Below are 44,789 nucleotides of genomic sequence, written 5' to 3'. Positions count from 1 at the left end.
CCATCAGGCCGGCGGCGCCGACCTTGGCGGCGTGGGCGGCGTGCGAGACCGCTTCACGGGTGTTCACCGCGCCAGTGCCGACAATGGTCGGGATGCCGGCAGCCACCAGGCGTGCCACGCCTTCCTGGCGCTCGGCCTCGGTCAGCAGCGGCCAGTCGCCCATCGAACCGCAGTACACCACAGCGCTCATGCCGGCCTCGATCAGTTCGCGACCCTTGCGTACCAGGGCGTCGAAGTCCGGCTTGCGCTCGGCGGTGCACGGGGTCATCAGGGCGGGCATGGTGCCGGTGAAGATGTTGTTGGTCATTGTTGTTACTCCTCGCGAAAATCGGTTTGGTAAAAAAGCCGGGGGCTCAGATGCCCCAGGCGAACGGGTCCTGTTCGTCGATCAGCAGGGTGCTGTCGGCGGTCATGTAGGCGCGGCCGGTGATGAACGGGCGAATGCGTTCGCCGTCGCGCTCATAGCGGCCATGGAACTGGCTGCCGGTGATGCTGGCCTGTACCCAGGTCTGGCCTTCGGCAAGCTTGCCGTCGGCGGCCAGGCAGGCCAGCTTGGCGCTGGTGCCGGTGCCGCACGGTGAGCGGTCGTAGGCCTTGCCAGGGCACATCACGAAGTTGCGGCTGTCGGCGTTGGCGTCGTCGGCAAACAGCTCGACGTGGTCGATGGGCGCGCCGTTTTCGCCGGTGATGCCCTGGGCTTCGAGGGCCTTGAGCATGGCCCAGGTGTACTCGGTCAGTGCCTCGCGGTTATCCAGCTCGATGCGCTGGCCGTGCTCGGAAACCAGGAAGAACCAGTTGCCGCCCCAGGCGATATCGCCGCGCACCACGCCATGGCCGGGCACGTCCACCGCCACCTGCTGGCGGTAGCGGTAGGAGGGCACGTTGCCTACGGTGATGGCGCCGTCTTCATCCAAGGTGGCGCTGACCTGGCCGACCGGGGTGTCGATCTTGTGTACGCCCGCTGTGATCAGGCCCAGGTGCTGCAGCGAGGCGACCAGGCCGATGGTGCCGTGGCCGCACATGTTCAGGTAGCCGGCGTTGTTGAAGAAAATCACTCCACAGGTGGCGTCGGCCGACACTGGCGGGCAGTACAGCGCGCCGACCAGCACATCGTTGCCGCGTGGCTCCAGCAGGCAGGCGCGGCGCCATTGATCGTGCAGCTCGCGCAATTCGTCGCGTTGCTCGGCCATGCTGCGGCCGTGCAATATGGGGAAGCCATTCATCACCAGGCGGGTGGGCTCGCCGCCAGTGTGGGAGTCGATGACGTGAATCTGTTTCATGGGCTTGTCCCTTGCGTAAAAGATCAGGAAGCGACTGCGGCAGGGCGGCCGGCGTAGCTTTCAGCGGAGGCTTCACTTTCATCCTCGCCTTCCAGGCGCACCAGATGGGCAGGCACGCCAGTGGCCGCACCCCAGTAGTAGATGCCCAGGGCGCAGACGGCCACGGCCACGGTGTCGAACGGGTGGCCGAGTACCCCCAGGCCGCCGAAGCTGCCCAGCCACGACAGCAGGATGGTCACCGCGTAGAAGCCGATCAGCCACGCCGACGAGCGTACTTGCTGGGCCAGCGACAGGTGCTGGGTCGGCACGAAGCGGCCGCACAGCAGGTACAGCACGAACATCACGATCTGCAGGGCCAGCAGCCACGACACGGTGTTCCAGCCCGACCAGTACACGATCAGCGCGGCGATGATGAACGACAGCGGGCCGAGCACACCCATGCCCTTGACCCGGAACGGGCGCGGCATGTTTGGGGCGTTGCGGCGCAGGGCGGCGACGGTGACCGGGGCCACGGCGTAGCTCAGTACCAGGGCGGCGGACACCACGTTGATCAGCGCTTCCCACGACGGGAACGGCAGGGTCCAGAACACCGACAGGCCGAAGGTCAGCCACAGCGCCGGGCGCGGGATGCCGGATTCCGCGTCGATGCGGGTGAAGTACTTGAAGAAGGTGCCGGTTTGCGCCCAGCCATAGACCACGCGCGGGGTGGCGTTCATGTAGATGTTGCCGCAGCCGCTGGGCGAGATCACCGCGTCGGCCACCACCAGGTAGGACAGCCAGCCCACACCCAGGGCCAGGGCGATGTCACGGTAGGGCAGGGCCAGTTCCTTGGTCACGCTGGCCCAACCGTTGGCCAGCATCTCGGTAGGTACGCTGCCGAGGAAGGCCAGCTGCAGCAGGGCGTAGATGGCAGTGGACAGCAGTACCGAAAGGATCAGCGCAATCGGGATGGTGCGCTGCGGGTTCTTCACCTCGCTGGCCACCGAAATGATTGGCGTCAGGCCCAGGTAGGCGAAGATGATGCCACCGGCCGACACGGCCATTTCCACGCCAGACAGGCCGAACGGGGCAAAGCCCTGCACGGTGAAGTTCTCCGGCTTGAAGAAGGTGAACAGCACGCCGATCACCAACAGCGGCACGATGAACTTGAACACGCTGACCAGGTTGTTGGCCTTGGCGAAGGTTTTCACGCTGCGGTAATTGAGGAAGAAGAATAGCCCCAGCAAGGCGAACTGCACCAGCCAGCCGAGCATGGTCGGGTCGCTGGAGCCAGCCTTGGTCAGCCCGGGGAACCAGGCGGCGGCGTATTGGCGCGAGGCGACCACTTCAATGGCGATCAGGCTGGAAAAGGCAATCAGGGTGATGAAGCCCATCAGGTAGCCGAGCAGCGGGCCGTGCGAGTACACCGGGTAGCGCACCACACCACCGGCACGGGGCAGCGCGGCGCCCAGCTCGCAGTAGACGATGCCCAGCAACAGCACGGCGAAACCGCCGAGGAACCAGGAGAGGATGCCGGCCGGGCCGGCGATGGCTGACACGTGGCTGGCGGCGAACAGCCAGCCAGAGCCGAAGATGGCACCTAGGCCGATGAAGGTGAGGTCCAGCAGTGATAACTGTTTCTTGAATTTGCCTGACATGGGTTCGCCTTTTTGTTGGTTATTGGATAGGCAGGTCTGATGTCACGAGATGCGGCTTTTTGGGCCGCGCTCTTGTAGGACTTGGGCGGCTTGCGTGGGGCATAGAGTGGACCGATCGGGGCGGCGGTTCTTGATGGTTTTCTGCAAGGGGGATGACGAAATCGGCACAGTTGCTGAAAAACAGTGGCAGGCGGGAAGGGTGGGGAATAGGCTGTAAGCCCTACCCCGTAAGGGTTGCAGATATGTAATCGCAGTGCCGGCCTCTTCGCGGGTGAACCCGCTCCTACAAGGACCTCTCTGCCCTCTGGACCTGAGCGCTCCTTTGTAGGAGCGGGTTTACCCGCGAAGAGGCCAGCACAGCAAACAGAGATAGGGCAGATGACCGACACCCCCCTGGCAACCCTCTACCAATCCCTGGACCAGCACCGCCCCGCCTCCCTCGAGGCCCTGCTGGCCGGTGTAGCGCTGTTGCTGCCAATCCTCGACGCCATCCCCAGCGCCGCGATCTTCATCAAGGACCCCGACGCCCGCTACGTGCTGGCCAACAACACCCTGGTCCAGCGCTGCGGCCTCAAGCGCCTGCAACCGCTGCTGGGCAAGACCAGCGCCGAAGTGTTCCCGGCACAGCTGGGCCCCGGCTACACCGAGCAGGACCGCCGCGTGCTCAAGGAGGGGTTGGTTTTGGAAGACCAGCTGGAGCTGCACTTGTACGGCAGCCGCGAGCCCGGCTGGTGCCTGACCCACAAGCGCCCGCTGTACAACCGAGAGGGGCAGATCATCGGCCTGGTCGGTATTTCGGTCGACCTGCAGTCAGCTGCCGACACCCACCCTGCGTACCAGCGCTTGGCCGCCGTGGATGAGCACATTCGCCGGCATTTCCACCAGCCGATCAGCATGGGCGATCTGACCCGCATCGCCGGTATTTCCGTGGCCCAACTGGAGCGCTACTGCAAGCGGGTGTTTCACCTCACGCCGCGGCAGATGATCCACAAGGCGCGCCTGGAGCACGCCCACCGGCTGCTGCATTCGGCGCTGCCAATCACCGAAGTAGCGATGTGCTGCGGCTACACCGACCACAGCGCCTTCAGCCGCCAGTTCAAGCAACTGACCGGCTTCACCCCGCGCCAGTATCGCCAGGCGACCGCTGATCAAGTGGCCTGAAACAGCGCCCGCGCCTCGGCAAAGCACTGCTCGGCAATCGCCGAACGCGGTTCGCTGCGGCGCAGCAGCAGGCCAACCGGGCTGTGGATGGCGGCGTCGGCCACCGGCAGGATGCGCAGGTGTTCGCTGAGGTCTTCCAGGCCGCAGTCCAGCGGCATGATCGCGCAGCACATGCCCGTGTTGATGGCCTGGATCAGCTGGAAGCTTGAGTCGCTCTCCAGTACCGAATTGGGCTCCAGGCTACGGCTGCGGAAGCTCAGGTCCAGCGACTGGCGGTAGTGCATGCCTTTGCTCAGCAGGCCCAGCGGGATGTCGCCGAGCTCGTCCCAGCGCAGGGTATCGCTGGCAAACTGGAAGTGCCGAGTGTCGTGCAGCAGGCCCATGGTGGTGGTGCCCAGTTCGATCACTTCGAAGAAGCTGGTGTTGACCTGGTCCAGGTAGCAGATGCCCAGGTCGAGCTGATTGCGGCTGAGCCCGTCGATGATCTGCTCCGAGCTCAGCGAACTGAGCTGGAAGTGCAACTCTGGGTATTTTTCGCGTAGCGGCAGCAGCAAGTGCATGGGGTTGAAGCTGGCAAGCGGCACCGTGCCCAGGCGCAGGCTGCCGACCACCTGGCCACGGCAGCTGGCGGCTTCGGCCTGCAGGCCGTCGTGGGCGGCGAGCAGGGTGCGGGCCCAGGCCAGGATGCGTTCGCCTGCTTCGGTGAAACCCTCGAAGCGCTGGCCGCGCTTGACCAGCACCAGGTCCAGCTCGTCCTCCAGGTTGCGCAGGCGCATGGACAGCGTCGGCTGGGTGATATGGCACAGCGCCGCCGCCTGGCCGAAGTGGCGGGTCTGGTCGAGGGCGATGAGGAATTTGAGCTGCTTGATGTCCATGGAAATGCCTGGCGTCTGGTTGTGCAGACCTTAACCTACGTCTGCGATAGATGTCATTGATCGGCCGGTATGCCATAACGATTGGACGGCCCTGGGGTCATGCCTCTAGCGTGGCGACAATACCCTCCAAGGAGCCTTACCGTGCGCGTCCAACCCGATGCGGTTTTCGTACCGCTGAACATCGCCGTGCTGACCGTCAGCGACACCCGTACCTACGACAATGACACCTCCGGCGAGCTGCTGGCCAGCCGCTCGGTGGAGATCGGCCACCGCTTGGTGGCGCGGGCGCTGCTCAAGGACGACCTGTACAAGATCCGCGCCCAGGTCGCTACCTGGATTGCCGACGAGCAGGTGCAGGTGGTGCTGATTACCGGTGGTACCGGTTTTACCGGCCGCGACAGCACACCAGAGGCGGTCGAGTGCCTGCTGGACAAGCGCATCGATGGTTTTGGCGAGCTGTTCCGGGCCTTGTCGATTCTGGACATCGGCACCTCGACGGTGCAGAGCCGGGCATTGGCGGGGCTGTCCAACCGCACGCTGGTGTGCTGCCTGCCGGGTTCTACCGGGGCCTGCCGTACGGCGTGGGAGGGGATCCTGGCGGAGCAACTGGATGCGCGGCACCGGCCGTGCAACTTCGTCAAGCACCTGCTGCCGATCGAGGCCTGTGGCAGCCGGGGTTGATCTTCAGCCTGTACCGGCCTCTTCGCGGGTGAACCCGCTCCTACAACGACCCCACAGGTTTCAAACCCTGCGCTGCACCTTGTAGGAGCGGGTTCACCCGCGAAGAGGCCGGCACAGGGCAGCACATATGCTCAGCTCAACACATACCCCACCGGCAACAACGCCGGTGGCAACTGCTGTTCCCCCAAACCCGCCAAAATATCCCGCTCCACAGTCCGCACCATGGCATCGGTCGGCAAGTCGTTCTCATCGCGCCCAAACGGATCTTCCAGCTCATTGCCAATCGCATCCAGCCCGAAGAACGTATACCCCACGATGGTGGTGAACAGCGGCGCCAGCCAGCCCAGTGGCTCGGCCAGGGCAAACGGCAGCAGAATGCAGAAGATGTAGATGGTGCGGTGCAGCAACAGCGTGTAGGGGAACGGCAATGGCGTGCCCTTGATCCGTTCGCAGGTGGCTTGCACTTCGGTCAGGCCCACCAGCCGCTGCTCAAGCACGCTGTAGCGCCAATCACTGATCTGCTGCTGTTCGGCCAGGCGCGAGCAGTGCCCGCCAATTTCACGCAGGATACCGTCGCACACATTGTGCGGGCTGATCGCATCTGCCCGCGTCAGCCAGCGCTTGGCAGCCGCCAGCTCGTCCTCGTTACGCAGCCGCGCATTCAGCGCATGAGCGAAACCGCACAAGCCGCGCAGCAGTTCGTTACGCAGGCCTTCATCGGCAATCACCACGCTTTCACGCACGAACGAGCGAGTTTCGATAATCAGCTTGCCCCACGCCTTGCGGCCCTCCCACCAACGGTCATAACAGGCGTTGTTGCGAAAGCTCATGAAGATCGACAACGACAGGCCCAGCAAGGTGAACGGCGTGGCACTGACCGGGTAGAAAAACGCCGGGTAGTGGCGCTCGACCAGCACGATCAGCGCGGCCAGCAGGGTAACCATCAGGCAGCGCAGGGCAATGCGCTTGACGATCGAACCCTTGAGGGTGAACAGCACACGCAGCACATCGGGGGTGGGGTGGACGATCATGGAAATCCAGAGACGGCCGCTCAGCCGCCGGTCATGTTCATGAAGCGCAGGATCTGCACGTCGCCACCGACTTCGAAGTGATGGCGGTAGGGTTTCAGGTGCAAGGAGTCGCGGATGGCCTTTTCCAGGCGTTCGGGGTTGCCGGGGTGGGCGCGCAGCACTTGCTTGAGGTCTACCGAGTGTTCATTACCCAGGCACAACAGCAAGCGGCCCTCGACGGTCAGGCGCACGCGGTTGCAGGTGGCGCAGAAGTTGTGGCTGTGCGGCGAGATGAAGCCGACCCGGGTGTTGGCGGCTTCGGCCAGGCGCCAGTAACGGGCCGGGCCGTGGGATGATTCGGTCGATTCGACCAGGGTGAACTGTTCGGCCAGCAGCTCGCGTACTTCATCGCTGGAGCAGAACGACTCGCCGCGCTCATGTTCGCTGATTACCCCCAGCGGCATTTCTTCGATGAAGGTGATGTCCAGTTCGCGGTCGATGGCAAAGCGCACCAGGTCGACCAGCTCGTGGTCGTTGCGGCCCTTGAGCACCACGCAGTTGAGCTTGGTGCGCTTGAAGCCGGCCTGGCGTGCGGCGTCGATGCCGGCGATCACCTGGTGCAGGTCGCCGGTGCGGGTCAGCTGCTTGAAGCGGTCGGCGTCCAGGCTGTCGAGGCTGATATTCAGGCGCGTTACGCCGGCGTCGAACAGCGGCTGGGCCAGGCGGTGGAGTTGCGAGCCGTTGCTGGTCAGGCACAGCTCACGCAGGCCGGGCAGGGCGGCGATGCGCCCGCACAGGTCGACGATGCCCTGGCGTACCAGCGGCTCGCCGCCGGTCAGGCGGATCTTGCGGGTACCGAGGGCGACGAAGCGCTCGGCCACCAGGAACAGTTCTTCGAGGCTGAGGATTTGCTGGCGCGGCAAAAACTGCATGTCTTCGGCCATGCAGTACACGCAACGGAAGTCGCAGCGGTCAGTGACCGACATCCGCAGGTAGTCGATTTTCCGGTTGAAGCCGTCGATCAGGGCCCGGCTGTTCTGTTCCACGTTCGCGCTCGAATGGGTAGGGACACAACTCCAAGCTATAACCTGGCCGCAGGGCCGTCAAATTGCTTTGCCCGACTGCTTGATTGGTGGGCTCTATCACTTGGCACAGCATCTTCAGCGCCTGTGAAATCGAGCGCCGCGCGGGCGGCGCTCGATCTCACAGGCGCTGAAGATTTTGTGACAGGCACCTGGCAGCCCCAACACCCCTCCAGCCCCCTACCCATGATCGAAACTGCTTATCACGCCGTAAGATCTTTCGATTGGACGGCTCTAGCTCACGCTCCATACGCTGAATAAAAGCATCGAAGCGTGAGGATTCATCGCATGAGCCAGGACGAACACATCAGGGACTATAAAGGCGCCGCCGCCGGCTGGGGGGCGCTCAAGAGCGTGACCAAGAGCTGGCTGGGCAGCGAAAACGCCTTCAAGAACCTGCGGGCCATGCTCAAGACCAACCAGAACGGCGGCTTCGACTGCCCCGGCTGCGCCTGGGGCGAGTCGCCGGAAAGCGACATGGTCAAGTTCTGCGAAAACGGCGCCAAGGCGGTCAACTGGGAAGCCACCGGCCGCTCGGTGGACCCGGCATTCTTCGCCAAGTACAGCGTCAGCGCACTGAAGGACCAGACGGACTACTGGCTCGAATACCAGGGCCGCCTCACGCACCCGATGCGTTACGACGCCGCCACCGACCACTATGTCGAAACCACCTGGCAAGAAGCCTTCGAACTGGTCGCCAAACACCTGCGTGCGCTGCAGTCGCCGGATGAGGCCGAGTTCTACACATCGGGCAGGGCCAGCAACGAGGCGGCGTTCCTCTACCAGCTGTTCGTGCGCGCCTACGGCACCAATAACTTCCCCGACTGCTCGAACATGTGCCACGAAGCCAGCGGTGCGGGCATGTCGGAAACCCTGGGGGTGGGCAAGGGCACTGTAGTGTTCCATGACCTGGAGCTGGCCGACGCGATCTTCGTCATCGGCCAGAACCCCGGTACCAACCACCCGCGTATGCTCGAACCGCTGCGCGAGGCGGTCAAGCGTGGTGCCCAGGTGGTCTGTTTCAACCCGCTCAAGGAGCGCGGCCTGGAGCGTTTCCAGCACCCGCAGCACCCGTTCGAAATGCTCAGCAACGGCTCCGAGCCGACCTCCAGCGCCTACTTCCGCCCGGCCCTGGGTGGCGACATGGCGGCCATGCGCGGCATCGCCAAGTTTCTCTTGCAATGGGAGCGCGAAGCCCAGGCCAAGGGCGAGCCGGCGGTGTTCGACCATGCCTTCATCGCCGAGCATACCAGTGGCGTCGATGACTACCTGGCAGCGGTGGACGCTACCCCCTGGGAGCACATCGTCAAGCAGTCGGGCCTGACCCTGGCCGAGATCGAGCTGGCTGCGCGCATGTACCGCAAGGCCGAGCGGGTGATCATGTGCTGGGCCATGGGCGTTACCCAGCACCGCCACTCGGTGCCGACCGTGCAGGAAATCGTCAACCTGCAACTGCTGCGTGGCAACGTCGGCAAGCCCGGCGCCGGGCTGTCGCCGGTGCGCGGCCACAGCAACGTGCAGGGCGACCGCACCATGGGCATCGACGAAAAGCCCAAGGCGGCGCTGCTCGATGCCATCGAAAAACGTTTCCAGTTCCGTGTGCCGCGTGCCCACGGGCACAACGCGGTGCTGGCGATCAAGGCCATGGAAGAAGGGCGGGCCAAGGTCTTCGTCGCCTTGGGCGGCAACTTCGCCCAGGCCACCCCAGACACCCCGCGCACCCACGCGGCGCTGCAGAACTGCGCGCTGACCGTGCAGATTTCCACCAAGCTCAACCGCTCGCACCTGGTCACCGGCCGCGATGCGCTGATTTTGCCGTGCCTGGGCCGCACTGAAATCGACCTGCAGAGCGAAGGGCCGCAAGGCGTGACCGTGGAAGACACCTTCAGCATGGTGCACATCTCCAACGGCCAGTTGCGCCCGCGCTCGCCGCACATGCGCTCGGAGCCGTGGATTGTCGCTGGCATGGCCAAGGCCACGCTGGGCAACCAGCCGATCGACTGGGAATATGCAGTGGCCGATTACAACCGTATTCGCGACATGATCGCTGACGTTATCCCTGGGTTCACCGATTTCAATGAACGCCTGAATAGCCCAGGCGGTTTCCACCTGGGCAACAACGCTGCCGACCGCAACTTCCGCACGGCCACGGGCAAGGCCCGCTTCATGCCCCATGCGCTGCCCGAGGAGTTGATCAACGCCAAGGTGCTGGCCCGTGGCGACAAGCCCGACCTGATCCTGCAGACCTTGCGTTCGCACGACCAGTACAACACCACCCTGTATGGCCTGGACGACCGCTACCGTGGGGTGTTCGGCCTGCGTGAAGTGGTGTTCGTCAACGAGGCCGACATCCGCCGGCTGGGCTTCGAGCCGGGTGAGCAGGTGGACCTGGTGTCGCTATGGGAGGATGGCGTGGAGCGGCGGGTGTCGGGGTTCCGCCTGGTGGCCTATGACGTGCCGGAAGGGCAGGCGGCGGCGTATTACCCGGAGACAAACCCGCTGGTGCCGCTGGAGAGTTATGGCGAGGGGACTTATACCCCGACCTCGAAGTTTGTGGCGATCAAGGTGGAGAAGGCCAAGGCTGGTAACCGGATTGCGGCGGTGTTGGCCTCGGATTGATGGGTTGCCTGTAAGGGCCTCTTCGCGGGTGAACCCGCTCCTACAAGGATCACTACAGCCCTGAGACCTGTGGTGATCCTTGTAGGAGCGGGTTCACCCGCGAAGAATCCACCACCGATTCAGGAACGGTTCACCGGGTAGGCCGTGGTGTACTTCATCTGCTCCATGGCAAAACTGGAGGTGATATTGGAAAGCCCATCAGTACTGGTAATCAGCTTTTTGTAAAACCGGTCATACGCCGCAATGTCCCCCACCACCACCCGCAGCATGTAATCCCAGTCCCCCGACATGCGGTAGAACTCCATCACTTCCTCGAACCCGGTCACCGTCGCGGCAAACTGCTCCAGCCAGGCGCTGTCGTGGCGCTGGGTCTTGAGCTGGACGAACACGGTAAGCCCCAAACCCAGCTTTTCCGGGTCGAGCAGGGCGACACGGCCGACAATGTAGCCGTCTTCCTCCAGGCGCTTGACCCGCTTCCAGCACGGCGTGGTGGACAGGTTGACGGCCTCGGCCAGGTCCTTCAGCGAGATCGAGGCGTCGCGCTGTAGCAGGGTGAGAATGTGCTGGTCGAAACTGTCCATATCGCGCGTTGGCCGTGCAGAAAAATATTTCACAGATTACCCCAAGGCCAGAAGATTTGGGTTGTGCGATAGTTGCAGCCTTAATTCTGCCAATGGGCCTGACCATGTCCGACAAGCCGCGCAATTTCGCCACCCGTACCATCCACGCCGGCGAGCAGTTCAGCGTCGCCGATAACGCCATTTTTCCGGCCATCGTCACCGCCAGTTCGTTCACCAAACGCAGCCTGGACGACAAACCGGAGTACTCCTACAGCCGCGTCGGCAACCCCACCCGGCATGCCTACGAGACCTGTGTCGCGGCGCTGGAAGAAGGCGTGGGTGCAGTCGCCTGTGCCTCTGGCGTGAACGCCACCGCCACGGTGCTGGAACTGCTGCCCAAGGATGCCCACGTGGTGGTGATGAACGGCGTGTACGGTGGCACCTTCCGCATCCTCGAAGACTACCGCAGCCACACCTCTGGCCTGACCACCACCTATGTCGACCTTAACGACCTCGATGCGGTGGCCGCTGCCATCAAGCCGGAAACCCAGCTGATCTGGATCGAATCACCGACCAACCCGTTGCTGCACCTGGTCGACATCAAGGCGGTGTGCGACTTGGCCAAGGCGCGGGGCATTCTCACCTGCATCGACAACACCTTCTGCTCGCCCTGGAACCAACGCCCGATCACCCTGGGCGTGGACCTGGTGATGCACTCGGCCAGCAAGTACATCGGCGGTCACTCCGACCTGACCGGTGGCGTGGTGGTGGCGGCCAATGATGCGCTGCTGGCACGCCTGCGCCGCATCAGCATGGCGATTGGCGCGGTGCAAGGGCCGTTCGACTGCTACCTGGCCTTGCGCGGCCTGAAGACCCTGGATGTGCGCATGGAGCGCCAGTGTGCCAACGCCCTGCAGGTAGCGCGCTTCCTCGAAAACCACGCACAGGTCGAGCAGGTGTATTACCCGGGGCTGGAAAGCCACCCGCAGCATGAACTGTGCAAACGCCAGATGCGCAGCGGTGGGGCGGTGGTGGCGATGAAGGTCAAGGGCGACCGCGCTGCGCTGAACCGCCTGGTGGAGGCGCTGCAGATCTTTGTGCTGGCCGACTCGCTGGGCGGGGTGGAAAGCATGATCAACCACTCCTGGAGTATGTCGCACTGCTCGTTGAGCCCGGAGCAGAAGGGCGTGATGGGGATCAGCGAGAACCTGCTGCGGCTGTCGGTGGGGATCGAGGATTACCGCGACCTGGTCGAGGACCTGGATGGGGCGTTGAACGCGCTGGTTGTTGTGTAAGGGCTGCCGGCCTATTCGCGGGTGAACCCGCTCCTACATCGGACCGCGTACCTTGTAGGAGCGGGTTTATCGAGGCGTCGAACCGCCGCGAATAGGCCAGTAGCTTCAATGAATTCCTGTCAGGATTTCGGCGGATGAATGATCCGTTCGATCTTGTCCTTGATCAGCAACCGCTCCTTGCGCAGGCGGTTGACGGCCTCGTCGTTGGTACCGTTGCCTTCGGCGGCTACCACCTCCTTGTCCTTGGCGTTGTATTCCTTGTGCAGTGAATGCAGCGCCTGGTCCTTGTCCATGAGCGCCTGGAATGCGTCAGCGGTAACGTGCAGGTCAGCGAGCAGATCATGCGGAACTGGCATTTCTTCACCTCTGTCAGGGTTGTCGGTAAGGTCCTGACCTCTGAGGATAGCCGCCTTTGCGCAGGCCGGTGATGGCGGCCTGGCTGAACGGCAGCTGAAAGAAACGCAGATGAGCGCCAAAAGATGCCCCTTCACGAAATTGTTACCATCTTTTTCACAAAAAATTGATGACGCGCTTTCTAGAGTTCGCCCAACTTTCCCACGGTGCCATCTGGCCTGGGGGTTGATAATCACTCTTGATTGCGAACGCTGATGCTCAACTTCAAATCCCTGCGGACTGAATGGGTCACGCTGCTGGCCAGCCTTTACCTGCTGATTGGCTTCAACATGTTCCTTTGGGGGCACCTGCAAGAGATCGTGCCCGCCGGCCTGTCGGGGCTTTGGCTGAGCCTGGCGTTCGCCGTGCTGATGTTGTTCGCGTTCAACCTGATACTGACGCTGTTTGCCTTCCGTTATGTATTGAAACCGTTATTGATCATCTTGTTCTTGAGTGGCGCGGGCGTCGCTTACTTCATGAACCGGTACGGTGTACTTATTGATGCCGGCATGTTCCGCAATATGGCAGAGACCAATGTTTCGGAAGTGCGCGACCTGATGTCGTTCAAGTTTGCCGCTTATATCCTGCTGCTCGGTGTGCTGCCTTCGATACTGCTGTGGAAGGCCAAGATCGCCTACCGCCCCTGGCACCGCGAGCTGCTGGGCAAGCTGGTGGTCAGTGGTGCCTGCGTAGTGGCCCTGGGCTCGGTGGCGCTGGTCAACTACCAAGGCCTGTCGTCGCTGTTTCGCAACCACCACGAACTGCGCCTGATGCTCACCCCCAGCAATATCGTCGGTGCCTCCATTGGTTATGTCAGCGAGCGCGTCGGTACGGCATCGCGCCCGTTCCAGAGTTATGGCGAAGATGCCAAGCGTGATGTTGCCTGGCAGAAGCATGAGCGCAAGTCGCTGACCGTGCTGGTGGTGGGTGAAAGTGCCCGGGCAGACCATTTTGGTGTGCTGGGCTATGACCGCGATACCACGCCGAACCTTGCCAAGGAGCAGGGCCTGCTGGCGTTTTCCGACGTGCACTCGTGCGGCACGGAAACCGCCGTCTCGGTGCCGTGCATGTTCTCTGGCATGAAACGCAAGGACTACGATGCCCGCGTGGCGAAGAACCGCGAAGGCCTGCTGGATATCCTGCAGCGTGCCGGCCTGGCCGTGCAGTGGCGCGATAACCAGTCGGGTTGCAAGGGCACTTGCGACCGCGTTCAGTTCATCGATGTGAGCAACCTCACCGACCCGCAGCTGTGCGCCAATGGCGAATGCCATGACCAGATCCTGCTGCAAGGCCTGGACCAACTGATCGACAACCTCGACAAGGATACCGTGCTGGTGCTGCACCAGATGGGCAGCCACGGCCCTGAGTACTTCAAGCGTTACCCGGGCGCCGACCAGCGCTTCACCCCGGTATGCCAGAGCAACGCGCTGGACCAGTGCAGCGAGCAGGAAATCATCAACGGCTACGACAATACCCTGGCCTACACCGACAAGGTGCTGGCGTCGCTGATCGACACCCTGCGCAGCAAGCAGGACAAGGTCGACACGGCGATGATCTACCTGTCCGACCATGGCGAGTCGCTGGGCGAGTACAACCTGTTCCTGCACGGCACGCCGTACGCCATCGCCCCCGAGCAGCAGAAGCACGTGCCGCTGCTGACCTGGTTCTCCGACAGCTACAAGGAGGACTTCGGCGTCGACACCGACTGCCTGGCCAAGCTCAGCGATGCCCCGCTGTCGCAGGACAACCTGTTCCACTCGATGCTCGGCCTGCTGCAGGTACACACCGAGGTCTACCAGCAGTCGCTGGACATGTTCGCCAGCTGCCGGCCTTGGCTGGCGGCCAAGCGCTAAGCCTATGTCTGTACCCGGCCCCTGTAGGAGCAGCCTTGTGCTGCGAAGAGGCCGGTACAGCCAATACAGCCTGATGATCAATGCACCGACCCTTTCGCAGCACAAGGCTGCTCCTACAAAAGGTGCCGGTGCCGCACCGTTTATCTATTCCAAGGATGGCCCGGGTTTCACCAGCAGTGCCCGCGCCGTATATACTGCGCGCCAATGTTAGTGGGAGAGCCTCGTGGCCATCGAAATACACTGGATCCGTGACGACCAGAGCCTGGCCGAACACTGCCGCGACTGGCACCAACTGCCCTTCGTCGCCGTCGATACCGAATTCATGCGGGTCGACACCTTTTACCCGAAAGCCGGGCTGATCCAGATCGGCGACGGCCAGCGGGCCTTCCTGATCGACCCGCTGCTGATCGACAACTGGCAACCCTTGGCCGACCTGCTGGAAGACAGCGGCGTGGTCAAGGTGCTGCATGCCTGCAGCGAAGACCTCGAAGTGCTGCTGCGCCTGACCGGCAAGCTGCCCCAGCCGCTGTTCGACACGCAGCTGGCCGCCGGCTACCTGAACCTGGGCTTCTCCATGGGCTATTCGCGCCTGGTGCAGGAAGTGCTGGGAATCGAGCTGCCCAAGGGCGAAACCCGCTCCGACTGGCTGCAGCGCCCGCTCTCGGAAACCCAGGTCAGCTATGCCGCCGAGGATGCCGTGCACCTGGCCGAGCTGTTCACCGAGCTGCGCCCGCGCCTGAGTGACGACAAGTACGCCTGGGTGCTGGAAGACGGCGCCGAGCTGGTCGCCCAGCTGCGCCGCGAAGTCGAGCCCGAAAGCCTGTACCGCGACGTCAAGCTGGCCTGGAAGCTGGCGCCCCAGCAACTGGCGGTGCTGCGTGAGCTGTGCGCCTGGCGCGAGCGCGAAGCACGCAGCCGCGATGTGCCGCGCAACCGTATCCTCAAGGAGCACTCGCTGTGGCCCATGGCCAAGAGCCAGCCGAACAACCTGTCGGCGCTGGCCAAGATCGACGAGATGCACCCGCGCACCATTCGTCAGGACGGTGAGTTCCTCATCCAGCTGATCAAGCGCGCCGCCAGCCTGCCAGCCGAGCAGTGGCCCGCGCGGTTGCCCGAGCCGCTGCCGATCGAGGCCGCTGGCATCCTCAAGCAGCTGCGTGCCATCGGCCAGGCCGAAGGCGAGCGCCTGGGGATTGCTCCCGAGCTGATGCTGCGCAAGAAAGCCCTGGAAGCGCTGCTCAAGAGCGGCTACCCCAATGGCCCTTATCAACTGCCCGATTCGCTGCGCGGCTGGCGCCGTGAGCGTATGGGCCAGGCCCTGCTGGACAACCTGGCAGGTGTCGGAGAAACCCGATGAAACGCATTTGCTCGATTTACAAGAGCCCCCGCAAGAACGAAATGTACCTGTATGTGCTCAAGGCCGACGGCCTGGAGCGCGTACCCGAAGGCCTGCTGCCGTTCTTCGGCAACCCCGTGCACGCCTTCGACCTGGTGCTCAGCCCCGAGCGCAAGCTGGCCCGCGAGGACATCACCAAGGTGCTGGAGAACCTCGACAACCAAGGCTACCACCTGCAGATGCCGCCGCTTGAAGACGAGTACATCGAGCATCTGCCCGAAGAACTGCTGCGTCGTAACGACCCGGTCTGACAATGCGCGTATTGATAGCTGAGCATGACCATGCTCGATATGCCGAGCTTTTGCGTGCAGCCGCGCCTGATGTGGAAATCCTGACCAGCGGTGATTCGGCCGAACTGGCCCGCCAGGCACCGCAGTGCCCGGTGTGGCTGGGCCAGCCAGACCTGCTGGCGAGCCTGCTGCGCCAGGGCCACAAACCGCAGTGGATACAGTCGACCTGGGCCGGTATCACACCGTTGCTGGCCGATGGCCTGCCGCGTGTTTACCGCCTGACCCGTGCGGTGGGCATCTTCGGCCAGGTGATGGCTGAATATATGCTCACCTACATGCTTGGCCATGAGCGCGAAGTGCTGTCGCGCCTGGTCAGCCAGGTCGAGCGGCGTTGGGATGACCGCCCGGGGCGCAGCCTTGAAGGGCGCAAGGTGCTGGTTGTTGGTACCGGTGACATTGGCCAGCGCGTGGCCGAGTTCCTGCGGCCGTTTGGCGTGGTGCTGTACGGGGTTGCCAGCAGCGCCCGTGAACAGGCGCCGTTCGTCGAGGTGGCGGCGCTGGCCGACCTGCCGCGCATGGTTGGCCAGGTCGACTACGTGCTCAACCTGCTGCCGGACACCCCGGCCACTCACGACCTGTATGACGCAGCGCTATTCAAATGCTTCCAGCCCACGACGCTGTTCATCAATGCCGGGCGTGGCGCGGCAGTGGTCGATGCTGACCTGGTAGTGGCGCTGAAAGAGGGCCATCTGGCCGGTGCGGTGATTGATGTGTGCCGCCAGGAGCCGCTGCCCAAGCAGCACCCTTTCTGGACTGCCTGGGGCTTGCTGCTGACCGGGCACAGCTCGGCGCCTACCTCGCCGGCGGCGATGGTGCGGTTGTTTGTCGAGAATGTGCAGGCTTATGCAGCAGGGCAGGGGTTGCGTGGTGAGGTCGACTTCGCCCGGGGTTATTAATTGTAGTGCCTGTGCCGGCCTCTTCGCGGGTGAACCCGCTCCTACAACGGTCTCCACAGTCCTGAGGGAAATGGGAGGCCTTTGTAGGAGCGGGTTTACCCGCGAAGAGGCCGGTACTGGCAACCCAAAACTTACAGGCTGAAATCACCCTCAGCCGCCAGCTCACTCAGCGGCTTGCGCGGGCTAGGCACTTCACGCGCCTGCAGCGCTTCGTCCAGGCTGGCCTTGTCACCCATCTTGCCGATCGCCACCATGGCATGCAGCACATAGCCTTCAGGAATCTTCAACTCCTGACGCGCCAGTTCCTGGTCGAAACCGGCCATGCCATGGGTATGCCAGCCACTGATGCTGGCCTGCAGGGCCAGGTGCCCCCAGGCGGAACCGGTGTCGAAGGTGTGCCACAGCGCCGGTTTTTCTTCGGTGGCGCCTGGGGCGGTGAAGGTGGTCTTGGAAATCACCAGCACGAGCGCCGACGCCTGTTGCGCCCAGCTGCGGTTGAACGGCACCAGCAGGCTCAGGTAACGCTCCCAGCTCGGCGTGTCACGGCGGGCATACAGGAAGCGCCAAGGCTGCGAGTTGTACGCCGACGGTGCCCAGCGTGCCGCTTCAAGAAAGCTCAGCAGGGTCTCTTCGCTGATCGGCTCGGCGGTGAAGGCGCGTGGCGACCAACGGTTGATGAACTGTTCGTTGATGGCGTAATCGGCAATGCGGGGGTTGGCGCTCATGGCTGCTCCTGCAAAAGGACGGGAAAAGCGCACGCTACTGCGTCCCGTCGCGACTGACAAGCGGTCTGGCTTTGCCGGAGCCCAGGCTCTAGACTGGCGCCGCCGCGCGCCGTGGCCCCAAGATGAATGCAGGAAACCCGTGTAATGATCGCTGAAAACGCGCCGTTCTGGCGGCGCAAGACCCTCGAACAACTCAGCCCGCAAGAGTGGGAGTCACTGTGCGACGGCTGCGGCCTGTGCTGCCTGCAAAAGCTTGAGGACGAGGACGACAACAGCGTCTATTACACGCGCATCGCCTGCAAGCTGCTGGACCTCGACAGCTGCCAGTGCAGCGACTACCCCAACCGCTTCGCCCAGGTGCCTGACTGCATCCAGCTCACCCCGGGCAAGGCCGACCAGTTCAAGTGGCTGCCGAGCACCTGCGGCTACCGCCTGGTCAGCGAGGGCAAGGACTTGCCCGCTTGGCATCACCTGGTTTGCGGCGATCGCCAGCAGGTCCATGACCAACGCATTTCCCAGTCGGGGCGTATGCTCAGGGAGCAGGATGTGCACGAAGACGACTGGGAAGACCACCTGATCTTCCGCGCCAGCTGACCGGCGCGGCCCGCTGCCACGGGGAAACAAGGAGTTTCTGTATGCGTTGCCAGCTGTTGCTAGTGTTGGGCCTGATAGCCAGTTCGCCGGCCTGGGCGAAAAAGGTCGACCTCGACTACCAGGTGCGTCTGTTGCCTGCCAGTGGCCAGGCGGAAGTCCGTGTTACCTTGGCCGAAGGCAGCGCCGTGCGCAGCCTGGACTTCGACCTGGGCAAGGCCGGGGCCTTCAGTGGCTTCCAGGCTGATGGCCAATGGCAAGTGAACGGCCGGCGTGGCGTGTGGCAGCCAGCGGCCGGCAAGACCAGCCTCAGCTACCGTGTGCAGCTGGACCAGAAGCTCGCCAGCGGTGCCTATTCCTCGCGTATCACCCCACACTGGGCGCTGTTCCTCGGCGACCAATTGGTGCCACCAGCACGTCTCGACCAGCAGGATGGCACCGAGCTGGTGGCGCGCCTGTCATTCGACCTGCCCGAGGGCTGGAAGAGCATCGAAACCTCCTGGCCGCGCGTGGGCAAGGACAAGTTCCGCATCGACAACGTATCACGCCTGTTCGACCGCCCGACCGGCTGGATGCTCGCCGGTGACCTGGGCAGCCGCCGCGCCCGCCTGGGCGATACCGAGGTGACCGTGGCCGCGCCGGTGGGGCAGGGCATGCGGCGCATGGACAGCCTGACCTTGCTGACGTTTGTCTGGCCGCAATTGCAAGCGGTGTTCCCACGCAACCCGCCGAAGCTGCTGCTGGTCGGTGCCCGTGATGGCATGTGGCGTGGGGCGATGGCGGCGCAAGGTTCGTTGTACCTGCACAGTGCTCGGCCGATGGTCAGCGAGAACGGCAGCAGCCCGTTGTTGCGCGAAGTGGTGCAGTTGTTTGCGCAGATTCATGGGCGTGACGGCAGTGACTGGCTGGTGGAAAGCCTGACTGACTACTACGCCAGCGAGTTGCTGCGCCGTTCGGGCGGGGTGAGCGATGACCGTTACCAGGCCTGGCAGGCACGCCTGAGCAAGCAGGGCGCCAAGGTCACCCGGCTCAAGGGCGAGCACGCAAGCCCGGCGCAGGTGGCCCGCGGGGTGATGCTGCTGCAGGCGCTGGACAAGGAAATCCGCATCCACACCCAGGCCAAGCGCTCGCTGGATGATGTGGTGCGCGGGCTGATGCGCCTGCCCAGCGTCAGTACCGAAGAGTTTGTGCAGATCAGCGAGAATGTGCTGGGGCGGCGGTCTGAGGTGTTGCAGAGCAAGGCGTTGCGTTAGACATCTCTATTGCCTGTGCGGGCCTCTTCGCGGATAAACCCGCTCCTACAGGGTAATCACCCCTGTTGTAGGAGCGGGTTTACCCGCGAAGAGGCCCGCACAGGCAATGCATCAATCAACTGCCAGCCAACGGATCCTTCCCTGTCACCGTCACCCCCCGCGTCGCCGCCTCGGCGCTGGCCTTCAACGCCTCCAGCTCCGCCGCACTGCGTTTTATATCCGAACGCAACCGCTGATACTCCTGCCGATGCTGCTGCCACCAGGCCTTGGTCGAGCAATGCCCGCTGACCCCACGCGCCACCGCCAGGCCACCCACCACCATCTGCAACAAACCGACCAGGCCGCCATGGCGCAGTCCCTTGCTGAACATCAACGCGCCTCCCGCCAGCGAGCTGACCCGTTCCAGGCCATGGACATTGTGCTGCGAGGACGCAGCGGAATGGATATCGAGCATGACAACCCCTCCATGTGAAATGTAAGCAGCTGACTCGCAGCAGGCCGCCAGCGTTCATTCGAGTCGCCCAGCGGCAAGCCATGTCGCACCCAGGGCTCTGCCATGCGTCTTTCAGCGGCGCCAATGTCATTTATGGTCAAGTCTCTGGCGGATCCAGGCAACTTGACCGCCCCCTCGCTGGCGTACCGTGACCGGGCGCGAAGCTCATCCACGCTGGGTTTCGATCCAGGAGCTTCACGTCCCCCACAAAGAAAACAAAAGCAGGGATCAGGATGACAATGACAAGCGCGAGTGGCGCCGGCAATCAGCTGGCGCAAGGCTTCAAGCAACGCCATGTGACCATGCTCTCCATCGCCGGGGTGATCGGTGCCGGGTTGTTCATCGGCTCCGGGCACGCCATTGCGGCGGCCGGCCCTTCGGCCATCGTCGCCTATGCCCTGGCCGGTGCATTGGTAGTGCTGGTGATGCGCATGCTTGGGGAAATGGCCGTCGCTAGCCCCGATACCGGCTCGTTCTCCACCTACGCCGACCGCGCCATCGGCCGCTGGGCCGGCTTTACCATCGGCTGGCTGTACTGGTGGTTCTGGGTGCTGGTAATACCCATCGAAGCCATCGCCGCTGGCGTGGTACTCAACAACTGGTTCCCGCACATCGATGCCTGGTTCTTCGCCCTGAGCATGACCGTGCTGCTGACCGCCACCAACCTGTTCAGCGTGGCCAAGTACGGCGAGTTCGAGTTCTGGTTCGCCATGCTCAAGGTCATCGCCATCGTTGCTTTCATCGCCTTGGGCGCAGCGGCTTTGGCCGGGGTGCTGCCGGGTCGTAAAGTCAGTGGCCTGCCACTGCTGCTGGAGCAGGAGGGCGGCTTCATGCCCAATGGCTGGACGGCGATCATCGGCGCTCTGCTGACTACCATGTTCAGCTACCTGGGCACCGAAGCGGTGACCATCGCCGCTTCAGAATCGAAAGACCCGGCGCGCAATATCGCCAAGGCCACCCGCTCGGTGATCTGGCGCATCAGCGTGTTCTACCTGCTGTCGATCTTCGTGATCATCTCGGTAGTGCCGTGGAACGACCCGCTGCTGCCGGTGCAGGGCTCCTACCAGCGCGCGTTGGAAATCATGCACATCCCCTACGCCAAGCTGCTGGTGGACATGGTGGTGCTGGTGGCGGTGGCCAGTTGCCTGAACTCGTCGATCTACATCTCGTCGCGGATGCTCTACTCGCTGAGCAAGCGCGGTGATGCGCCGGGCTTCATCCAGCGCACTTCCAAGGTAGGCGTACCGCGTGCGGCGGTGATCGGCAGCACGCTGATCGGCATGCTGGCAACCATCGTCAACTACTTCGCCCCGGCCGAAGTATTTGCCTTCCTGCTGGCCAGTTCCGGGTCGATTGCCTTGCTGGTGTACCTGGCCATTGCCTTCTCGCAACTGCGCATGCGCGCCATCCTGCAGCGGCAGAATGTCGAGATTGCTTTCAAGATGTGGCTCTACCCGTGGCTGACCTATGCGGTGATCGGTTTCATCATCTTTGCCTTGGGGACCATGTTCGTCATGCCGCAGCACCGCATGGAGGTATCGCTGACATTGGCGCTGGCGTTGGTGATTTTGGTACTGGGGGTGATTACCAGCAAGCGGCATGCGCAGCTGGAGGCCTTGGCGACCGCGTAACGGGATTTGTGTGAATGAAAGAGAGCCACCTGCCTGCAGGTGGCTTTTTTATTTGTGTTGGCCTCTTCGCGGGTGAACCCGCTCCCACAGGGATATCACTGTGCTCAGACCCTGTGATGCCCCTGTGGGAACGGGTTCACTCGCGAAGAGACCGGCACATTTTGCCCATTTGTCTGATCTGGCTAATTACCTGTCCGGTTTGGCAATGCAGCCCCATGGGTGTTTAATTCCACCCCTGAGCCCTCTGGAACCCCTTGAAACAAAGGACCAGACTGATTTCACCGTTCATCGAAAATGCTGTAGACACATTGTCTAACAGTGACCTATAGTCGTTATACAAATAGTAGACATAGCTCTATGACAACAAAGAAGGCCGCCATGAAAGCCACCGTTCAACCACTCGCCGCAGAAGTGCCGCAAGACCGCAAGGCCGTCCTTGCCGAAGCACTGCGCCGCCGGATCCTCAGCATGGAACTGGCCCCGGGCGCCGTGGTGGACGAGCTGGCCCTGTGCGACGAATTTGGCCTGTCGCGCCCCCCGGTCCGTGAGCTGTTGCGCCAGATTGCCGCTGAAGGCTACATCGAACTGGAAGCCAACCGCGCGCCACGCGTCGCTGCCATGAATCACGAGTCGCTGCACAGCTTTTACGTTGCCGCGCCGCTTATCTACGTTGCTACTACCCAACTGGCTGCCACCTACGCCAGTGCCGATGAAATCGAGGTGCTCAAGGCCATCCAGGCCCAGTTCCGCCAGGCCATCGAAGAGCGCGACGTGGAAAACCGCGTGCTCTACAACGACGCCTTCCACCTGGAAATCGGCAAGATGGCGCACAACGACTACCTGATGCCGAGCCTGCGCCGCCTGCTGATCGACCATACCCGCCTGGGCAAGATTTTCTACCGCCATCCGACTACCGACGACATGCAGCGGGACCTCGAGATCGCCTGTGAGCAGCACGAACAGATTATCGAGGCCATCGAACGCCGTGATGCGCAAACCGCTGGCCAATTGGCCCGCGAGCATATGGAACTGTCGCGTCGGCGCATGGCCGAGTACGCCGCACCGCAAGGGCTGGATGTACCGATCCAGATATGAATTACCCAGGTCAGGCCACTGCTGCTGACCACTCGTCAACAACAAGATCCAGGTTAGTGACATGACAAGAATAAGTTCGTTACCTGCCGATGATGCCACCTGTGGCTGGTACCACCTGAGCAAACCCCGCACGCCAAGGCCGGCCCACAGTGGCCACAGCCAGGCGCGTTGGGTGGTGGTCGGCGCCGGCTTCACCGGCCTGGCGGCTGCACGCCAGCTGGCAACGAACTTCCCGGATGACGAGATCGTGCTGATCGAGGCCCAGGAGGTCGGTTTCGGCACCTCCGGCCGTAACGCCGGTTTTGCCATCGACCTGCCGCACGACATCGGCGCCGAGGACTATATCGGCGACATCGACATCGCCAAGACCGTGCTCAAGCTCAACCTGGGCGGCCAGTCGTACCTCAAGGAGCTGATCGAGCGCTACGACATCGAGTGCCAGTTCCGCCACTGCGGCAAGTACCAGGCAGCCATCGAAGACCGCGGCATCGCCGTGCTGGATGCCTACCGCCGCGGCCTGGACAAGCTTGGCCAGCCCTACGAAGTGATCGAAGGCCGCGACCTGCCTGATCACATTGGCACGCATTTCTACCGCAAGGGCCTGTTCACCCCCGGCACTGCACTGCTGCAGCCTTCGGCACTGGTGAAAGGCCTGGCCGACAGCCTGCCAAGTAACGTTTCCCTTTACGAACACACGCCGATCACTGAAGTCGACTACGGTGACAAGGTGGTGCTGCGCCACGCCAACGGTTCGATCACCGCCGACAAGCTGGTGCTCACCACCAACGCCTTTGGCATGAGCTTCGGCTTCCTCAAGGGCCGCATGCTGCCAGTGTTTACCTACGGCAGCATCACCCGCCCGCTGACCGAAGAAGAGCAGGCACGTCTGGGTGGCAAACCCTACTGGGGTGTGATCCCGGCCGATCCGTTCGGCACCACCATGCGCCGCACCGTCGACAACCGCCTGCTGATCCGCAACAGCTTCAGCTACAACCCCGACGGGCGCAGCAACCGCAAATACCTGGACCGTTTTGTCCAGCGCCACCGCGAATCGTTCGCCCGGCGTTTCCCGATGTTGCCCGGGGTGAACTTCGAATATACCTGGGGCGGTGCATTGGCACTGTCGCGCAACCACATGGGCTTCTTTGGCAAGTTGGCGCCCAATGTAGTCGGCGCGCTGTGCTGCAATGGCCTGGGTGTTACCCGTGGCACCGTCACCGGCAAGTTGCTGGCCGACTGGCTGGCCGGTGACAAGAACGAACTGATCGAATTCTTGCTCAATGCCCCAGGGCCTTGCGCAAACCCGCCGCAGCCCCTGGTTTCCCTGGGCTTGAATGCCAACCTGATGTGGGGGCAGTTCCGCGCTGGCAAAGAAAGCTGATCGCTGACCGGTTGTAACCTTGAACATTTGATGCCGGGGCTGATTTAGCCGGCACGGGCACCCTTTGCCCGAATTTGATGATCGACCGGTGGGTCGGTCACCCGGGGCTGATTGCTGTTTTCAGTTTCGCGGGCACGCTCGCCTTGAATTTGTGCATGTAGCAGAAGTGGTAGGAACAATAATGACAAGTCCGAATGTTTCGATTGAAGATGTACCGATCAACAACTTCCACCAGTTGCTGACTTTGCGTTCCGGTGGCGGTTCGTTCGTCGATGGCTATGTACTGAGTATCATCGGCGTGGCCATGGTGCAGATGTCCGCGGGCCTCAGCCTGACCAGTTTCTGGCAGGGCATGATCGCCGCCTCGGCGCTGATCGGCATTTTCTTCGGTGGCTTCTTCGGTGGTTGGCTGACCGACCGCTTCGGCCGCAAGCGCGTGTTTTTTGTCGGCCCGACCCTGTTCATCCTGGCGTCGTTGGCGCAGTTCTGGGTGGAGTCGGCGCTGACGTTGTTCCTGCTGCGCTTTGCCATCGGCATTGCGGTGGGCATCGAGTACCCGGTGGCCACCTCGCTGCTGTTGGAGTTCCTGCCCAAGAAGAACCGTGGCCCACGCCTGGCCACCCTGACCGTGCTGTGGTTCGCCGGTGCCGCAACCGCCTACATGGTCGGTGAGTCGATCCTGCGCCACGGCGGCGACGATGCCTGGCGCCTGGTGCTGGCCAGTGCCGCGGTGATCGGCGCGCTGCTGTTCGCGATCCGTTTGGGCACCCCCGAATCGCCGCGCTGGTTGATCAGCAAAGGCCGCTCCGCCGAAGCCGAGCAGGTGATCAAGCGTGTATATGGCAACGGCTTCTCGCTGAAAAACCTGCCGGAAGAACCCAAGACCCGCAAGCTGTCGTTCCTCAGCCTGCTGCACTCCGGCTACGGCAAGCGCATGCTGTTCGTCACCATGTTCTGGACTTGCTCGGTGATCCCGGTGTTCGCCGTCTACGCTTTCGCTCCGAAGGTGTTGGGTGCGCTCAACCTGAAAGGGGACTGGGCAGCCATCGGTTCGGTCGCCATCACCTGCCTGTTCGTGGTCGGTTGCCTCATCGGCACCCGCCTGCTGAACACCATTGGCCGACGCACCACGCTGCTGCACAGCTTCTTCTGGTCGGGCCTGGCACTGTTGGGCCTGGGCGCCTTCAGCAACGGCAACGAGATGCTCATTCTCACCCTGTTCGGCGCCTACGCGCTGTTCATTGGCGGAGCCCAGGTGCTGCAGCTGGTCTACCCGAACGAGCTGTTCCCCACCGAAATTCGTGCTGGCGCCGTGGGCGTTGGCACCTCGATGTCGCGTATTGGCGCCGCCGTTGGCACCTGGCTGGTGCCCATCGCCCTGGACAGCTATGGCATCGGCGCGACCATGTACGCCGCAGCGGCGGTGACCTTCGTCGGCCTGGCCTTCTCGGTCGCCCTGGCCCCGGAAACCCGTTCGCTGAACCTGCAACAAGCGGCTTCGCTGAACTGAATTCTTGACACCCGCCGCAGTGTCGACCCGCTGCGGCCTTTACAACACTGAGCAACGCACTGGAGAACCTACCGTGAAATTCGAAGGCATCTACACCCCGGCAATCACTCCGCTGGCTGCGGACGGCTCGATCGACAAGGCGGCGTTCGCCGAGGTCCTCGAATACCTGGTCGAGTCGAAAATCCACGGCGTCATCATTGGTGGCTCCACCGGCGAGTACTACGCTCACACCACCCAGGAGCGCATTGACCTGGCTGCCCAGGCCAAGGACGTGCTCAACGGCCGCCTGCCGCTGATCGTCGGCACCGGTGGCATCCGTACCGAAGACGCCGTGGCCTTCGCCCAGCACGCCAAGGAAATCAAGGCCGATGCGCTGCTGGTGGGCACCCCGCCGTACGCGCTGCCGACCCAGCAGGAAATCGCCCTGCACGTCAAAGCCGTCGACGCCGCCGCCGGCCTGCCGATCATGCTCTACAACTACCCAGGCCGCATGAGCGTGAGCATGGGCGAAGAGTTCTTCGATGCCGTTGCCGATGTGAAGAACATCGTCGCCATCAAGGAAAGCTCCGGTGACATGGCCCAGCTGCACCGCCTGGCCATCAAACGCCCGAACATCCAGCTGTCGTGCGGCTGGGACGACCAGGCCCTGGAGTTCTTTGCCTGGGGCGCCAAGAGCTGGGTCTGCGCAGGCTCCAACTTCATCCCGCGCGAGCACGTGGCCTTGTACGAGGCCTGCGTGATCGAGAAGAACTTCGACAAAGGCCGCAAGATCATGGCCGCCATGATGCCGCTGATGGACTTCCTTGAAGGTGGCAAGTTCGTCCAGGCGATCAAGAACGGCGTTGCCCTGAACGGCCTGAGCACTGGCGGCGTTCGCAAGCCGCTGACCGACCTCGATGCAGCCGAGAAAGCCGAGCTGCAGCGCGTGGTCACCGAACTGAAGGCCACTATTGCCCAGATCAAATAAGGAGCCACGAACATGGCTGAATTGCTGAACAAGGAACAATACGCGGCCATCGCCGCCGAACTGCAACTGCGCACCCAGGCGTTCATCGACGGTGAATTCCGCGATGCCATCTCTGGCCGCACCTTCGTCACCACCAACCCGGCCACCGGCAAGCAGCTGGCTGAAGTCGCCGCTTGCGACGTCAACGACGTCAACGTCGCCGTGGCCGCGGCCAAGCGCGTGTTCGAAGAGGGCACCTGGTCGAAGATGCAGCCGAACGACCGCAAGCACGTGCTGCAGAAGTTCGCCCAACTGCTGGAAGACAACGCCCACGAACTGGCCGTACTGGAAGCGCTGGACAGCGGCAAGCCGGTCAGTGAGTGCCAGACCGTCGACGTGCCGGAAACCATCCACACCATCCGCTGGCACGCCGAGCTGATCGACAAGATCTACGACGCCACCGCCCCGACCGGCAACGCCGCCGTGACCATGGTGGTGCGCGAAGCCATCGGCGTGGTCGGCCTGGTGCTGCCGTGGAACTTCCCGCTGCTGATGCTGGCCTGGAAGATCGCCCCGTCGCTGGCCGCCGGTTGCTCGATCGTGGTCAAACCGGCCAAGGAAACCACCCTCAGCGCCCTGCGCGTGGCCGAACTGGCCCATGAGGCCGGCATTCCAGCCGGTGTGTTCAACCTGGTGCCTGGCGGTGGCCGTGAAGTGGGCGAGGCCATCGGCCGCCACATGGACATCCCGATGGTCAGTTTCACCGGCTCGACTGATACCGGCCGGCTGTTCCTGAAATACGCCGCCGAGTCCAACCTCAAGCGCATCGTCCTGGAGCTGGGTGGCAAGAACCCGGCCGTGGTCATGAACGACTGTGAAGACCTGGACGAAGTGGCCCAGTTCGTCACCGCCGGTGCGTTCTGGAACATGGGCGAGAACTGCTCCGCCTCGTCGCGTCTGATCGTGCACAAGGACGTCAAGGACGAGCTGCTGGGCCTGATCGCCAAGCACCTGAAGGACTGGAAGCTGGGCGACCCGCTCGACCCGGACAACCGCCTGGGCGCGATGGTCAGCAAGTCACACTTCGAGAAGGTCAAGTCGTACCTGGAATACGCTGCCGAGCAGAAACTCAGCATCGTTCAGGGCGGCGAAACCGAGGACGGCGTGTTCGTGCAGCCGACCATCGTCGACAACGTTGGCCGCGACAACAAGCTGTTCGTCGAGGAAATCTTTGGCCCGGTGCTGAGCGTGACCAGCTTCGAGACCATCGACGAAGCGATCGAGCTGGCCAACGACACCGTCTACGGCCTGGCGGCTTCGGCCTACACCGGCAGCCTGCGCAATGCGCTGCGCCTGTCGCGTGAAATCCGTGCCGGCGTGGTGACGGTCAACTGCTTCGGTGAAGGTGATGTGACCACGCCGTTCGGCGGCTACAAAGAGTCCGGCTTTGGTGGGCGCGACAAGTCCATCTGGGCCCACGACCAGTACACGGAGCTGAAGACCATCTGGATCAACGCTTCGTGATCTGAGCAAGACCGGTGCTGTTCTGACGGAGTTCGGCACCTGGCCGCCCTGTGTTGCCAGTGCTGGCCTCTTCGCGGGTAAACCCGCTCCCACAGGGTATGCACAGTCTGTGGGAGCGGGTTCACCCGCGAAGAGGCCGGTGCAGGCACTGCAAGGGCGGCCTTTTTATTTGAACTTGGGCCCCGAGCGGGTATTCAGCCCCTTGGCCATGCGGTCATACAGCACCACATTCACCGTCGCCGCCAGGTTCATGCAACCCTCGGTCGGTATGTAGATGGTCTCTTCACACCACCCCCGCACATCCTCGCTCAGCGAGCCATCCTCCGGCCCGAAGATGTAGATGGCCCGGTCCGGGTGGGTATATTCCGGCAATGGCCGCGCCCCTTCCACCAGCTCCACCGCCACCGGCGTGCAGCCCAGCGGAATGATGCGCTGCAGGTCATCGATGCCGATCAGTGGGATATCGTAGTGCACACGCTTGGTGTCGGTGACAAAGTCCCGTGCGCGTTCGTACCTTTTGCCGGTGTAAAACACCGAATTGACGCCATAGCAACCCGCGGCACGCATCACCGAGCCGACGTTTTCCGGCGACTTGGGGTTGAACAGGCCGATGCAGCTGTATCGTTTGTTTGCCACGTACCGGGGCCCTTCGCGAAAAAAGCGCGATTATACGGGCTGCCCGGTAGCAGCGGGGGGTGAATCGATGGTCAGTCTTTCTTCAGCATGCCCGCCAGCCCGGCGAACGGGTTATGGGTGGCCTTGGCGATGCTCGGGGTACTGGTGGAGCCTTCGCTGAAGTACTGCTGGTCGGTGTAGCGCGAGTGCTCGTTGTCGTGGCAGTACAGGCATAGCAGCTCCCAGTTGGAGCCGTCCTGCGGGTTGTTGTCGTGGTTGTGGTCACGGTGGTGCACGGTCAGCTCGCTCAGGCGCTTGCCGGCGAACTCGCGGGCGCAGCGGCCGCACACGTGCGGGTACATTCTCAGGGCCTTGTCGCGGTAGCCCATTTCCTTGTCGCGCTTGGCATCGGCAAGGATGCGGTCCAGGCGCGCGGTGGCGGCGGCGGAAGAGGTGGAGCTCATGGTGTTTCCTTTGTTCTGATCAGGCAGATGACGTTTATGCCATTGAGTCTAGCGCGCTTGCAGGGCAGGCGGACAGGCGAAAGCTTTGATTTAGGCGTAGCCTGTAGGAAGGTTCCCGACAGGAGGTTGCTGATGTTCCGCGCGATCCTCGCTGCGCTGTTGCTGGCTGGCCTGCCCATGGCCGAAGCCGCCAGCACGCCACCCCGGCTCAGCACGCCGGTGCCCGGTGCACCGGGTACGCCCACGCCTACGCCATACCCACAGATAACCCCGAGTACGCCGCCCAAGGCTTATGACAGCCAGCCGGGAGCGCCGTTGTTGCCACCGATGCCGGTGCCGGGGCCGCCGAAGGATCAACCATTGCCGGGGTTGCGGCCAGAACCGCCGAAGCCGGCGGTGGATGATGATTGACTGACAGATGTATGTGGCTGTGGGATTTTTGGGGCTGCTTTGCAGCCCATCGCGACGCAAGGCCGCTCCTACAGGAGACCGCGTTTCCTTGTAGGAGCGGCCTTGTGTCGCGAAAGGGGCGCAAAGCGCCCCCTGCTATCTCAAGCGATACCTAATTCGCCAAACACGAACGCATACTCCAGGGCCACATCCTTCAGCCCCTGATAGCGCCCACTCATCCCGCCATGCCCGGCACCCATCTCGGTCTTGAGCAGCAGCAGGTTGATGTCGGTCTTGCACGTACGCAACCGCGCCACCCACTTGGCCGCTTCCCAGTACTGCACGCGGCTGTCGTTGTAACCCGCCACCACCAGCATCGCCGGGTAGGCCTGCGCTTTCACGTTCTCGTAAGGCGCATAAGCCTTGATCCGCTCATACACCTCCGGCTCTTCAGGGTTGCCCCATTCGTCGTACTCGGTCACGGTCAGCGGCAGCTCAGGGTCGAGCATGGTGTTGAGCACATCGACGAACGGCACTTCGGCAATCGCGCAGCGGAACAGCTCGGGGCGCAGGTTGAGCACCGCACCCATCAGCAGGCCACCGGCGCTGCCGCCACTGATGGCCAGGCGGTCGGCAGTGGTCACACCCTCGGCGATCAGGTGCTCGGCACAGGCGATGAAGTCGCTGAAAGTGTTGTGCTTGTGCTCCTGCTTGCCAGCGCGGTACCAGGCCTCGCCCAGTTCGCCACCACCACGCACATGGGCGATGGCAAAGGCCACGCCGCGCTCCAGCAGGCTCAGGCGCGCATGCGAGAACCACGGGTCGAGGCTTTCGCCATAGGCGCCGTAGCCATACAGGTACAGTGGCACGGTCTGGCCCAGGTCCTGGCGGCGGCGCACCAGGCTGATCGGCACCTGGGTGCCGTCCGCTGCGGTGGCCCACAGGCGCTCGCTGACATAGTCATCGGCATCGAACGCACCCAGCACCGGGGTTTGCTTGAGTACTTCCTGAGCGCCGCTGGCCAGCTCCAGCTGGCGTACCTGGGCCGGGCGGTTGAGCGCTTCATAGCGCAGGCGCAGGCGAGTGCTGGCGAACTCCAGGCTGTCCTGCACGTACAGGCTGTAAGCCGCGTCTGGCAGTTTGACGCGGTAGGCCGGGAGGCCCTGCGGGCGCACCTCGATGATTGGCAGGCCGCCTTCGCGCAGGCTCAAGGTCAGGGCGCTGGCATTCAGGCTGAGGCCTTCGAGCATGATGGTGTCGCGGTGCGGTACCAGCACTTGCCATTGCTCACGGCTTGGCACCGGGGCGACTGGCGCGTGGTACAGGGCGAAGTTGATGCCGTCCTGGTTGGTGCGGATGAACCAGCGCCACTGGCCGTCGAGCTGGCCATGGTCGGGGAAGTACTCGTGGTCTTCGACCCGCGGTGCCAGGCAGGTGAACGGCGCCTGCGGGGTTTCGGCATCCAGCACCCAGGCCTCGCTGGTTGTCTTGCTGTTGAGCAGCAGCACCAGTTGGCGCTCGGAGCTGGTGCGGTAACAATGCAGGAAGAAGCGCCCGTCGGGCTCTTCGAATACGGTTTGCGCGCCGTCGCTGCCCAGGGTGTGGCGACGCAGGCGCCATGGCCGGTGGGTGTCGTCCAGCTCGGCGAAGAACAGCGTCTGGCTATCGTTGGCCCAGGTCAGGCTGCCGTCGCAGTCGTCGAAGGGCAGGGCAGTGACGTCGCCACTGGCCAGGTCCTTGACGTACAGGGTGAAGATTTCGTCGCCACTGGTGTCGAGGCTGTAGGCCAGCAGGCGGTGGTCGGGGCTGACATTGAACGCGCCCAGCGACAGGAAGCCGCCGTTGGCCAGGGCGTTGGGGTCGAGCAACAGCTGTTCCTGGCTTTCATCGACCGTGTTGGAGTCGTCGGCCGGGCGTGGGCAGCGGTAGTGGCGCGGGTATTCGTCGCCGGCGGTGGTGCGGGTGTAGTACAGGTAGGGGCCCCAGGGCGCTGGCAGCGACAGGTCGGTTTCCTGGATGCGGCCCTTGATCTCCTCGAACAATTGTTCGCGCAATGGCGCCTGGTCGGCCAGGCAAGCTTCCTGGTAGGCGTTTTCGGCTTGCAGGTAGGCGAGTACCTTGGGGGTGTCGCGTTGTTGCAGCCAGGCGTATGGGTCGGCGGCCTGGTCGGCTTGGGCAATCGGGGGTTGGGGCTTGGTTGGCATTGAGGGTCTCTTGGTTGGGGTTGCCTGTGCTGGCCTCTTCGCGGGTAAACCCGCTCCTACAGCCCGGAAAAGTGTTTATCATAGGCATCTCATTGCCTGGCTTGCACGAACACCATGACCGAGAACGACTACACCTTCGCCTGGGGCCTGTACGCGATTGCCGCCCTGGGCTGCCTGCTGGTGGCCTTCAAGCTCACCGGCTGGATGTGGCGCTGGCTGCGCGAACCGCTGCGGGTAGTGCTGGCGGTGCTGCTGCTGACCCCGACCATCGTCGACCCGGTCAAGGAAAGCTTCGCCCCGGCCATCGCCATCACTGCCCTGGATGTTGCCTTCAAGGTCGGCAACAACGCCTGGCGCGCAGTGTCGGACTTTGCCATGTACGGCATGATCGCCTTCGGCCTGTATTTCCTCTTCGTGTTGCTGCGCTGGCCGCTGGAAAAGCGCGCCCGCGAACGCCGTGCGCAGGCCGAAGCGGCTGCCCAGCGCCAGGCAGCCGAAGATGACCAGTTCGCTGCCCAGGCGCCGTTGGCCACCGAGCGCCGCGACCGTTACCGTGACGACCCGCCGCCAGCCGCCCCGCGTGGCAATGGCCGGGTCGAGCCCCGTCTGTAAGCGGAGACACGCCTATGTGCGAACTGCTGGGCATGAGTGCCAACGTCCCCACCGACATCGTCTTCAGCTTCACCGGCCTGATGCAGCGCGGCGGCCGTACCGGCCCGCACCGTGACGGCTGGGGCATCGGCTTCTACGAAGGCCGTGGCCTGCGCCTGTTCCAGGACCCGGCCGCCAGCAGCGAGTCGGAGGTGGCCAACCTGGTGCAGCGCTACCCGATCAAGAGCGAAGTGGTCATCGGCCATATCCGCCAGGCCAACGTCGGCAAGGTGTGCCTGTCCAACACCCACCCGTTCGTGCGGGAAATGTGGGGCCGCAACTGGTGCTTCGCGCACAACGGCCAGTTGGGCGACTTCAAGGGCCAGGCCAGCTTCTACCGGCCAATAGGCGACACCGACAGCGAAGCGGCCTTCTGCGACCTGCTCAACCGCATCCGCAGCGCCTTCCCCGAGCCGGTGCCGGTGGAACAGCTGCTGCCGGTGCTGGTCGAAGCCTGTGCCGGCTACCGTGGCCAGGGTGTGTTCAATTGCATGCTCAGCGATGGCGACTGGCTGTTCTGCTTCTGCTCGACCAAGCTGGTGCACATTACCCGCCGTGCGCCGTTTGGTGCTGCGCGGTTGAAAGATGTCGACCTGATCGTCGATTTTCATACCGAAACCACCCCCAACGACGTGGTCACGGTGATCGCCACCGAGGCCCTGACCGAGAACGAGACCTGGCAGCGTTACGAGCCGGGTCAATGGGCCCTGTGGCGGCACGGCGAGTGCGTGACGCACGGCCAGAGCTAAGGACGCTGCATGTTCAGAAGTTACCTGCGGTTGCTGCTGTTCACCTTCGGCCTGCTGGCCGGCATTCAGGTCCCGGGGCTGGTCAAGGACTACAGCCAGCGGGTCGAGGCGCACCTGTTTGAATCGCGCGAGGCGCTGGATGGCTTCCGGCAGACGGCCGAGCGCTTCTTTGATGGCGACCTGCAGGCGCTGCTGCGGCATTACCGCAGCAGTGACGACCCGGTGTTCAACAGCGATGCCAACAGCATCGAAAGCCTGATGATCCGCAACGAACTGCTGGAAAACGAATGGCAGGCGCTGCAAGGACCATGGGCCGAGCGCACCTGGCATGTGCTGGTGCAGGCCGACCCGCAGTTGCGCGAAGAAACCCTGAATGGCTACAGCTACCAGATTCTGCTGGTACCCGAGGCGATTGGCTGGGGCGTTGGCGCAGGGTTTGTGCTGGCGTTTGTGGTCGAGAGCCTGTTGCTGGGGATTGGCTGGGTGGTCCTCGGCGGGCGGCGCCGGGTGGTGAAGGAGAGCTGGCGCTGATTTTTGTTGCGCCTGTACTGGCCCTTTCGCGGGTAAACCCGCTCCCACAGGATTTGCACAGGATTCAGGTTTGATGCAGTACCTGTGGGAGCGGGTTCACCCGCGAAGAGGCCGGTACAGGCAAAGATAATCAGTCAGACCAACACGATCCGCTGCCCCCCCACATCCCGAGCATACCGCTCCAGCACCTGCCGGCACACCCCGACCACTTCATCCACCAACACCACCCCGGTCTGCCAGGCCACCACCAGCTCCAGGCTCGGCGGTGGTTGCAACCCCTCCAGCAATACCAGCTCACCCCGGCTCAGCTCGGCATCCACCAGCGCTGGCGGCAACGCACCAATGCCAAAGCCGTCGCGCAACAACCGGGTAATCGCCGCCACCGAGTTCACGCAGTTCAGGCGCGGCGTTTCGGCCCCCGCACCCTGCAGCAGGCTTAGCACCTCCTGGTGCGGCCGCGAGTTCTTCGAAAAGGTGATGATGCGCTCACGGCCAAGCTCGGCCAGCGAAGCGTAGTCGCGGTGCTGGGGAGAGCCGGCAGCCACCACCCAGCCCATCGGGTAACGCGCCAGGTCGAGGCTGCGGATCGACTGTTCGCGCAGCAGGTCGGTCTGCAGGATCACATCGAGAAAACCCTTCTGCAGTTGCTCGCGCAGGTTCAGCGCAGTGTCGGCCACCAGCTCGATCTCCACCTGCGGGTAGCGCTCGCTCAGCTCGGCCACCAGCGCGCTCATCCAGGTGTGGATCACCGTGTCCATTACCCCGATGCGAATGCGCCCGACCTTGGCCCGGTCGCTGTCCAGCGACTGCTTCATGGCCTTGGCGGTTTCCAGCATGCGCTCGGCATATTCCAGCACCTTGCCGCCTTCTGGGGTCAGGCTGACGCCACGGGAATCGCGCAGCAGCAGTTTCACGCCCAGGTCGGCCTCCAGCGCGGCAATGCGGCTGGACACCGAGGCCTGGGTGGTGAACAGCTTTTCCGCGGTCAGGCGGAAGCTCTTGAGCCGGGCGACCCAGACAAAGGTTTCGAGGAAGCGAAGGTTCATGATCAGTTTTTCTTGTTCCAGACCGGCGGTTTTTCTCATTGGACGCAGGCGGCGCGGCCTCTGAACATGGTACCCAGGCCGCGACGCTTTATGTCGCCCATAAAACAATACCAACAAGCCGAGGCAAGCATGAACCCCACCGGCGTGCAGCAGCAGGTCAGTTCCCCCCCTTCGTCCGGGCCTTTCGCCTGGTACCGTGATATCGACTCACAGCAACGGCGCACCTTCTGGAGCTGCAAGATCGGCTATGGCCTCGACGGCATGGACACGCAGATGCTCAGCTTCGTCATTCCTACGCTGATCATGCTGTGGGGTATCACCACCACCGAAGCCGGGTTGATTCACACCAGCACATTGATCGCATCGGCCGTGGGTGGCTGGATTGCCGGCATCCTCTCCGACCGCATCGGCCGGGTGCGCACCCTTCAACTGACGGTGCTGTGGTTCGCCTTTTTCACCTTCCTCTGCGGCTTCGCCCAGAACTACGAGCAACTGCTGATCGCCCGCACCCTGATGGGCTTTGGATTCGGCGGTGAGTGGACTGCCGGCGCTGTGCTGATCGGCGAGGTAATCCGTGCCCAGGACCGCGGCAAGGCGGTGGGCATGGTGCAGTCCGGCTGGGCCCTTGGCTGGGGCCTCACCGCGATCCTCTATGCGCTGCTGTTCTCCTGGCTACCGGCGGAGCAGGCCTGGCGTGCGCTGTTCCTGCTGGGGCTGGTGCCGGCGATCTTCGTGATCTTCGTCCGCCGCCTGGTCAAGGACCCTGAGGTGTACCGCGAGGCCAAGGCAACGGAAAACGCCGAGGCGCCGTCGCACTTCTACGAAATCTTCGCCCCGGGCATGCTCTGGACCACCGTGCGTGCGTCGCTGCTGACCACGGGCGCGCTGGGCGGCTACTACGCCATTACCTCGTGGCTGCCGACCTTCCTCAAGAACGAGCGCGGCCTCAGCGTGCTGGGCACCGGTGGCTACCTGGCCATGGTGATTGTCGGCTCCTACATCGGCTATGTGGTCAGCGCGTACCTGTCCGACCTGCTGGGGCGCAAGAAGAACTTCATCCTGTTCGCCGTGGGTTCGTTCGTCATCGTGCTGTTGTACACGCAGATGCAGGTCAGCGATGGCGTGATGCTGTGGCTGGGCTTCCCGCTGGGCTTCTTCGCTTCGGGCATTTTCAGCGGCATGGGCGCTTTCCTGACCGAGCTGTTCCCCACGCGCATTCGTGGGTCGGGGCAGGGCTTCTGCTACAACATCGGCAAGGTCATTGCGGCGTTGTTCCCGCTGCTGATCGGTGTGCTTGGCCAGAAAGTGCCGCTGGGCCTGGGTATCGGGGTGTTCTCGGCGGTGTCTTACGGCGTGGTGATCGTGGCCGCGCTGAGCCTGCCGGAAACCCGCGGCAAACAGCTGCAGGCGCGGTAAGGTAGGCATATGGATAACAACAACGGAGGCCGCGTGGTGGAACGCCTGCTACTCAATTGCGACATGGGCGAGAGTTTCGGCAGCTGGCGCATGGGCCTGGACGCCGAGGTGATGCCATACATCGATTGCGCCAACATCGCCTGCGGCTACCACGCTGGCGACCCGAGCATCATGCGCCGCACCGTAGCGCTGGCACTGGCGCACGGGGTAACCATCGGCGCGCACCCGGCCTACCCGGACTTGGTCGGCTTCGGCCGCCGCTCCATGGCCTGCAGCCCGGAAGAAATCCGCGACCTGCTGCATTACCAGGTCGGTGCGCTGGACGGCATCTGCAAGGTACTGGGTGGCCGCGTGGCCTACGTGAAGCCCCATGGTGCGCTATACAACGACATGATGGCCGACCCGCTCAAGCTGCGTACCGTGCTGGAGGCCGTAGCGGCCTACGACAGCAACCTGCCGCTGATGCTGATGGCCACTGCCGACAACCGCGCCGCCCAGGCCCTGGGCGATGAAATCGGTGTACCGCTGTGGTTCGAGGCGTTCGCTGACCGCGCCTATACCGCCAGCGGCCACCTGGTTTCGCGGCGCCTGCCCGGCGCGGTGCACCACGACCCGGCGCTGGTGGTGGAGCAGGCCGTGCGCCTGGCCCGTGGCGACACGCTGGTGGCGGACGACGGCAGTGCCTTGAAGTTGGCGGCCAGCACCTTGTGCGTGCACGGCGACAACGACAGTTCGGTTGCGGCGGTGCGGCAGATTCGTCAGGCCCTCGATGCGCTGGAGGCGAGATGAAACCGCGCATCGAAGTGGTAGCCATCGACAGCCTGATGGTGCGCCTGTTCGAGCGTATCGACGAGGCCAACATGCCGTGGATGCTCGCCGCCAGCCAGCGCCTGCGCGCGGCGTTCGGCGAGCACATGCTGGACCTGGTGCCGTCCTACACCACGCTGATGGTGCAGTTCGACCTGCCTCCGGGCGAGGCGAGGGCGCTGATCGCCCAGGCACTGGACGGTTTGCAGCCAGACACCGGCAGTGGCGGTCGCCGCCATGAAATCCCGGTGTGGTACGACGCCAGTGTCGGCCCTGAACTGCCGGTGCTGGCCGCCCGCAGCGCGTTGAGCGAAGCCGAGGTAATCCGCCTGCACAGCGAACGCGAATACCCCGTGTTTGCCCTGGGCTTTGCCCCCGGTTTCGGCTTCATGGGCCTGGTTGATGAACGCCTGGCCAGCCCGCGCCTGAGCACCCCGCGCAAGCGGGTGGCGGCTGGCAGCGTGGGCATTGCCGAGCGCCAGACGGCGGCGTACCCGGCAGTATCGCCGGGCGGCTGGAACCTGATCGGCCGTACCCCGGTGCGGCTGTTCGACCGTGAACGTGATGGCTACAGCCTGTTGCAACCCGGTGACCGAGTGCGTTTTGTGCCGGTTTCGCGCGGTGAATTCCTGGCCTTGGGCGGTGATGTGGAGGCACAGGGATGAAGCAGTTGCAGATCGAGGCCAGCACCGCGCTGTGCCAGTTGCAGGATGCCGGGCGCTTTGGGGTACGCCATCTGGGCGTGACCCAGGGCGGGGCGTTGGACTGGGTGGCGATGCACTGGGCCAACTGGCTGCTGGGCAACCCGTTGGCGGCACCGGTGGTCGAGGTGGCGCTGGGTGGTTTCTGCGTGGTGGCTGAACAGGATTGTGTGCTGGCCCTGGCGGGTGCCGACCTGGATGCACGGGTCGATGATCAGCCGGTCGCGCCCTGGCGCAGCTTTGCCTTGGGCAAAGGGCAGCGGTTGACCCTGAAACAGCCCAGGCAGGGCGTGCGGGCGTACTTGGCTGCACCTGGCGGGTTCCAGGGGGAAGCTGTGCTGGGCAGCTGTGCCACTGTGGTGCGGGAAGAACTTGGCGGTATCGATGGCTGTGGTGCTGCGCTTGGTAAAGGCCAGGTGCTGGCATTTGCAGACGCTTTGGCGAGCGTGCGCGAGGTGCCGGCAACGCTGCGTCCAACGTACGCACAAAAGCCTGTGCTTGACCTGGTGATGGGCGCGCAGATTGGTGATTTCAGCGGTACCAGCCTGTTTGAGGCATTCAACAGTGACTGGACGCTGGACAGCCGGGCTGATCGCATGGGCATCCGCCTGCTGGGGCCGCAGTTGGTCTACCAGGGCGTGCCGATGATTTCCGAAGGGATACCGCTGGGCGCGGTGCAGGTGCCGCCGGATGGGCAGCCGATCGTGCTGCTCAATGACCGGCAGACCATTGGTGGTTATCCGCGGCTGGGGGCGTTGACGCCGTTGGCATTGGCGCAGCTGGCGCAGTGCATGCCGGGGGCTGCTGTGCGGTTCAGGGCGGTGGTGCAGGATGAGGCTTGGCGGGAGCAGCAGCGTTACCTGGAGTGTTGGTTGTAAGGCTGCTGGCCTCTTCGCGGGTGAACCCGCTCCTACACAGACGGCGTTGGCCCCGAGCCGGTGCAATCCGTTGTAGGAGCGGGTTCACCCGCGAAGAGGCCGGCACAAGCACCCTCACTTGGACAGGTAGCGCATCCCTTCCTCCAACCCCTGCAAGGTCAGCGGGTACATCTTGTCCTCGATCAGGTCCCGCACCAGGTGGGTCGAAGCGGTGTAGTCCCAGGCCTGCTTGGGGTACGGGTTGATCCAGATGATCTTCCTGAACTTCTCCATGAAGCGTTGTATCCACACATACCCGGCCTCTTCGTTCCAGTGCTCAACGCTACCACCGGGCTGGGTAATCTCGTAGGGCGCCATGGCTGCATCGCCGACGAACACCACTTTGTAGTCGTCGCCGTACTTGTGTAGCAGGTCGAAGGTGGAATAGCGTTCCGAGGTGCGGCGCAGGTTGTTCTTCCACACCGACTCGTACACGCAGTTGTGGAAGTAGTAGTACTCCAGGTGCTTGAACTCGGTCTTGCAGGCCGAGAACAGCTCTTCGCAGACCTTGACGTGGGCGTCCATCGAGCCGCCGATGTCGAACAGCAACAGCAGCTTCACGGTATTGCGCCGCTCGGGGCGCATCTGGATGTTCAGCAGCCCGGCATCGCGCGCGGTGTGGTCGATGGTACCGTCGATATCCAGCTCTTCGGCGGCGCCTTCACGGGCGAACTTGCGCAGCCGGCGCAGGGCCAGCTTGATGTTGCGCGTGCCCAGTTCCACCTGGTCGTCGAGGTTCTTGTACTCGCGCTGGTCCCACACCTTCACCGCCTTGCCCTGGCGCTTGCCGGCCTCGCCCACGCGGATGCCCTCGGGGTTGAAGCCGCCCGAGCCGAACGGGCTGGTGCCACCGGTGCCGATCCATTTGTTGCCGCCGGCGTGGCGTTCCTTTTGCTCTTCGAGGCGCTTCTTGAATTCCTCGATCAGCTTGTCCAGGCCGCCCAGCGACTGGATCTGCGCGCGTTCTTCATCGGTCAGCGAACGCTCGAACTCCTTGCGCAGCCAGTCTTCCGGGATCAGCGCCTCGATGTGCCGGTCGAGGTTTTCCAGGCCCTTGAAGTAGGCGGCAAAGGCCCGGTCGAACTTGTCGAAGTGGCGTTCGTCCTTCACCAGGATGGCACGGGCGAGGTAGTAAAACTCGTCCATGTCGGCGAACACCACGCGCTTTTGCAAGGCCTGGTGCAGGTCGAGCAGCTCGCGCACCGACACCGGCACCTTGGCCGCGCGCATTTCATTGAACAGGTTGAGCAGCATGGCCCGGCTCCTGTCAGCGGTTGCCGCGCCGGCTCATGAAGGCCAGGCGCTCCAGCAACTGCACATCCTGTTCGTTCTTCACCAGTGCACCGGCCAGTGGCGGAATGGCCTTGGTCGGGTCGCGTTCGCGCAGCACGGCTTCACCGATGTTGTCGGCCATCAGCAGCTTCAGCCAGTCGACCAGTTCGGAGGTGGACGGCTTTTTCTTCAGGCCCGGTACCTTGCGCACGTCGAAGAACACGTCGAGTGCCTCGCTGACCAGCGACTGGCTGATGTTCGGGTAGTGCACGTCGACGATCTGCTGCAGGGTGCCGCGGTCGGGGAAGGCGATGTAGTGGAAGAAGCAGCGGCGCAGGAAGGCGTCTGGCAGCTCTTTTTCATTGTTGGAGGTAATGATGATGATCGGCCGTTGCTTGGCCTTGATGGTCTCGTCGATTTCGTAGACGTAGAACTCCATCTTGTCCAGCTCTTGCAGCAGGTCGTTGGGGAACTCGATGTCGGCCTTGTCGATTTCGTCGATCAGCAGGATGACCCGTTCTTCGGCCTCGAAGGCCTCCCACAGCTTGCCCTTTTTCAGGTAGTTGCGCACATCGTGGACCTTGTCCACGCCCAGCTGCGAGTCGCGCAGGCGGCTGACCGCGTCGTACTCGTAGAGGCCCTGATGGGCCTTGGTGGTGGATTTGATGTGCCAGGTGATCAAGCGTGCACCGAACGAGGCCGCCAGCTGCTCGGCGAGCATGGTCTTGCCGGTGCCCGGCTCGCCCTTGACCAGCAACGGGCGTTCGAGGGTGATGGCCGCGTTTACCGCCAGTTTCAGGTCGTCTGTGGCGACGTAGTCGCGGGTGCCTTCGAACTTCATGGGGGCTGTCCTCTGTCTTAAGCCTGTGCCGGCCTCTTCGCGGGTGAACCCGCTCCTACACAGGGATCGCAGTAACCTTGTAGGAGCGGGTTTACCCGCGAAAGGGCCGGCACAGGCAACACATGTTTGTAAGTTGTTACCGACTATAACGCGGGGCCAGGCAGCTGCAAACGCAGACCGGGTATTCAGTCCCTGAATGCCCCGTCACGCCTGCTCAGTCAGACTTCGGCTTCGGCTGCTCATACTGCGCATTGAACGCCTGGATAAAGCCGTTGCGCAGTATCTGCAAAAACGCCTCCAAGGCACTGACGTCCTGCTTGCGCACGCTGCCACTGAGTTCCACACGGGTGGCGAACTGGTTCTTCGGCTGGTTTTTCAGCACCGTCTGGGTCGCGCCCACCAGCGCCTCCCACACCGAGCGGAAAAAGCCTTTGTCCTTTTCCTGCACATCCTGTTGCCAGTTGAACACGTCGACATCGCGCAGCAGTGGCTTGATATAGCCGGTAAGCCGGCCATTCTCGGCCTGGGCCTCGATCACCAGGTCGCCATGCCCGGCATTGAAGTCGAACTTGCCGTAGGCGCTGGCAAAGTCATTGAGCTTGCGCAGTTCTATACCGGTGGCGCGCAGGCGGAACTGGAAGTCATCGAAATCGCTGAACGGGTCGAAGGTGGCGCGGCTTTCCACCTTGGCATCGCCCAGCAGCAGGGCGTTGGCGTCCAGGCTGGCGTCGCGCCGGCCCTTTTTGTCGCGCACGTTGGTCAGGTTGCGGATATTGGCGTCCAGCTGGGTGGCCTTGAGGTTGACCGGCGGCTTGGAATTGAAGTTGCGAAAGGTCAGCACGCCGTTTTCGATATGCACTTCGTTGAGGGTGATCGGCAGCAGCTTTTCCAGCTGTTGGCGCCAATCGGTGCCCCGGCCGGTCTGCGACGCTTGTTTGCTGCCACCGTCGACAAAATTCAGCTCGGGCCGCACGAAGGTCACCTTGGCCACCACCGCCTTGTCATACCACAGCGAACGCCAGCTCACCGACAGGTCGATCAATGGCGCGTCCAGCAGCGGCACCGGGACCTTGCCGCTGGTCTTGACGATTTTCAGCCCGTTGATCTTGTAAGCGCCGCGCCACCAGGCCAGGTCCACATCAGCCACCTGGCCGCGGTAGTCGCCCATGTTGGCCAGCCTGTCGTTCAGGTAATCGCGCACCAGGTAGGGCAGGGCCAGGTGCAGGGCCACCAGCAGCACGGCCAGGCTGGCCAGGCCGACCAGCGGCCAGCGGTAGCGACCTTTCATCTCAGGCCCTCCAATGTAACCTGAGCGGTTGACCGCAGGCTTTGCCACGGAGTTCGAACAGGCTTTACGGGCCCTCGGCCGGGGCTTACCCTTGAGCTCTTTCCCTGCTTTCTTTCATGCCAAGGACCCCTGCCATGAGCCGTATCTTTGCAGACAACGCCCACTCCATCGGCAACACGCCGCTGGTGCAGATCAACCGCATTGCCCCGCGCGGCGTGACCATCCTGGCCAAGATCGAAGGGCGCAACCCAGGCTATTCGGTCAAATGCCGCATTGGCGCGAACATGGTGTGGGACGCCGAGAGCAGCGGCAAGCTCAAGCCGGGCATGACCATCGTCGAACCCACCTCGGGCAACACCGGCATCGGCCTGGCCTTCGTCGCCGCCGCCCGTGGCTACAAGCTGATGTTGACCATGCCGGCGTCGATGAGCCTGGAGCGCCGCAAGGTACTAAAGGCGCTGGGCGCCGAACTGGTGCTGACCGACCCGGCCAAGGGCATGAAGGGTGCCATCGAGAAGGCCAACGAAATCGTTGCCTCCGACCCGGCCCAGTACTTCCTGCCTGGCCAGTTCGAAAACCCGGCCAACCCGGCAATCCACGAGAAAACCACCGGCCCGGAAATCTGGAATGACACCGATGGCGCGGTCGACGTGCTGGTGGCCGGCGTGGGCACCGGCGGCACCATCACCGGCGTGTCGCGCTACATCAAGCATACGCAGGGCAAGGCGATCCTGTCGGTGGCCGTGGAGCCAGTGACTTCGCCACTGATCAGCCAGACCTTGGCCGGCGAAGAACTCAAGCCCAGCCCGCATAAAATCCAGGGTATCGGTGCCGGCTTCGTGCCGAAGAACCTCGACCTGTCGATTGTCGACCAGGTGGCAACGGTGACCGATGAAGAGTCCAAGGCCATGGCCATCCGCCTGATGCAGGAAGAGGGCATCCTCTGCGGCATTTCCTGTGGTGCGGCGATGGCGGCAGCCGTGCGCCTGGCCGAAAAACCGGAAATGCAAGGTAAGACCATCGTCGTAATTTTGCCGGACTCCGGCGAGCGCTACCTGTCGAGCATGCTGTTCAGCGACATGTTCAGCGAGCAGGAAAACCAGCAATAATCGGCCTTGCCGCTGACTCGGCGCAGTATTCAGCGGCCAGGTTTATTGCAAAATCTTCATGAGTGCGATCCCGCCCGGGTTGTGTTTACCTCGGCGGGATCGGTTTATGATGGCAGGATGATTTTCAGGAGAGCAGGACGCGCAGCCCTGGCTCTTCCCCAAGGAGTGAAAGCATGACCTTTTCCTTTGCAGCCAAGGCGGGTGTCTTGCTGGTGTTTTTCGGCAGCGTGCTGTTCGTGCACCTGCGCGGCAAGGCCCGCCTGCCGGTGTTGCGCCAGTTCGTCAACCATTCGGCGCTGTTTGCCCCCTACAACGCCTTGATGTATCTGTTCTCCGGCGTGCCGTCCAAGCCCTACCTGGACCGCCAGCGCTTCCCTGAACTGGACGTGCTGAAGGACAACTGGCAGGAAATCCGTGAAGAGGCCATGCGCCTGTTCGACGAAGGCTACATTCGCGCCGCCGAAAAGGACAACGACGCCGGCTTTGGTTCGTTCTTCAAGAAAGGCTGGAAGCGTTTTTACCTGAAGTGGTACGACAAACCGCTGCCGTCGGCCGAAGCCCTGTGCCCGCGCACCGTCGAGCTGGTTAGCAGCATCCCCAACGTCAAGGGCGCGATGTTCGCCTTGCTGCCTGGCGGCAGCCACCTGAACCCGCACCGCGACCCGTTCGCCGGTTCGCTGCGCTACCACCTGGGCCTGTCCACCCCCAACTCCGATGCGTGCCGCATCTACGTCGACGGCGAGGAATATGCCTGGCGTGATGGTGAAGACGTGATGTTCGACGAAACCTACGTGCACTGGGTCAAGAACGAAACCGACTTCACCCGGGTGATCCTGTTCTGCGACATCGAACGCCCGCTGAGCAGCCCGCTGATGACCCGTATCAACCGCAAGGTCAGCGCCTTCCTCGGCCGCGCCACTGCGCCGCAGAACACAGACGACGAGCGTGTGGGCGGGATCAACCAGGCGTATGCCTGGAGCAAGCGCTTCAGCAACAAGATCAGTGGCCGCGTGAAGCAGTTCAAGCGCGCCAACCCCAAGGCCTACCGTGTGCTGCGGCCGGTGCTGGCGGTGGTGGTGGCGTATCTGCTGTATCGCTGGTTGTTCTGATTTGGCCTGGTGGGGGTGCAAAGCGCCCCAAAGATGTCAGCCTCAGCGCTTTATAGCGCTTTATAGCGCTTTATAGCGCATTATAGAGCGATTATAGAGCCGTTATAGATGACCCATAGGGCTCAAGTAGAGGTTTGGCTGCAAGGTGCTTGTCACGACATTTTCATAGCCAGTCAGATCGAGCGCCGCCCGCGCGGCGCTTCGCGGGGCAAGCCCGCTCCCACATTTGTTGCAACGTGCCGAACCTGCCAAGCCATGGTTGTCAGCTTTGGTAGGCTGGCTGGATTCCTGAGTTGACACTGCTGCCGCCCCACCTGTCTTAAGCCTTGCACCGAGGCTTACCCCCCACAGACATGGCCACATTGCAACAAATGTGGGACTGTCTTGCATGGTCCTTCTGGCCAGCATCGGCCCTTGTAGGAGCGGCCTTGCGTCGCGATGGGCTGCGAAGCAGCCCCGGCAATTTGTGCATGTGTGCGGAAACCTTGGGGCTGCTGCGCAG

General features: G+C 63.2%; 43 protein-coding genes. 26 read left to right on the top strand and 17 right to left on the bottom strand.

Going from position 1 to position 44,789, the window contains the following annotated elements:
* From ACIP1G_RS12305 to ACIP1G_RS12295, 3 genes are all read right to left on the bottom strand, one after another.
* The coding region (locus ACIP1G_RS12305) for a dihydrodipicolinate synthase family protein (protein WP_400737099.1) at nt 1-307 on the bottom strand (307 nt) is incomplete at its 3' end.
* A gap of 46 nt (nt 308-353) precedes the next feature.
* The gene (locus tag ACIP1G_RS12300) at nt 354-1,280 is read right to left on the bottom strand and encodes a 4-hydroxyproline epimerase (RefSeq protein ID WP_400737096.1); all 927 of its coding nucleotides are present in this window, start codon (nt 1,278-1,280) and stop codon (nt 354-356) included.
* A 23-nt stretch (nt 1,281-1,303) separates the two neighbouring features.
* The gene (locus tag ACIP1G_RS12295; protein ID WP_400737093.1) at nt 1,304-2,917 is read right to left on the bottom strand and encodes an APC family permease; all 1,614 of its coding nucleotides are present in this window, start codon (nt 2,915-2,917) and stop codon (nt 1,304-1,306) included.
* A 378-nt stretch (nt 2,918-3,295) separates the two neighbouring features.
* On the opposite strand from ACIP1G_RS12295, the gene ACIP1G_RS12290 reads away from it, so the two are divergent.
* Complete coding sequence (locus ACIP1G_RS12290) at nt 3,296-4,078, top strand: helix-turn-helix domain-containing protein (RefSeq protein WP_400737090.1); 783 nt, start codon at nt 3,296-3,298, stop codon at nt 4,076-4,078.
* Here the strand turns inward: ACIP1G_RS12290 and ACIP1G_RS12285 are convergent.
* Entirely contained in the window at nt 4,066-4,953 is an 888-nt protein-coding gene (locus ACIP1G_RS12285) for a LysR family transcriptional regulator (protein WP_400737088.1), read from the bottom strand. The genes ACIP1G_RS12290 and ACIP1G_RS12285 overlap by 13 nt on opposite strands.
* 141 nt (nt 4,954-5,094) lie before the next feature.
* Here ACIP1G_RS12285 and moaB point away from each other — a divergent pair, with 141 nt between their 5' ends.
* A complete protein-coding gene (gene moaB, locus ACIP1G_RS12280) occupies nt 5,095-5,634 on the top strand; it encodes a molybdenum cofactor biosynthesis protein B (RefSeq protein WP_400737085.1) in 540 nt (179 codons plus the stop codon).
* A 131-nt stretch (nt 5,635-5,765) separates the two neighbouring features.
* Here moaB and ACIP1G_RS12275 read toward each other — a convergent pair whose 3' ends face one another.
* Both ACIP1G_RS12275 and moaA read right to left on the bottom strand, forming a co-directional pair.
* The gene (locus ACIP1G_RS12275) at nt 5,766-6,665 is read right to left on the bottom strand and encodes a bestrophin family protein (RefSeq protein WP_400737082.1); all 900 of its coding nucleotides are present in this window, start codon (nt 6,663-6,665) and stop codon (nt 5,766-5,768) included.
* 20 nt (nt 6,666-6,685) lie between these two features.
* Nucleotides 6,686-7,690, bottom strand: coding sequence for a GTP 3',8-cyclase MoaA (gene moaA / locus ACIP1G_RS12270; protein ID WP_400737079.1), 1,005 nt, complete (start codon nt 7,688-7,690; stop codon nt 6,686-6,688).
* Nucleotides 7,691-8,014: 324 nt separating this feature from the next.
* Here moaA and ACIP1G_RS12265 point away from each other — a divergent pair, with 324 nt between their 5' ends.
* Entirely contained in the window at nt 8,015-10,345 is a 2,331-nt protein-coding gene (locus ACIP1G_RS12265; protein ID WP_400737077.1) for an FdhF/YdeP family oxidoreductase, read from the top strand.
* 119 nt (nt 10,346-10,464) lie between these two features.
* Here the strand turns inward: ACIP1G_RS12265 and ACIP1G_RS12260 are convergent, their stop codons facing one another.
* Nucleotides 10,465-10,926, bottom strand: a complete 462-nt coding sequence (locus tag ACIP1G_RS12260) for an Lrp/AsnC family transcriptional regulator (RefSeq protein WP_400737074.1) — start codon at nt 10,924-10,926, stop codon at nt 10,465-10,467.
* A gap of 92 nt (nt 10,927-11,018) precedes the next feature.
* Between ACIP1G_RS12260 and ACIP1G_RS12255 the strand changes: the two genes are divergently transcribed.
* Nucleotides 11,019-12,200: a trans-sulfuration enzyme family protein gene (locus tag ACIP1G_RS12255; protein ID WP_400737071.1), complete on the top strand. Its 1,182-nt coding sequence runs from the start codon at nt 11,019-11,021 to the stop codon at nt 12,198-12,200.
* A 119-nt stretch (nt 12,201-12,319) separates the two neighbouring features.
* On the opposite strand, the gene ACIP1G_RS12250 is transcribed toward ACIP1G_RS12255, so the two are convergent.
* A complete protein-coding gene (locus ACIP1G_RS12250) occupies nt 12,320-12,556 on the bottom strand; it encodes a YdcH family protein (protein ID WP_400737068.1) in 237 nt (78 codons plus the stop codon).
* 252 nt (nt 12,557-12,808) lie between these two features.
* Between ACIP1G_RS12250 and ACIP1G_RS12245 the strand changes: the two genes are divergently transcribed.
* The 4 genes from ACIP1G_RS12245 (at nt 12,809) to ACIP1G_RS12230 (ending at nt 17,028) form a co-directional block, all read left to right on the top strand.
* A complete protein-coding gene (locus ACIP1G_RS12245) occupies nt 12,809-14,446 on the top strand; it encodes a phosphoethanolamine transferase (protein WP_400737066.1) in 1,638 nt (545 codons plus the stop codon).
* 223 nt (nt 14,447-14,669) lie between these two features.
* Entirely contained in the window at nt 14,670-15,803 is a 1,134-nt protein-coding gene (gene rnd / locus ACIP1G_RS12240) for a ribonuclease D (protein WP_400737063.1), read from the top strand.
* A complete protein-coding gene (locus ACIP1G_RS12235; protein WP_400737061.1) occupies nt 15,800-16,093 on the top strand; it encodes a YcgL domain-containing protein in 294 nt (97 codons plus the stop codon). Before rnd ends, ACIP1G_RS12235 begins: the two co-directional genes overlap by 4 nt.
* 2 nt (nt 16,094-16,095) lie before the next feature.
* Complete coding sequence (locus tag ACIP1G_RS12230; RefSeq protein ID WP_400737058.1) at nt 16,096-17,028, top strand: D-2-hydroxyacid dehydrogenase; 933 nt, start codon at nt 16,096-16,098, stop codon at nt 17,026-17,028.
* A gap of 131 nt (nt 17,029-17,159) precedes the next feature.
* Here the strand turns inward: ACIP1G_RS12230 and ACIP1G_RS12225 are convergent, their stop codons facing one another.
* Nucleotides 17,160-17,753 (bottom strand): nitroreductase family protein, encoded by a 594-nt coding sequence (locus ACIP1G_RS12225; RefSeq protein WP_400737055.1) that lies wholly within the window; start codon nt 17,751-17,753, stop codon nt 17,160-17,162.
* A gap of 144 nt (nt 17,754-17,897) precedes the next feature.
* Here ACIP1G_RS12225 and ACIP1G_RS12220 point away from each other — a divergent pair, with 144 nt between their 5' ends.
* Complete coding sequence (locus tag ACIP1G_RS12220) at nt 17,898-18,347, top strand: YcgN family cysteine cluster protein (protein WP_400737052.1); 450 nt, start codon at nt 17,898-17,900, stop codon at nt 18,345-18,347.
* Between the two features lie 41 nt (nt 18,348-18,388).
* The gene (locus ACIP1G_RS12215; RefSeq protein ID WP_400737050.1) at nt 18,389-19,597 is read left to right on the top strand and encodes a hypothetical protein; all 1,209 of its coding nucleotides are present in this window, start codon (nt 18,389-18,391) and stop codon (nt 19,595-19,597) included.
* A gap of 115 nt (nt 19,598-19,712) precedes the next feature.
* Here the strand turns inward: ACIP1G_RS12215 and ACIP1G_RS12210 are convergent, their stop codons facing one another.
* Nucleotides 19,713-20,051, bottom strand: a complete 339-nt coding sequence (locus ACIP1G_RS12210) for a DUF2892 domain-containing protein (protein ID WP_400737047.1) — start codon at nt 20,049-20,051, stop codon at nt 19,713-19,715.
* Between the two features lie 272 nt (nt 20,052-20,323).
* Here ACIP1G_RS12210 and gabP point away from each other — a divergent pair, with 272 nt between their 5' ends.
* The 6 genes from gabP to ACIP1G_RS12180 all read left to right on the top strand — a co-directional run bounded on the left by gabP (nt 20,324) and on the right by ACIP1G_RS12180 (nt 28,177).
* Nucleotides 20,324-21,721, top strand: coding sequence for a GABA permease (gabP, locus tag ACIP1G_RS12205; RefSeq protein ID WP_400737044.1), 1,398 nt, complete (start codon nt 20,324-20,326; stop codon nt 21,719-21,721).
* 378 nt (nt 21,722-22,099) lie between these two features.
* A complete protein-coding gene (locus ACIP1G_RS12200; RefSeq protein ID WP_400737042.1) occupies nt 22,100-22,816 on the top strand; it encodes a GntR family transcriptional regulator in 717 nt (238 codons plus the stop codon).
* 61 nt (nt 22,817-22,877) lie between these two features.
* Entirely contained in the window at nt 22,878-24,197 is a 1,320-nt protein-coding gene (locus ACIP1G_RS12195) for an NAD(P)/FAD-dependent oxidoreductase (RefSeq protein WP_400737040.1), read from the top strand.
* Nucleotides 24,198-24,378: 181 nt separating this feature from the next.
* A complete protein-coding gene (locus ACIP1G_RS12190; protein ID WP_400737037.1) occupies nt 24,379-25,707 on the top strand; it encodes an MFS transporter in 1,329 nt (442 codons plus the stop codon).
* A gap of 73 nt (nt 25,708-25,780) precedes the next feature.
* Nucleotides 25,781-26,674, top strand: coding sequence for a dihydrodipicolinate synthase family protein (locus tag ACIP1G_RS12185; RefSeq protein WP_400737035.1), 894 nt, complete (start codon nt 25,781-25,783; stop codon nt 26,672-26,674).
* A gap of 12 nt (nt 26,675-26,686) precedes the next feature.
* On the top strand, nt 26,687-28,177 hold the full coding sequence (locus ACIP1G_RS12180; protein WP_400737033.1) for an aldehyde dehydrogenase: 1,491 nt from the start codon (nt 26,687-26,689) through the stop codon (nt 28,175-28,177).
* A 165-nt stretch (nt 28,178-28,342) separates the two neighbouring features.
* Here the strand turns inward: ACIP1G_RS12180 and ACIP1G_RS12175 are convergent, their stop codons facing one another.
* A complete protein-coding gene (locus ACIP1G_RS12175) occupies nt 28,343-28,813 on the bottom strand; it encodes an RNA methyltransferase (RefSeq protein ID WP_016711941.1) in 471 nt (156 codons plus the stop codon).
* Between the two features lie 71 nt (nt 28,814-28,884).
* A complete protein-coding gene (locus ACIP1G_RS12170) occupies nt 28,885-29,256 on the bottom strand; it encodes a YajD family HNH nuclease (RefSeq protein ID WP_003254676.1) in 372 nt (123 codons plus the stop codon).
* Between the two features lie 132 nt (nt 29,257-29,388).
* Here ACIP1G_RS12170 and ACIP1G_RS12165 point away from each other — a divergent pair, with 132 nt between their 5' ends.
* On the top strand, nt 29,389-29,667 hold the full coding sequence (locus ACIP1G_RS12165; protein ID WP_400737029.1) for a hypothetical protein: 279 nt from the start codon (nt 29,389-29,391) through the stop codon (nt 29,665-29,667).
* Nucleotides 29,668-29,807: 140 nt separating this feature from the next.
* On the opposite strand, the gene ACIP1G_RS12160 is transcribed toward ACIP1G_RS12165, so the two are convergent.
* Entirely contained in the window at nt 29,808-31,850 is a 2,043-nt protein-coding gene (locus ACIP1G_RS12160) for a S9 family peptidase (protein ID WP_400737026.1), read from the bottom strand.
* A 114-nt stretch (nt 31,851-31,964) separates the two neighbouring features.
* Between ACIP1G_RS12160 and ACIP1G_RS12155 the strand changes: the two genes are divergently transcribed.
* Genes ACIP1G_RS12155 through ACIP1G_RS12145 form a run of 3 tightly spaced genes read left to right on the top strand, consistent with a single transcriptional unit; the run spans nt 31,965 to nt 33,781 of the window.
* On the top strand, nt 31,965-32,462 hold the full coding sequence (locus ACIP1G_RS12155) for an MFS transporter (RefSeq protein ID WP_400737024.1): 498 nt from the start codon (nt 31,965-31,967) through the stop codon (nt 32,460-32,462).
* A gap of 14 nt (nt 32,463-32,476) precedes the next feature.
* Nucleotides 32,477-33,250 carry a class II glutamine amidotransferase gene (locus ACIP1G_RS12150; RefSeq protein ID WP_400737021.1) on the top strand — a complete coding sequence of 258 codons (774 nt, stop codon included), beginning with the start codon at nt 32,477-32,479 and terminating at the stop codon, nt 33,248-33,250.
* A 9-nt stretch (nt 33,251-33,259) separates the two neighbouring features.
* A complete protein-coding gene (locus ACIP1G_RS12145; protein WP_400737019.1) occupies nt 33,260-33,781 on the top strand; it encodes a DUF2937 family protein in 522 nt (173 codons plus the stop codon).
* 134 nt (nt 33,782-33,915) lie between these two features.
* On the opposite strand, the gene ACIP1G_RS12140 is transcribed toward ACIP1G_RS12145, so the two are convergent.
* The gene (locus tag ACIP1G_RS12140) at nt 33,916-34,827 is read right to left on the bottom strand and encodes a LysR family transcriptional regulator (RefSeq protein WP_400737017.1); all 912 of its coding nucleotides are present in this window, start codon (nt 34,825-34,827) and stop codon (nt 33,916-33,918) included.
* Nucleotides 34,828-34,956: 129 nt separating this feature from the next.
* On the opposite strand from ACIP1G_RS12140, the gene ACIP1G_RS12135 reads away from it, so the two are divergent.
* The 4 genes from ACIP1G_RS12135 to ACIP1G_RS12120 are packed head-to-tail and all read left to right on the top strand — an operon-like array spanning nt 34,957 to nt 38,629.
* Complete coding sequence (locus ACIP1G_RS12135) at nt 34,957-36,243, top strand: MFS transporter (RefSeq protein WP_400737015.1); 1,287 nt, start codon at nt 34,957-34,959, stop codon at nt 36,241-36,243.
* Between the two features lie 9 nt (nt 36,244-36,252).
* Nucleotides 36,253-37,032, top strand: a complete 780-nt coding sequence (locus tag ACIP1G_RS12130; RefSeq protein ID WP_400737013.1) for a 5-oxoprolinase subunit PxpA — start codon at nt 36,253-36,255, stop codon at nt 37,030-37,032.
* The gene (gene pxpB / locus ACIP1G_RS12125; RefSeq protein WP_400737010.1) at nt 37,029-37,715 is read left to right on the top strand and encodes a 5-oxoprolinase subunit PxpB; all 687 of its coding nucleotides are present in this window, start codon (nt 37,029-37,031) and stop codon (nt 37,713-37,715) included. Before ACIP1G_RS12130 ends, pxpB begins: the two co-directional genes overlap by 4 nt.
* Nucleotides 37,712-38,629, top strand: a complete 918-nt coding sequence (locus ACIP1G_RS12120; RefSeq protein WP_400737007.1) for a biotin-dependent carboxyltransferase family protein — start codon at nt 37,712-37,714, stop codon at nt 38,627-38,629. Before pxpB ends, ACIP1G_RS12120 begins: the two co-directional genes overlap by 4 nt.
* A 114-nt stretch (nt 38,630-38,743) precedes the next feature.
* On the opposite strand, the gene ACIP1G_RS12115 is transcribed toward ACIP1G_RS12120, so the two are convergent.
* The 3 genes from ACIP1G_RS12115 to ACIP1G_RS12105 form a co-directional block, all read right to left on the bottom strand.
* The gene (locus tag ACIP1G_RS12115) at nt 38,744-39,922 is read right to left on the bottom strand and encodes a VWA domain-containing protein (RefSeq protein ID WP_400737005.1); all 1,179 of its coding nucleotides are present in this window, start codon (nt 39,920-39,922) and stop codon (nt 38,744-38,746) included.
* A gap of 13 nt (nt 39,923-39,935) precedes the next feature.
* Nucleotides 39,936-40,781: a MoxR family ATPase gene (locus ACIP1G_RS12110; protein ID WP_346645502.1), complete on the bottom strand. Its 846-nt coding sequence runs from the start codon at nt 40,779-40,781 to the stop codon at nt 39,936-39,938.
* A 214-nt stretch (nt 40,782-40,995) separates the two neighbouring features.
* Nucleotides 40,996-42,069 carry a DUF748 domain-containing protein gene (locus tag ACIP1G_RS12105; RefSeq protein ID WP_400737002.1) on the bottom strand — a complete coding sequence of 358 codons (1,074 nt, stop codon included), beginning with the start codon at nt 42,067-42,069 and terminating at the stop codon, nt 40,996-40,998.
* Nucleotides 42,070-42,203: 134 nt separating this feature from the next.
* Here ACIP1G_RS12105 and cysK point away from each other — a divergent pair, with 134 nt between their 5' ends.
* Nucleotides 42,204-43,178 (top strand): cysteine synthase A, encoded by a 975-nt coding sequence (gene cysK / locus ACIP1G_RS12100; RefSeq protein ID WP_400736999.1) that lies wholly within the window; start codon nt 42,204-42,206, stop codon nt 43,176-43,178.
* A 173-nt stretch (nt 43,179-43,351) separates the two neighbouring features.
* Nucleotides 43,352-44,287, top strand: coding sequence for an aspartyl/asparaginyl beta-hydroxylase domain-containing protein (locus tag ACIP1G_RS12095; protein WP_400736996.1), 936 nt, complete (start codon nt 43,352-43,354; stop codon nt 44,285-44,287).
* Nucleotides 44,288-44,789: the final 502 nt, after the last annotated feature.

Source organism: Pseudomonas sp. NPDC089392, from assembly GCF_044749595.1.
GTDB lineage: Bacteria > Pseudomonadota > Gammaproteobacteria > Pseudomonadales > Pseudomonadaceae > Aquipseudomonas.
This window is presented reverse-complemented; position numbering and strand designations above follow the sequence as displayed.

Coding starts and splice junctions, on each gene's coding strand:
- ACIP1G_RS12165 (WP_400737029.1), top strand. CDS start 29,389: ATGTTCCGCGCGATCCTCGCTGCGCTGTTGCTGGCTGGCCTGCCCATG.
- ACIP1G_RS12150 (WP_400737021.1), top strand. CDS start 32,477: ATGTGCGAACTGCTGGGCATGAGTGCCAACGTCCCCACCGACATCGTC.
- ACIP1G_RS12295 (WP_400737093.1), bottom strand. CDS start 2,917: ATGTCAGGCAAATTCAAGAAACAGTTATCACTGCTGGACCTCACCTTC.
- ACIP1G_RS12215 (WP_400737050.1), top strand. CDS start 18,389: ATGCGTTGCCAGCTGTTGCTAGTGTTGGGCCTGATAGCCAGTTCGCCG.
- ACIP1G_RS12160 (WP_400737026.1), bottom strand. CDS start 31,850: ATGCCAACCAAGCCCCAACCCCCGATTGCCCAAGCCGACCAGGCCGCC.
- ACIP1G_RS12260 (WP_400737074.1), bottom strand. CDS start 10,926: ATGGACAGTTTCGACCAGCACATTCTCACCCTGCTACAGCGCGACGCC.
- gabP (WP_400737044.1), top strand. CDS start 20,324: ATGACAATGACAAGCGCGAGTGGCGCCGGCAATCAGCTGGCGCAAGGC.
- ACIP1G_RS12250 (WP_400737068.1), bottom strand. CDS start 12,556: ATGCCAGTTCCGCATGATCTGCTCGCTGACCTGCACGTTACCGCTGAC.
- ACIP1G_RS12145 (WP_400737019.1), top strand. CDS start 33,260: ATGTTCAGAAGTTACCTGCGGTTGCTGCTGTTCACCTTCGGCCTGCTG.
- ACIP1G_RS12220 (WP_400737052.1), top strand. CDS start 17,898: ATGATCGCTGAAAACGCGCCGTTCTGGCGGCGCAAGACCCTCGAACAA.
- ACIP1G_RS12275 (WP_400737082.1), bottom strand. CDS start 6,665: ATGATCGTCCACCCCACCCCCGATGTGCTGCGTGTGCTGTTCACCCTC.
- cysK (WP_400736999.1), top strand. CDS start 42,204: ATGAGCCGTATCTTTGCAGACAACGCCCACTCCATCGGCAACACGCCG.
- ACIP1G_RS12110 (WP_346645502.1), bottom strand. CDS start 40,781: ATGAAGTTCGAAGGCACCCGCGACTACGTCGCCACAGACGACCTGAAA.
- ACIP1G_RS12225 (WP_400737055.1), bottom strand. CDS start 17,753: ATGAGCGCCAACCCCCGCATTGCCGATTACGCCATCAACGAACAGTTC.
- ACIP1G_RS12255 (WP_400737071.1), top strand. CDS start 11,019: ATGGGCCTGACCATGTCCGACAAGCCGCGCAATTTCGCCACCCGTACC.
- ACIP1G_RS12170 (WP_003254676.1), bottom strand. CDS start 29,256: ATGAGCTCCACCTCTTCCGCCGCCGCCACCGCGCGCCTGGACCGCATC.
- ACIP1G_RS12195 (WP_400737040.1), top strand. CDS start 22,878: ATGACAAGAATAAGTTCGTTACCTGCCGATGATGCCACCTGTGGCTGG.
- ACIP1G_RS12300 (WP_400737096.1), bottom strand. CDS start 1,280: ATGAAACAGATTCACGTCATCGACTCCCACACTGGCGGCGAGCCCACC.
- ACIP1G_RS12290 (WP_400737090.1), top strand. CDS start 3,296: ATGACCGACACCCCCCTGGCAACCCTCTACCAATCCCTGGACCAGCAC.
- ACIP1G_RS12180 (WP_400737033.1), top strand. CDS start 26,687: ATGGCTGAATTGCTGAACAAGGAACAATACGCGGCCATCGCCGCCGAA.
- ACIP1G_RS12095 (WP_400736996.1), top strand. CDS start 43,352: ATGACCTTTTCCTTTGCAGCCAAGGCGGGTGTCTTGCTGGTGTTTTTC.
- ACIP1G_RS12140 (WP_400737017.1), bottom strand. CDS start 34,827: ATGAACCTTCGCTTCCTCGAAACCTTTGTCTGGGTCGCCCGGCTCAAG.
- pxpB (WP_400737010.1), top strand. CDS start 37,029: ATGAAACCGCGCATCGAAGTGGTAGCCATCGACAGCCTGATGGTGCGC.
- ACIP1G_RS12245 (WP_400737066.1), top strand. CDS start 12,809: ATGCTCAACTTCAAATCCCTGCGGACTGAATGGGTCACGCTGCTGGCC.
- ACIP1G_RS12265 (WP_400737077.1), top strand. CDS start 8,015: ATGAGCCAGGACGAACACATCAGGGACTATAAAGGCGCCGCCGCCGGC.
- ACIP1G_RS12120 (WP_400737007.1), top strand. CDS start 37,712: ATGAAGCAGTTGCAGATCGAGGCCAGCACCGCGCTGTGCCAGTTGCAG.
- ACIP1G_RS12135 (WP_400737015.1), top strand. CDS start 34,957: ATGAACCCCACCGGCGTGCAGCAGCAGGTCAGTTCCCCCCCTTCGTCC.
- ACIP1G_RS12210 (WP_400737047.1), bottom strand. CDS start 20,051: ATGCTCGATATCCATTCCGCTGCGTCCTCGCAGCACAATGTCCATGGC.
- ACIP1G_RS12105 (WP_400737002.1), bottom strand. CDS start 42,069: ATGAAAGGTCGCTACCGCTGGCCGCTGGTCGGCCTGGCCAGCCTGGCC.
- ACIP1G_RS12285 (WP_400737088.1), bottom strand. CDS start 4,953: ATGGACATCAAGCAGCTCAAATTCCTCATCGCCCTCGACCAGACCCGC.
- ACIP1G_RS12235 (WP_400737061.1), top strand. CDS start 15,800: ATGAAACGCATTTGCTCGATTTACAAGAGCCCCCGCAAGAACGAAATG.
- ACIP1G_RS12190 (WP_400737037.1), top strand. CDS start 24,379: ATGACAAGTCCGAATGTTTCGATTGAAGATGTACCGATCAACAACTTC.
- ACIP1G_RS12200 (WP_400737042.1), top strand. CDS start 22,100: ATGAAAGCCACCGTTCAACCACTCGCCGCAGAAGTGCCGCAAGACCGC.
- ACIP1G_RS12130 (WP_400737013.1), top strand. CDS start 36,253: ATGGATAACAACAACGGAGGCCGCGTGGTGGAACGCCTGCTACTCAAT.
- ACIP1G_RS12230 (WP_400737058.1), top strand. CDS start 16,096: ATGCGCGTATTGATAGCTGAGCATGACCATGCTCGATATGCCGAGCTT.
- ACIP1G_RS12155 (WP_400737024.1), top strand. CDS start 31,965: ATGACCGAGAACGACTACACCTTCGCCTGGGGCCTGTACGCGATTGCC.
- ACIP1G_RS12115 (WP_400737005.1), bottom strand. CDS start 39,922: ATGCTGCTCAACCTGTTCAATGAAATGCGCGCGGCCAAGGTGCCGGTG.